General features: G+C 73.0%; 50 protein-coding genes, 1 tRNA gene, 1 pseudogene and 1 riboswitch (1 of these 53 running past the window's edge). Of the genes and pseudogenes, 30 read left to right on the top strand and 22 right to left on the bottom strand.

Features of this window, described 5'->3' with window-relative positions; translation table 11 throughout:
- The 7 genes from ACIRO3_RS13430 to ACIRO3_RS13400 form a co-directional block, all read left to right on the top strand.
- Nucleotides 1-357: the 3' portion of an SsgA family sporulation/cell division regulator gene (locus ACIRO3_RS13430; RefSeq protein ID WP_404135789.1), read on the top strand. 60 nt of this gene lie to the left of the window's left edge; 357 of the gene's 417 nt are visible here — the last part of the coding sequence; its start codon lies beyond the left edge, outside the window; its stop codon occupies nt 355-357.
- A 234-nt stretch (nt 358-591) separates the two neighbouring features.
- Nucleotides 592-2,238, top strand: a complete 1,647-nt coding sequence (locus ACIRO3_RS13425; protein WP_404135786.1) for an ABC-F family ATP-binding cassette domain-containing protein — start codon at nt 592-594, stop codon at nt 2,236-2,238.
- Nucleotides 2,239-2,930: 692 nt separating this feature from the next.
- Nucleotides 2,931-3,902, top strand: a complete 972-nt coding sequence (locus ACIRO3_RS13420; protein WP_404135783.1) for an acyl-ACP desaturase — start codon at nt 2,931-2,933, stop codon at nt 3,900-3,902.
- Nucleotides 3,903-3,974: 72 nt separating this feature from the next.
- Entirely contained in the window at nt 3,975-4,274 is a 300-nt protein-coding gene (locus tag ACIRO3_RS13415; protein WP_361772517.1) for a hypothetical protein, read from the top strand.
- Nucleotides 4,267-5,397 carry a hypothetical protein gene (locus tag ACIRO3_RS13410; protein ID WP_404135779.1) on the top strand — a complete coding sequence of 377 codons (1,131 nt, stop codon included), beginning with the start codon at nt 4,267-4,269 and terminating at the stop codon, nt 5,395-5,397. Before ACIRO3_RS13415 ends, ACIRO3_RS13410 begins: the two co-directional genes overlap by 8 nt.
- Nucleotides 5,394-6,014: a hypothetical protein gene (locus ACIRO3_RS13405; RefSeq protein ID WP_404135776.1), complete on the top strand. Its 621-nt coding sequence runs from the start codon at nt 5,394-5,396 to the stop codon at nt 6,012-6,014. The genes ACIRO3_RS13410 and ACIRO3_RS13405 overlap by 4 nt, the downstream gene beginning before the upstream one ends.
- Entirely contained in the window at nt 6,014-6,598 is a 585-nt protein-coding gene (locus ACIRO3_RS13400) for a hypothetical protein (RefSeq protein WP_404135773.1), read from the top strand. Before ACIRO3_RS13405 ends, ACIRO3_RS13400 begins: the two co-directional genes overlap by 1 nt.
- Here ACIRO3_RS13400 and ACIRO3_RS13395 read toward each other — a convergent pair whose 3' ends face one another.
- The 3 genes from ACIRO3_RS13395 to ligD form a co-directional block, all read right to left on the bottom strand.
- A complete protein-coding gene (locus ACIRO3_RS13395) occupies nt 6,599-6,856 on the bottom strand; it encodes a WhiB family transcriptional regulator (protein ID WP_404135770.1) in 258 nt (85 codons plus the stop codon).
- Between the two features lie 71 nt (nt 6,857-6,927).
- On the bottom strand, nt 6,928-7,470 hold the full coding sequence (locus ACIRO3_RS13390) for an HAD domain-containing protein (protein ID WP_404135767.1): 543 nt from the start codon (nt 7,468-7,470) through the stop codon (nt 6,928-6,930).
- 146 nt (nt 7,471-7,616) lie between these two features.
- The gene (gene ligD, locus ACIRO3_RS13385) at nt 7,617-8,636 is read right to left on the bottom strand and encodes a non-homologous end-joining DNA ligase (protein ID WP_404135764.1); all 1,020 of its coding nucleotides are present in this window, start codon (nt 8,634-8,636) and stop codon (nt 7,617-7,619) included.
- 75 nt (nt 8,637-8,711) lie between these two features.
- On the opposite strand from ligD, the gene ACIRO3_RS13380 reads away from it, so the two are divergent.
- Entirely contained in the window at nt 8,712-9,797 is a 1,086-nt protein-coding gene (locus ACIRO3_RS13380; RefSeq protein WP_404135761.1) for an ATP-dependent DNA ligase, read from the top strand.
- Nucleotides 9,798-9,899: 102 nt separating this feature from the next.
- On the opposite strand, the gene ACIRO3_RS13375 is transcribed toward ACIRO3_RS13380, so the two are convergent.
- The gene (locus ACIRO3_RS13375) at nt 9,900-11,291 is read right to left on the bottom strand and encodes an NAD(P)/FAD-dependent oxidoreductase (protein ID WP_404135758.1); all 1,392 of its coding nucleotides are present in this window, start codon (nt 11,289-11,291) and stop codon (nt 9,900-9,902) included.
- Nucleotides 11,292-11,477: 186 nt separating this feature from the next.
- Entirely contained in the window at nt 11,478-12,488 is a 1,011-nt protein-coding gene (locus ACIRO3_RS13370; RefSeq protein WP_404135755.1) for an NAD(P)/FAD-dependent oxidoreductase, read from the bottom strand.
- Nucleotides 12,489-12,616: 128 nt separating this feature from the next.
- Between ACIRO3_RS13370 and ACIRO3_RS13365 the strand changes: the two genes are divergently transcribed.
- Nucleotides 12,617-12,946 (top strand): NUDIX domain-containing protein, encoded by a 330-nt coding sequence (locus ACIRO3_RS13365; RefSeq protein ID WP_404135753.1) that lies wholly within the window; start codon nt 12,617-12,619, stop codon nt 12,944-12,946.
- A gap of 57 nt (nt 12,947-13,003) precedes the next feature.
- On the opposite strand, the gene ACIRO3_RS13360 is transcribed toward ACIRO3_RS13365, so the two are convergent.
- From ACIRO3_RS13360 to ACIRO3_RS13350, 3 genes are all read right to left on the bottom strand, one after another.
- Nucleotides 13,004-15,106, bottom strand: a complete 2,103-nt coding sequence (locus ACIRO3_RS13360) for an MDR family MFS transporter (RefSeq protein WP_404135750.1) — start codon at nt 15,104-15,106, stop codon at nt 13,004-13,006.
- Nucleotides 15,107-15,169: 63 nt separating this feature from the next.
- A complete protein-coding gene (locus tag ACIRO3_RS13355) occupies nt 15,170-16,519 on the bottom strand; it encodes a 6-phospho-beta-glucosidase (RefSeq protein WP_404135747.1) in 1,350 nt (449 codons plus the stop codon).
- A 138-nt stretch (nt 16,520-16,657) separates the two neighbouring features.
- Nucleotides 16,658-17,557 (bottom strand): helix-turn-helix domain-containing protein, encoded by a 900-nt coding sequence (locus ACIRO3_RS13350; protein ID WP_361772824.1) that lies wholly within the window; start codon nt 17,555-17,557, stop codon nt 16,658-16,660.
- A 310-nt stretch (nt 17,558-17,867) separates the two neighbouring features.
- On the opposite strand from ACIRO3_RS13350, the gene ACIRO3_RS13345 reads away from it, so the two are divergent.
- The 3 genes from ACIRO3_RS13345 (at nt 17,868) to ACIRO3_RS13335 (ending at nt 20,339) form a co-directional block, all read left to right on the top strand.
- Nucleotides 17,868-18,536 (top strand): helix-turn-helix transcriptional regulator, encoded by a 669-nt coding sequence (locus ACIRO3_RS13345; RefSeq protein ID WP_361772539.1) that lies wholly within the window; start codon nt 17,868-17,870, stop codon nt 18,534-18,536.
- 64 nt (nt 18,537-18,600) lie between these two features.
- Entirely contained in the window at nt 18,601-19,158 is a 558-nt protein-coding gene (locus ACIRO3_RS13340) for a hypothetical protein (protein ID WP_053679959.1), read from the top strand.
- Entirely contained in the window at nt 19,155-20,339 is a 1,185-nt protein-coding gene (locus ACIRO3_RS13335; protein WP_404135742.1) for an MAB_1171c family putative transporter, read from the top strand. Before ACIRO3_RS13340 ends, ACIRO3_RS13335 begins: the two co-directional genes overlap by 4 nt.
- 21 nt (nt 20,340-20,360) lie before the next feature.
- Here the strand turns inward: ACIRO3_RS13335 and ACIRO3_RS13330 are convergent, their stop codons facing one another.
- Both ACIRO3_RS13330 and ACIRO3_RS13325 read right to left on the bottom strand, forming a co-directional pair.
- Nucleotides 20,361-21,137 carry a hypothetical protein gene (locus tag ACIRO3_RS13330; protein ID WP_361772544.1) on the bottom strand — a complete coding sequence of 259 codons (777 nt, stop codon included), beginning with the start codon at nt 21,135-21,137 and terminating at the stop codon, nt 20,361-20,363.
- A gap of 54 nt (nt 21,138-21,191) precedes the next feature.
- Nucleotides 21,192-21,818: a hypothetical protein gene (locus ACIRO3_RS13325; RefSeq protein ID WP_404135739.1), complete on the bottom strand. Its 627-nt coding sequence runs from the start codon at nt 21,816-21,818 to the stop codon at nt 21,192-21,194.
- 111 nt (nt 21,819-21,929) lie between these two features.
- Between ACIRO3_RS13325 and ACIRO3_RS13320 the strand changes: the two genes are divergently transcribed.
- The 3 genes and pseudogenes from ACIRO3_RS13320 (at nt 21,930) to ACIRO3_RS13310 (ending at nt 24,179) form a co-directional block, all read left to right on the top strand.
- Nucleotides 21,930-22,058 carry a hypothetical protein gene (locus ACIRO3_RS13320; protein ID WP_404135736.1) on the top strand — a complete coding sequence of 43 codons (129 nt, stop codon included), beginning with the start codon at nt 21,930-21,932 and terminating at the stop codon, nt 22,056-22,058.
- 152 nt (nt 22,059-22,210) lie between these two features.
- Nucleotides 22,211-23,521, top strand: a complete 1,311-nt coding sequence (locus ACIRO3_RS13315) for a sensor domain-containing protein (protein WP_404135733.1) — start codon at nt 22,211-22,213, stop codon at nt 23,519-23,521.
- A pseudogene (locus tag ACIRO3_RS13310) lies at nt 23,509-24,179 on the top strand (response regulator). The gene ACIRO3_RS13315 and the pseudogene ACIRO3_RS13310 overlap by 13 nt, the downstream one beginning before the upstream one ends.
- Here ACIRO3_RS13310 and ACIRO3_RS13305 read toward each other — a convergent pair.
- The 3 genes from ACIRO3_RS13305 to ACIRO3_RS13295 form a co-directional block, all read right to left on the bottom strand.
- On the bottom strand, nt 24,097-25,335 hold the full coding sequence (locus tag ACIRO3_RS13305; RefSeq protein WP_404135731.1) for a glycosyltransferase 87 family protein: 1,239 nt from the start codon (nt 25,333-25,335) through the stop codon (nt 24,097-24,099). The pseudogene ACIRO3_RS13310 and the gene ACIRO3_RS13305 overlap by 83 nt on opposite strands.
- Nucleotides 25,336-25,508: 173 nt before the next feature.
- Nucleotides 25,509-27,224 carry a methionine--tRNA ligase gene (gene metG, locus ACIRO3_RS13300; protein ID WP_365997539.1) on the bottom strand — a complete coding sequence of 572 codons (1,716 nt, stop codon included), beginning with the start codon at nt 27,222-27,224 and terminating at the stop codon, nt 25,509-25,511.
- 284 nt (nt 27,225-27,508) lie between these two features.
- Nucleotides 27,509-29,431 carry a hypothetical protein gene (locus ACIRO3_RS13295; protein WP_404136303.1) on the bottom strand — a complete coding sequence of 641 codons (1,923 nt, stop codon included), beginning with the start codon at nt 29,429-29,431 and terminating at the stop codon, nt 27,509-27,511.
- Nucleotides 29,432-29,791: 360 nt separating this feature from the next.
- Here ACIRO3_RS13295 and ACIRO3_RS13290 point away from each other — a divergent pair, with 360 nt between their 5' ends.
- Together ACIRO3_RS13290 and ACIRO3_RS13285 are read left to right on the top strand one after the other, a co-directional pair.
- Entirely contained in the window at nt 29,792-30,313 is a 522-nt protein-coding gene (locus ACIRO3_RS13290) for a sigma-70 family RNA polymerase sigma factor (RefSeq protein ID WP_365997537.1), read from the top strand.
- Nucleotides 30,310-32,163: a hypothetical protein gene (locus ACIRO3_RS13285; protein WP_404135727.1), complete on the top strand. Its 1,854-nt coding sequence runs from the start codon at nt 30,310-30,312 to the stop codon at nt 32,161-32,163. The genes ACIRO3_RS13290 and ACIRO3_RS13285 overlap by 4 nt, the downstream gene beginning before the upstream one ends.
- A 10-nt stretch (nt 32,164-32,173) precedes the next feature.
- Here ACIRO3_RS13285 and ACIRO3_RS13280 read toward each other — a convergent pair whose 3' ends face one another.
- From ACIRO3_RS13280 to ACIRO3_RS13270, 3 genes are all read right to left on the bottom strand, one after another.
- On the bottom strand, nt 32,174-33,769 hold the full coding sequence (locus ACIRO3_RS13280; RefSeq protein WP_404136300.1) for a protein kinase: 1,596 nt from the start codon (nt 33,767-33,769) through the stop codon (nt 32,174-32,176).
- A 154-nt stretch (nt 33,770-33,923) separates the two neighbouring features.
- Nucleotides 33,924-34,011, bottom strand: a tRNA-Leu gene (locus tag ACIRO3_RS13275).
- Between the two features lie 204 nt (nt 34,012-34,215).
- Nucleotides 34,216-35,157: a beta-ketoacyl-ACP synthase III gene (locus ACIRO3_RS13270; RefSeq protein ID WP_361772562.1), complete on the bottom strand. Its 942-nt coding sequence runs from the start codon at nt 35,155-35,157 to the stop codon at nt 34,216-34,218.
- 211 nt (nt 35,158-35,368) lie between these two features.
- On the opposite strand from ACIRO3_RS13270, the gene fdhD reads away from it, so the two are divergent.
- Nucleotides 35,369-36,196 (top strand): formate dehydrogenase accessory sulfurtransferase FdhD, encoded by an 828-nt coding sequence (gene fdhD / locus ACIRO3_RS13265; protein ID WP_361772564.1) that lies wholly within the window; start codon nt 35,369-35,371, stop codon nt 36,194-36,196.
- A 70-nt stretch (nt 36,197-36,266) separates the two neighbouring features.
- Here fdhD and ACIRO3_RS13260 read toward each other — a convergent pair whose 3' ends face one another.
- Complete coding sequence (locus ACIRO3_RS13260) at nt 36,267-36,692, bottom strand: (2Fe-2S) ferredoxin domain-containing protein (RefSeq protein ID WP_404135723.1); 426 nt, start codon at nt 36,690-36,692, stop codon at nt 36,267-36,269.
- A 9-nt stretch (nt 36,693-36,701) separates the two neighbouring features.
- Nucleotides 36,702-37,742, bottom strand: coding sequence for a bile acid:sodium symporter family protein (locus ACIRO3_RS13255; protein WP_404135721.1), 1,041 nt, complete (start codon nt 37,740-37,742; stop codon nt 36,702-36,704).
- Between the two features lie 202 nt (nt 37,743-37,944).
- Between ACIRO3_RS13255 and ACIRO3_RS13250 the strand changes: the two genes are divergently transcribed.
- The 7 genes from ACIRO3_RS13250 (at nt 37,945) to ACIRO3_RS13220 (ending at nt 47,284) form a co-directional block, all read left to right on the top strand.
- On the top strand, nt 37,945-38,796 hold the full coding sequence (locus tag ACIRO3_RS13250) for a LysR substrate-binding domain-containing protein (protein ID WP_361772830.1): 852 nt from the start codon (nt 37,945-37,947) through the stop codon (nt 38,794-38,796).
- A gap of 357 nt (nt 38,797-39,153) precedes the next feature.
- Nucleotides 39,154-40,977, top strand: a complete 1,824-nt coding sequence (locus ACIRO3_RS13245) for an AMP-dependent synthetase/ligase (RefSeq protein WP_404135718.1) — start codon at nt 39,154-39,156, stop codon at nt 40,975-40,977.
- A 123-nt stretch (nt 40,978-41,100) separates the two neighbouring features.
- The gene (locus ACIRO3_RS13240; protein WP_404135715.1) at nt 41,101-42,369 is read left to right on the top strand and encodes an ABC transporter substrate-binding protein; all 1,269 of its coding nucleotides are present in this window, start codon (nt 41,101-41,103) and stop codon (nt 42,367-42,369) included.
- Nucleotides 42,370-42,378: 9 nt separating this feature from the next.
- On the top strand, nt 42,379-45,102 hold the full coding sequence (locus ACIRO3_RS13235; protein ID WP_404135712.1) for an ATP-binding cassette domain-containing protein: 2,724 nt from the start codon (nt 42,379-42,381) through the stop codon (nt 45,100-45,102).
- Nucleotides 45,099-45,869 carry an ABC transporter ATP-binding protein gene (locus ACIRO3_RS13230; RefSeq protein ID WP_404135709.1) on the top strand — a complete coding sequence of 257 codons (771 nt, stop codon included), beginning with the start codon at nt 45,099-45,101 and terminating at the stop codon, nt 45,867-45,869. The genes ACIRO3_RS13235 and ACIRO3_RS13230 overlap by 4 nt, the downstream gene beginning before the upstream one ends.
- Nucleotides 45,870-45,990: 121 nt before the next feature.
- The gene (locus tag ACIRO3_RS13225; protein WP_404136298.1) at nt 45,991-46,839 is read left to right on the top strand and encodes an aldo/keto reductase; all 849 of its coding nucleotides are present in this window, start codon (nt 45,991-45,993) and stop codon (nt 46,837-46,839) included.
- A 19-nt stretch (nt 46,840-46,858) separates the two neighbouring features.
- Nucleotides 46,859-47,284: an RICIN domain-containing protein gene (locus ACIRO3_RS13220; protein WP_329441208.1), complete on the top strand. Its 426-nt coding sequence runs from the start codon at nt 46,859-46,861 to the stop codon at nt 47,282-47,284.
- 94 nt (nt 47,285-47,378) lie between these two features.
- Here ACIRO3_RS13220 and ACIRO3_RS13215 read toward each other — a convergent pair whose 3' ends face one another.
- Both ACIRO3_RS13215 and ACIRO3_RS13210 read right to left on the bottom strand, forming a co-directional pair.
- Nucleotides 47,379-48,113, bottom strand: coding sequence for a class I SAM-dependent methyltransferase (locus tag ACIRO3_RS13215; RefSeq protein ID WP_404136295.1), 735 nt, complete (start codon nt 48,111-48,113; stop codon nt 47,379-47,381).
- Nucleotides 48,114-48,130: 17 nt separating this feature from the next.
- Nucleotides 48,131-48,436 (bottom strand): 4a-hydroxytetrahydrobiopterin dehydratase, encoded by a 306-nt coding sequence (locus tag ACIRO3_RS13210; protein WP_365997529.1) that lies wholly within the window; start codon nt 48,434-48,436, stop codon nt 48,131-48,133.
- Nucleotides 48,437-48,613: 177 nt separating this feature from the next.
- On the opposite strand from ACIRO3_RS13210, the gene ACIRO3_RS13205 reads away from it, so the two are divergent.
- A complete protein-coding gene (locus ACIRO3_RS13205; protein ID WP_365997528.1) occupies nt 48,614-49,402 on the top strand; it encodes a helix-turn-helix transcriptional regulator in 789 nt (262 codons plus the stop codon).
- Here the strand turns inward: ACIRO3_RS13205 and ACIRO3_RS13200 are convergent.
- Nucleotides 49,388-49,813 (bottom strand): hypothetical protein, encoded by a 426-nt coding sequence (locus tag ACIRO3_RS13200; RefSeq protein ID WP_404135706.1) that lies wholly within the window; start codon nt 49,811-49,813, stop codon nt 49,388-49,390. The two genes, ACIRO3_RS13205 and ACIRO3_RS13200, sit on opposite strands and share 15 nt — an antisense overlap.
- 295 nt (nt 49,814-50,108) lie before the next feature.
- On the opposite strand from ACIRO3_RS13200, the gene ACIRO3_RS13195 reads away from it, so the two are divergent.
- Both ACIRO3_RS13195 and ACIRO3_RS13190 read left to right on the top strand, forming a co-directional pair.
- Nucleotides 50,109-51,152, top strand: coding sequence for a hypothetical protein (locus ACIRO3_RS13195; protein ID WP_404135703.1), 1,044 nt, complete (start codon nt 50,109-50,111; stop codon nt 51,150-51,152).
- Nucleotides 51,153-51,271: 119 nt separating this feature from the next.
- Entirely contained in the window at nt 51,272-52,753 is a 1,482-nt protein-coding gene (locus ACIRO3_RS13190) for an NAD(P)/FAD-dependent oxidoreductase (protein ID WP_404135700.1), read from the top strand.
- A 78-nt stretch (nt 52,754-52,831) separates the two neighbouring features.
- On the opposite strand, the gene ACIRO3_RS13185 is transcribed toward ACIRO3_RS13190, so the two are convergent.
- Nucleotides 52,832-53,731, bottom strand: a complete 900-nt coding sequence (locus tag ACIRO3_RS13185; RefSeq protein WP_404135698.1) for a bifunctional 5,10-methylenetetrahydrofolate dehydrogenase/5,10-methenyltetrahydrofolate cyclohydrolase — start codon at nt 53,729-53,731, stop codon at nt 52,832-52,834.
- A gap of 28 nt (nt 53,732-53,759) precedes the next feature.
- A riboswitch (ZMP/ZTP riboswitch) is annotated at nt 53,760-53,855 on the bottom strand.
- Between the two features lie 79 nt (nt 53,856-53,934).
- On the opposite strand from ACIRO3_RS13185, the gene ACIRO3_RS13180 reads away from it, so the two are divergent.
- A complete protein-coding gene (locus ACIRO3_RS13180) occupies nt 53,935-54,696 on the top strand; it encodes a methyltransferase domain-containing protein (RefSeq protein WP_404135695.1) in 762 nt (253 codons plus the stop codon).
- A gap of 225 nt (nt 54,697-54,921) precedes the next feature.
- Nucleotides 54,922-56,496: an RNA polymerase sigma factor gene (locus ACIRO3_RS13175; RefSeq protein ID WP_361772594.1), complete on the top strand. Its 1,575-nt coding sequence runs from the start codon at nt 54,922-54,924 to the stop codon at nt 56,494-56,496.
- Nucleotides 56,497-56,642 lie beyond the last annotated feature (146 nt).

Raw genomic sequence — 56,642 nt, 5'->3', positions numbered from 1 at the left:
GAGACCGTGCCCGTCACGCTCTGCTACGACCGGTCGGATCCCTTCGCCGTCCGGATGGCCTTTCCCGCCCCGGCCACGCTGGAAGGCGTCGAGATCTCCTGGGCGTTCGCGCGCGAGCTGCTGGAGTGCGGTCTGCAACGGCCGGCCGGCCACGGCGACGTACGCGTGCGCCCGTACGACGCCGAGCGGACCACGATCGAGTTCCACGCCCCGGAGGGAGTGGCGATCGTCCTGATGACCACGGCCGACCTCCAGCGGTTCCTGGAGCGGGCCTCCGCGGTCGTCCCGCCCGGCCTGGAGCACCTCTACCTCGATGTCGACCACAGCCTGGCCGAGCTCATGCGCGGCTCCCGCTGAGGCGTACCGGTTAATTCGTTTGCGGGCGGCTCCGGCCGTCCGTAGCTTCGTGTACGCCCCATTGCCGTCGAAACGGAGCAGGACGTTGCTCTTCTGAGGTCCGAGACACCGACCACAGTCCCCCTTGGTCACCGCCGTCACCGTTCACCTCATGTGACCCCGTGACCGACCGTTTCGACCTGTCGGCTGTCTCCCCCGCGTTGCACACCATCACCACGCAACCTGGAGGCCTCCATGAGCCACACCCCTGCCTATCTCACCTGCACCGACCTGTCCTTCGTCTGGCCCGACGGGACCCCCGTCCTCGACGACTTCCACCTGACCGTCGGCCCCGGCCGAACCGGCCTGGTCGGAGTCAACGGCTGCGGCAAGTCCACACTGTTGAAGCTCCTCGCGGGTGAACTCCACCCGACGGACGGCCGACTGTCCGTCGCCGGAACCGTCGGCCACCTCCCGCAGGACGTCACGCTGGACACCGCCCTGCGCGTGGACGAGGTACTCGGCATCCGCGACACCCGCACCGCGCTCCACGCCATCGAGGCGGGCGCGGCCACCGAGGAGAACTTCACCGCCGTCGGCGACGACTGGGACGTGGAGGAGCGGGCCCTCGCCACCCTCGACCAACTCGGCCTCGGTCGGATCGGCCTCGACCGGACCGTGGCCGAACTGTCCGGCGGCGAATGCGTCCTGCTGCGACTGGCGTCCCTGCTGCTGGCCCGCCCGGACGTCCTGCTGCTCGACGAACCCACCAACAACCTGGACCTGCGCGCCCGTCGCCGCCTCTACGCGGCGGTCGAGTCCTGGTCGGGGGTGATGGTCCTGGTCAGCCACGACCGGGAACTGCTGGAACGGGTCGACCAGATCGCCGACCTGCGTGACGGCGAAGTCCGTTGGTACGGAGGGAACTTCACCGAGTACGAGGAACTCCTCGCCGCCGAACAGGAGGCGGCCGAAAGGATGGTCCGGGTCGCGGAGGCCGACGTCCAACGCCAGAAGCGCGAACTGTCCGAAGCACAGATCAAGTTGGCCCGACGCAAGCGCTACGGACAGAAGATGTACGACTCCAAGCGCGAGCCGAAGATCGTCATGAACGCGCGCAAGCGCGCGGCCCAGGAATCGGCGGGCAAGCACCACACCCTGCACGCCGAGAAGCTGGCGGGCGCCCGCGAACGGCTGGACCAGGCCGTGGAGGCGGTCCGCGACGACGACGAGATCCGGATCAAGCTGCCCGCCACACAGGTCCCGCCGGGCCGGCGCGTGCTGACCCTGAGCGACCTGCGGCTCGTCCACGGGGCGTCGGTCACGGGCGAGTGGGAGCTGCGCGGACCCGAACGGATCGCGCTCGTCGGCGGCAACGGATCCGGCAAGACCACCCTGCTGCGGACGATCGCCGGACAGCTGGCGCCGGTGTCGGGGGAGGCGCTGACGCACGTGCCGACGCGCTTCCTGCCGCAACGGCTGGACGCGGAGGTACTGGACGACGAGTGCTCGGTGGTGGAGAACGTGGCACGGTTCGCGCCGCACGCCACGAACAACCTGATCCGGGCACGACTCGCGCACTTCCTGTTCCGGGGCGCCCGCTCGGACCGGGCGGCCGGCACCCTGTCGGGCGGCGAACGCTTCCGCGCCGCCCTGGCGGCCCTGCTGCTGGCCGAACCGGCTCCGCAGCTGCTGATGCTGGACGAACCGACGAACAGCCTCGACCTGGCGAGCGTACGACAGCTCACGGACGCCCTGGCCTCGTACGAGGGCGCGCTCTTGGTGGCCTCGCACGACGTGCCGTTCCTGGAGTCGATCGGCATCACGCGGTGGCTGCTGCTCGACGGCGAACTGCGGGCGACGACGGCCGAGGAGGTCAGGGAATCCCTGTGGCACACCTGACCGGCCGGTCCTTCCGGATCCCCCCGCCGGCCGGCCCGCACCGCACGCGAGCGGTGGCCGCGGCGGGCGGCCCGCCCCCTCGGGGGCCCGACGGCCGAAACGACCGGATGCCCCCGGAGCGGTTTCCCGATTCGCACTCATGAAGCCGCTCCCGGAGCGGCGCCAGGAGGCCCGACCGCCGGACCCGCCCCTCACACCCGGCGCCGCGGGGGCGCCCCCTGCGGGTGCCTGCCCCCGTACCGCCGTCCGGGCGCCGGCGGTACGGGAGCCGGAACGAGAGCGTCACCGTGACCCACCCCCCACGTTTGACCGCAGGCTTCGAAGGCCCCGCACGCCCACGAGCGGGCGCGAGCGTCCACGGGCGCGTGCCGGTGCGATCAGGCGCGCGGGTGCGATCAACTCGCGATCGAGCATCGCGGACGGCGTCCGAAGCGACTCCCCGGAGCGGGAGGGCGTGCGTCGCGCACGTACCTCCCGCGTCAAACCGGAGGGGGTGAAGCCTTCAGTGGCGTGATTTGCCTTGCCTATTTCGCCCCTCAAGACCCTTCCAGCACCCCTCAGAACTGCATAGATAACTGGACGCAACCGGACATATAACCGCCTGGGGCTTGGCTGGCCTTGATGTCGCGCTTAACCTACGACTCCGTAGGCTACGGAACCGTAGGTAATTCGCTGTCCCCCCAGGAGCACCCGTGACAATCACCTCTCCCCACCTCGGCAGCTCGGAGGCGTGGACGGACGCCAAGCTGCTGTTCGCGCTGGAAGAGGTGGTCGAAAAGGAGCTCAACCGCCACCTGAAGGTCACCAAGGACTGGATGCCCCACGACTACGTTCCGTGGAGCGACGGCCGGAACTTCCCCGCCCTCTTCGAGGACGGCGAAGCATGGGACCCCGAGCAGTCCAAGGTCACCGACATCGGCAAGATCGCCCTCGTCGTCAACCTGCTGACCGAGGACAACCTCCCCAGCTACCACCACGAGATCGCGTCGCTTTTCGGCCGCAACGGCGCCTGGGGCACCTGGGTGCACCGCTGGACCGCCGAGGAGGGTCGCCACGGCATCGTGATGCGCGACTACCTGCTGGCCTCGCGCGCCGTGGACCCGGACAAGCTCGAGGCATTCCGGATGCAGCACATGTCCGAGGGCTTCGAGTCCGACAACCGGCACTCGATGCTGCACTCCGTGGCGTACGTCGCCTTCCAGGAGCTCGCGACCCGCATCTCCCACCGGAACACCGGCCACCAGTCCGGTGACCCGGTCTGCGACCGGATGCTGGCCCGCATCGCGCAGGACGAGAACCTGCACATGGTCTTCTACCGCAACCTGCTGGGCGCCGCCTTCGAGCTGGCCCCGGACCTGACGATGCAGGCCGTACGGGACGTCGTGGTCGGCTTCCGGATGCCCGGACACGGCATGCCCGGCTTCGAGCGGATGGCAGCGCAGATGGCGATCGGCGGGGTCTACAACCTGCGGATCCACCACGACGACGTACTGAGCCCCGTGATCCGGTTCCTGAAGGTCATGGACATCGACGGTCTGGGCCCCGAGGGACAGAAGGCTCAGGAAGAGCTCGGGCTCTTCATGGACGGCCTGGACAGCGAGGCCCGCAAGTTCGACGAGCGTCTGGCCGCCCGCGCGGCGCGCATCGCGGCCCGCAAGGGCTGACCGATTTCCGCTCGCTCGGGCGAGTGATGCCGATTGCCCTGGCAGAGCACGGCTCTGCCAGGGTTTCGCGTCATGACCTTGCTCCAGGTGGAAATCGACCAGCTGACCCGACTGACCCGGGCGTTGGACTCCTCGCTGGTCTCCCTGCGGGAGGCGCGGAAGGCGCTGGACCACGTCCGGGCCGACCAACTGGGCACCCGCGACCTCGACGCCGCCTGCGACGAGTTCCAGGAGAAGTGGGCCCACGGCACGCGTCAGCTGACCAAACGCGTGAAGAACGTACGGGAGGGCGTGAACCGCAGCGCCGCCGAGTACGCGGAGCTGGACAAGGCCATCCGCGACGCCTTCCGCCAGGCCGCGGCCCGTGGCTGACCACCCCGCGCTGGGCTTCGACCCCGCACCCGGTCACCCGGCCTCCGTCCTGGCCCTGGCCAAGAAGCTCGGCGCCTCCGCGACCTCCCTCGGGGAAGCCGGCCGGGTCGTCGGAGCCCTCGTCTCGCACAGCGCGAGCTGGCAGGGCGAGGCCGCCACCGCGTTCCGCGCCTCCCTGTCGAGCGAACTCCCCCGCTACCTCAACGCCGCCCACACCTCCCTGACGGAAGCCGCCCGACACCTCACGTCCTGGCACGCAACCCTGGTGGCCCACCGCGCCCTGGCGGCCCGCTACGAATCCCAGGCCGCCGCCGCCACGACCGACGAGGCACGCGCCGACGCCCGCCGCCTGGCGCACGAACTCGCCTCCGACCACGCGGCGTCGGCCCGCGCCATCGCCAAGACCCTGAACGCGGCGGCCGCGAAACTGGCCCCGAAGGAACGGGGCATGCTGGCGTCGCTGTGGAACAAGATCACGGAAGACCCGGGCGACGCCCTGTCGAACGCGTCGGCCATCCTGGGCGCCGTGGGGGCGGGCGTGGCCCTCTTCTGCCCGCCGGCCGGACTCGCGGTGATGCTGGTCGCCGGAGGCCTCTCCCTGGCAGCCCTCGGAACACACCTCGCGGACCCGAAGTTCCGAAAGCCGCTGACCGACGGCATCAGCAAGGGCGAGTTCGACGCGGACTTCTGGAAGAGCGGCGTGACGTTGCTGGGCGACAGCCTGGGCGCGGTACCGGGCGTGGCCGCCGTCGCGACCGGCGCCAAGGCCGGAACGGTCGCCGCCCGCGCCGCGATGGCCGTCCCCGAAGCCAGCGCCCTCTCCGGCCTCTCCCCGGGCGCGGGTACGTTCGCCCGCACCACGTGGACTGCTGCCGAGGACCTCAGGCAGGTGGAGAACCCCCTCTCCACCTGGGCCCTGCGCTCGTCAACTCCCGAGGTCAGGGAGCGGGTCGGCGCCGGTGTGGCAGCGGTGGGTGCGGCGACCGCGACCCTTGGCTACACGACCGACGACGAGACGATCGAGCAAGGTTCCACGGCGGTCGACGGCGCCCGGGCCGCGGTGGAGGACGGCCCGTCCGCAGTCGCCAAGTCGGCCCACTTCTGGACGGCGATCAGGACATGACGAGCGACACCGACGTGCCTCCCCTCTGGTTCCGGCTGCCGCCCGGCTTCCATGACATCGGTCCCGGCGACCGGGCCGCGCTCGATGACATGGCAGTCGCCCTGGACAGCCCCGATGCGCGCAGGGAACTCGGCCGGCTCATGGACGGCTTGCGCGAACTCGCCGATCACCAGGTGGTGCACACCGCCATCGGGTTGCATCCGGACGAGACCGACGGGGTCGCCACGTCCCTGTTCTCCTTGACCGTGAGGCCCTCTCCCGAAACCCTGCCGCGACTGAACGTGGCGCGAACCGCACTCGCGATCACTCGATCCGTCCTGTGGAGCAGTTCGACCAGCCGAGCCATCGATCTCCCCTCGTCGCTCCCCTGCTGTCTGGTCACCGGCACCATCACGCTGCCCGAAACGGGGCAGGAGATGTTTCAAGCGAGAGTGGCGACAGCGCACGCGTGCGCGCCACACGTCCTCGTCTTGGACCTCACCAGCGCGGCGACCCACTACGCCGAGGCATACGGCGACATCCTCGAAGCGATCGCCCATACCCTCACCTTCTCGGACCCCACACCGAGCAGTACGAGTGGACCGCGGACTTCACGCATCCTGGAGGTGCTCTCGTGATGCCTTTGCTGACGAAGGTCGCATGGGACCATCCGCCCACTGCCGCCGGTTACAGGCGGCTGGTGGTACGGCGAACCAAGTGGGTTGCCTGGTTGGGCGGCTCGATGCTCGTCTCCGTCGTGTGTCTCTGGTTCGGGCTGGTCCCGCAAGCGAGGCTCGCGTTCATCGTCGTCATCGTGTTCGTCGTCCCCTACGTCCCCGTGGTGCTCATCGCCTACTTCCGGCGCCACCGCGTGGCCGCGGTCCTGCGGTCGTATGCGTGGCGCGAGCACGTTTGCTCCTATGCGCCTCGTGCCACCGGCATTCAGGCGACCATCAGCATCTCGTTCTCGGAGACGTACTCGGCCTCCTACCGACTCATCCCGTTTCCGCTGGATCTGGCCACCATCGAGAACAGTCATCCGGATCGGATCTGGTTCGCGGGCGACCCTCGTTTCGGCGGAGTCGTGTCTCCCGTCGGCGGCCACTACCCGGTCCGCGCCGTACCCGCCAAGGTGCCCGCCGAGGGCCGGCCGGGTGGGGATGACGTGCTTGCTTCGCGGGTGGGGTTGCGGCGGCGGAGTGGGAAGGGGACGCAGACCTGATCAGCGGCGGGGGCGGAGGGCGAGGCGTTCGGATTCCGAGAGGCCGCCCCAGACTCCGAAGCGTTCGTCGTTCGCCAGGGCGTACTCCAGGCACGCGACGCGTCCCTCGCACGCCCCGCACAGCCGCTTCGCGTCGCGCAGCGAGGAGCCCGGCTCCGGGAAGAAGAAGCCCGGGCCCGTCTGGGCGCACAGCGCGAGTTCGTACCAGGCGGGGGCGGCTACTGCGGTGGTGGGCCGTTCACTCGTGTTCATCGACATGACGGAGATACTCATCGCCACCGATGGACGTCCGATCAACGCCCGATCAACACCGGTGCATCGCGCACGCTCTACGGCTGGTCACGCAGCCACCGGGCCAAGGCGGCGAAGTCCCGGTCCGTCAACCCCGTACGGGGGTCGACGCGATGCAGCAGGGCCGGGGCCGGGTGGTGTGCGGCCACCCACGCCCGGTCGGCGGGGGTGATCTCGTCGTCGACCCAGAGGAAGGGGCGTCCGGCCGCCCATCCCACCAGGGCGCGGGTCTTCCAGTGCAGTCCGGCCCGCTCGTCCTCGTCGGCCCGCTCGTCTTCCTCCACCGGATCCGACCAGGCCACGACGGGCAGGACCGGGAGGCCGATGCGTGGCGCGACGTACTCGTTCGCGTCACCCATCCACGTCGTCGCCCACACCAGGTCGCACCCCAGCGCCGTGAGGCGCGCCCCGTGCCCGGGGTCGAGCCGGGCCGGCAGGGGGTTGCTGCCCGGAAAGTCGCCTCCGGGGTCGCACTCGTTGCCCTGTGGCGCGGGACCCTGCCGGTATCCGGTGCCGCCGAACGGGATGAGGGGGCCGTCGACGTCGAGGAAGAGCAGGGCGCGTCGCGTGATCAGGGTCATCGTCGCACCGTATCCGTCGGCCGTGAGGCCAGGCGGGCGGGCGGGGACCGTCCGGCGGGGGGCCGGGCCGGCGCGGGCAGCGAACCGGCCAGGCGGAACCGGGCAGGCGGGACCGGGCAGGCGGGACCGGGCCGGCCGCCGGGCGGTCAGTCCTCGTGTTTGGCCCGGCTCGGCTGGACGCGCTTGGGCTCGCCCGGCATCTTCGGGTAGTCGGGCGGGTACGGCATGTCGCCCAGCCCGTGCTCGTGTTCCTGCCGGGCCGCGAGTTCGAGCACGGCGTCCAGGGTGAAGGCGTGCTCGTCCATGTCGGCGTGGAGGTCGCCGAGTTCGGCGAAACGCGCCGGCATCGTGACGATGTCGAAGTCGCGCGGCTCCGCGTCGTCCACCTCGTCCCAGCGCAGTGGGGCCGAGACCGGGGCGTGCGGGCGCGGACGGACGGAGTACGCGGAGGCGATGGTCCGGTCGCGGGCGGTCTGGTTGTAGTCGACGAAGATCCGCTCGCCGCGTTCCTCCTTCCACCAGGCCGTGGTGACCTTGCCCGGCATCCGGCGCTCCAGTTCCCGGCCCAGCGCGATGGCACAGCGCCGGACCTCCGTGAACGTCCAGCGTGGTGCGATCGGTACGAAGACGTGCAGTCCGCGCCCGCCCGAGGTCTTGGGCCAGCCCCGCAGACCCAGTTCCTCCAGCAGGGCGCGCAGTTCGTGGGCGGCGGCGACCGCGTGGTGGTAGTCGGTGCCCGGTTGGGGATCCAGGTCGATGCGCAGTTCGTCCGGCCGCTCGGTGTCATCGCGGCGCACCGGCCAGGGGTGGAAGGTGAGACAGCCCAGATTGGCGGCCCACAGGACGGCGGCCGGCTCGGTCGGGCAGATCTCATCGGCCGTACGGCCGCTGGGGAAGGCGATGTGGGCCGTCGGGATCCAGTCGGGGAGATTCTTGGGGGCCCGCTTCTGGAAGAAGGACTCGCCGTCCACGCCGTCCGGGAACCGCTCCAACGTGGTGGGGCGGTTGCGCAGGGCGCGGGTGATCCCGGGCGCGACGGCGAGGTAGTACTCGGCGACGTCCCGCTTGGTGAGGCCGCGCTCCGGAAAGTAGACCTTGTCGGGGCTGGACAGCCGGACCGTCCGCCCTCCCGCTTCCAACTCGATGGCATTGCCCGCAGCACCCATGTGCGCCACGTTATGCGGGCCCGGCCGGGCGCGCATACCGGGCAGAGCCGGACGTACCACCGCAGAATCGAAGACATGGATCTGCCGGTGATGCCCCCTGTGAAGCCGATGCTCGCCAAGTCCGTGGCCAAGATTCCACCCGGCATGCAGTACGAGGCGAAGTGGGACGGCTTCCGGGCCATCGTGCACCGTGACGGCGATGAGATCGAGATCGGCAGCCGTACCGGAAAGAGCCTGACCAGGTACTTCCCCGAGCTGGTCACACCTCTCAGGGAGAATCTGCCGCAGCGCTGCGTCGTGGACGGCGAGGTCGTGATCATCCATGACGGGCGACTCGACTTCGATCGGCTGACCGAGCGGATCCATCCCGCCGCCTCCCGTGTGAAGCTCCTCGCGGAGACGACCCCGGCCGGTTTCGTCGCCTTCGATCTGCTCGCGCTCGACGACCGGGCCCTCCTGGACACCCCGCTCTCCGAACGTCGCGAGCTCCTCACCCAAGCCCTTTCCACCGCTCGACCCCCCGTCCACCTCGCGCCCGCGACCACCGACCTCGCACAGGCCCAGGAGTGGTTCGAGCTGTTCGAGGGCGCCGGGCTCGACGGGGTGATCGCCAAACCCCTCGATCTCCCCTACCGGCCGGACGCCCGCCTCATGTTCAAGATCAAGCACGAGCGTACGGCCGACGTCGTCCTCGCGGGTTTTCGTTTCCACAAGAGCGGTCCGATTGTCGGATCGCTGCTCCTCGGCCTGTACGACGACCACGGCGCCCTCCAACACGTCGGCGTGTGCGCCGCCTTCCCGATGAAGCGCCGCGCCGAGCTCATCGACGAACTCGAACCGCTGCGCATGCCTGACCCCGACGGTCACCCGTGGGCGGCGTGGGCCGAGGAGTCCGCGCACGAGAGCGCCCGGTTGCCCGGCGCGCAGAGCCGGTGGACCGGCAAGAAGGACCTGTCCTGGGTGCCGCTGCGCCCGGAGCGCGTCTGCGAGGTGAAGTACGACCACATGGAGGGCGACCGGTTCCGGCACACCGCGCAGTTCCGCCGCTGGCGGCCCGACCGGACGCCGCAGAGCTGTACGTACGGCCAGTTGGAGGAGGTCGTCCGCTACGACCTCGCCGAGGTGCTCGGAACCGAGGCGCCCCCCGGCACCAGAGAGTGACGCACCCCCACCCCCAGACTCACCCCCACCCCCAGACGCACCCCCACCCCCAGACTCACCCCCACCGCCAGTCTCATCTCGCCTCCACCCTCACCCTCCCCCTCACCCCGCCGTCAGCTTCTCCCATTCGGCGCGATCCGGTCCGACCGCGTTCGGCGCGTAGTCCGGCCGCTCCGCGAGCCAGCGCGCCACGCGCGCCCTGATCTCCGGGTCCGCGTAAGCCCGTTCCGGCGGGTCGGCCAGGTGGCGCACGCGGGCCCGGGCCCGCATCACCTCCGGGTCCTCCAGCGCGCAGTCGAACAGTGCGGCCACCTCGCGGGCGGTCCCCGTCCGACTCGCCCTGGTCGCGAACCGCTCCCCGATGGCCGTGTCGGCCACCACCTGGAAGTCGAACCACGGCTTCAGCGTCCGAAGCGCCCAGGCGTGGTAGTCGGCGGCGAACCGGTACGACCCCGGCTCCTGGTGCGCCGTACGCGCCACCCGACTCGCGGCCCACAGGGCGAGCGACGTCCCCTGTCCGAGCGTCGGGTTGGTGTGGGTGATGGCGTCCCCGACGGGCACCAGTCCGCTCACCACCGGCCCCTGCTCGTCGGCCGGCGCGGACCAGCGGTTGTCCAGGCTCGCGGCGGCCAGGACGTCGGACAGCGGTTCGCCGCCCAGGCCCAGCCAGGCGGCCCCGGGAGGGAAGGCGCGGGCGGCGGCCTCGAACACCTCGGGGTCGCGCAGCGCGGCGCGCGTGGGGTCTCCCGTGTGCACGAACAGCGTGACGGCGAAGACCCGGTTGTCGGCGGGGAAGACGGCGCACCCGGCGAACGCCCCGCCGGTGACCGCCCAGGGGCGGCGCGGCCCTTCGTCCATGCCGTCGGGCAACCGGTACCAGCGGCAGAAGTACGCCAGCCCCGTGCGGTGCCGTTCCACGACGACGGGCCGGCAGCCCGCCTCGGCCAGGAAGCGTTCGACACCGCCCCGGCGCCCGCCCGCGTCGACCACGAGGTCCCCCGAGAACCTCCCGGTCGGCGCGGTCACCCCGGTGACCCGGATCCCGTCGGGCCCGACGACCGTGGTCAGCCCGGTGACCGGTTCCCCGTGGCGGGCGACCACCTCGGACTCGGCGCGCAGGGCGCTGGCCAGCGCGCTCTCCAAGACGATGCGCCGGGCCTGGAGCATGACGAGGTCCTCGTCGCCGGGGCGGGTGGGCGGGCGGGTGTCGAACCAGTCGAGTTCGTGTCGTTCACGGGCCCCGAGCCGCAGCATCTCCGCGTGGACGTCGGGCAGTTCCACGCGCAGCACGTTGCGTGCGGCGCCGAGCAGCGCGTGCGGCTGGGTGGCCTGGGGCACGGTCGGGCGGCGCCAGCCGAAGAAGTCCCGGTCGAGGGCGGTACCGGGGGCGCGGGTGTCGCGTTCGAAGAGTTCCACGGTGTGGCCGCGCCGGGCGGCGAGCAGCGCGGTCGCCTGTCCGCCGATGCCTCCGCCGATGATCAGGACATGTGCCATGGAGCCCCCCTGAGCCAAGGAACCGTACGACGATCACACGGATCAGAGCCTGCACGGCCGGCAGGTGACCGAAACCCGCACACATGTCCCCATCGCACCGCACGAGCGCGTGCACCAGCGCAAGAGGCGCGGAATTCGGTGACGGTCGAGATCGTCGCGGGGCCGCGCGGCGGAGGCGAGGGAAGGTCAGCCCGTTTCGCCCCGCCCGGCCCGCAGCGCACGGCGGGTCTCCTCCTCGATCAGGTCGGTGTTGATGGCGACGGCCGCCCGTACTCCTTGTGCGGCGGCGCCCGCCACCTGCTCCATCGGGGCCGTCACGTTGCCCGCCGCCCACACCCCGGGCAGCGCCGTCGCCCCGGTCCGCGGGTCCGAGTCCACACAGGTTCCGAGCGCCCGGCCGTCCCGCTCGACCGTGGCCACCGGCAGCCCCAGGCCGGTCAACACCCCCGATCGGGCGGTGAACCGCGGAGCCACCACCAGCGCCCGACAGGCCACCGACCGGCCGCCCGCCAGCACGACTCCGGCCAGCCGGTCGTCCGTACCCACGTCCAGGCCCGTCACCTCGCCCTCGACCACCTCGACCCCCCGGGCGGCGAGCAGCTCGCGCTCGTCCGGTCCCGGCGCCCAGGCGTGGCCCAGCAGTGTCACCCGGTCGCTCCACTGACGCCAGAGCCCCGCCTGGTGCACGGCGATCGGCCCGGTGGCCAGCACGGCGAGGGGCAGGTCCCGTACCTCCCAGCCGTGGCAGTACGGGCAGTGCAACACGTCCCGCCCCCAGCGGTCCCGGAGCCCCGGTACGGGCGGCAGTTCGTCCAGCAGTCCGGTCGCGACCAGCAGCCGGCCCGCCCGTACGACCGAGCCGTCCCCGCACCGGACCAGGAAACCCCCGCCGGGTACGCGGTCGGCGGCGACGACGGTACCGGCGGCCCCGGACCGGATCCGGGCCCCGTACCCCAGCACCTCCGCCCGGCCGCGGGCCAACAACTCGGCGGGGCTCGTGCCGTCGTGCCCCAGGTACCCGTGCAGGTGCGTGGCGGCGGCGTTGCGCGGGCTGCCGGAGTCCAGCACCAGTACCGAACGCCGGGCCCTGGCCAGGGTCAGCGCGCCGGCGAGCCCGGCGGCCCCACCACCCACGACCACGACGTCGGCGTCGCCCACCCCACCGAGCCCACCCGTCACACCCGTCACACCCGTCACGCCCGCCACATCCATCACGCCCGTCCTGTCCAGCCTGCCCGCCCGTGCCCCGCTCCGGGGATGGCCCCGAGCGTCACCCGCACGCGCCCCGCTTGACAAAAGTTCTTGCCGAATCGGCAAATGGATCCATGGTCCCGGACCCCGCCGAACCCACTGGACGCTCCACACCCACCACACCCAGCGCCGCCGCGTCGTCCCCCGAGCCCTGGGTACGCGCCGCTCCCCGGCCGAACGCCGTCGTCGGCGTCGGCCTCGTCGTGCTCGACGCCGACGGCCGGGTCCTGCTCGGCCTGGCCCACGACGGCCGCTGGGAACTCCCCGGCGGAAAGGTGGATGCCGGGGAGGGCTTCGAGCAGGCCGCGGCGAGGGAACTCCCCGACCACCCGATGACCGACCGCCCGACACCCGACCGCCCGACACCCGACCACCCGACAGCGGAACGCCCACCCCGCCCCTGACCCGCCGCCCCTGACCCGTCTGCCCGACCCGCCCCGCCCCGCCCCGCCTCCCCCCGATCAGGTCGCCGCCCCCGCGGTCGGCCTCGGCGCGAAGTTGCCGTCGCCCAGGTCCTCCGCCAGCAGCCGCTTGGCGATCGCGTCCGCGGCTGCCCGCAGTTCCGCGCTGCGCGGCCGGCCGCGGTCCTTCTCCAACCGGTCGCCGAGCCATGTGCCCCAGGCGCGCGAGATGACGCCCGCCTCCCGCTCCCCCGCCGGGGTCAGCGAGACGAAGTCGTTCTCCCGGGTCAGGTACCCCTCGTCCACCATCCGTTCGAAGACCGGCAGCAGCACTTCCGGCGGGAGCGAGCGGCGTGCGGCGACCAGGCCGAGGCTCGCGTACCCGACCGTCCGGGTCAGCAGGTCCACCTGCATCACCGCCCACGCCCCCGCGATGTCCAGGCGGGTGTCCGAGCCGCCGACGATCCCGCGCGCCGTGTCCGGCCCCATGCTCCGTACGAGTTTGCCGACGGCCAGCTCCAGCAGCTTCGCCGAGTCCCCGGAGGCCGTGGCCGGCGAGCCGAAGCCGTCGCCCATGTCCGTCGAGCCGGCCCGGGCGCTGTCGCGCAGCCGGACCTGCTTGAGGAAGAGGGCGACGACGAACCCGAACAGCGCGACCGGCACCGTCCACAGGAACACCGTGTGCAGGGCCTGCGCGTACGCCTCGATGATCGGCGCGGCCGTCGCCGGATCCAGTCCGTGCACTCCTTGGGGGCTCTGCGCGGCCTTCGCCACCTGCGCCGGGTCCGCTCCGGTGGCCCGTGCGGCCTCCGGGATCGCGGTCTCCAGCTCCGGTCCCAGTGTGTTCGCGTAGATGGTGCCGAAGACCGCGGTGCCGAAAGCGCTGCCGAGCGTGCGGAAGAAGGTGACGCCGGAGGTGGCCGTGCCGAGGTCCGCGTAGTCCACGGTGTTCTGCACGGCGATCGTCAGGACCTGCATGGACAGGCCGATGCCGGTGCCGAGCACGAACATGTACAGCGATTCCAGCCAGGCGCCGGTGCCCGGCTCCATCAGCGAGAGCAGGTACAGGCCCAGTGCCATCACGGCGCAGCCCACGACGGGGAAGATCCGGTACCGGCCGGTCTTGCTGACGGCGTTTCCGCTGAAGACGGAGGCGATCAGCAGGCCGATGACCAGGGGCAGCGTGCGGACGCCCGAGACCATGGCGGAGTCCCCGTCCACGTACTGGAGGTACGTCGGCAGGAAGGTCATCGCGCCGAGCATCGCGAACCCCACGACGAAGCTCAGGACGGAGCACACCGAGAAGACGGGGTTGCGGAAGAGGCGCATCGGCAGCATCGGCTCCGCGGCCCGCGTCTCGACCAGGCAGAAGAGGGCCAGGGCGACGACACCGCCCGCGAACAGGCCGATGATGACGCCCGAGGTCCACGCGTACTCGTTGCCGCCCCAGCTGGTGGCCAGGATCAGGGCGCTCGCCCCGATCGCGACCAGGGTGATGCCCAGGTAGTCGATGACCGGCTTGCCCTCGGCGCGTACCGACGGGATGGTGCGGGCGGCCGCGATGACGACGAGGATCGCGATGGGGACGTTGACGTAGAAGCACCAACGCCAGGTCAGTTGGTCGGTGAACAGCCCGCCCAGCAGTGGTCCGATGACGGTGGCGACGCCGAAGACCGCGCCGATCATGCCCTGGTACTTGCCGCGCTCGCGCAGCGGGACCACGTCGGCGATCAGCGCCATCGCCGTGACCATCAGGCCGCCGGCGCCGATGCCCTGTACGCCCCGCCACACGATCAGCAGGGTCATGTTGCTCGCGAGACCGCACAGGAAGGAACCGGTGATGAAGATGACGGCGGAGAGCTGGAAGATCAGCTTCCGGCCGAAGAGGTCGCCGAACTTGCCGACCAGTACGGTCGAGACCGTCTCCAGCAGCAGGTACGAGGTGACCACCCAGGACATGTGGTCCCCGCCGCCGAGGTCGGCCACGATCGTGGGCAGGGCGGTGCCGACGATCGTCTGGTCGAGCGCGGCCAGCAGCACGCCCAGCATGATCGTGCCGAAGACGACGTTGCGCTGCCGCCGGTCGAGCACGGGGGGCGCCGCGGCGACGGCGGGGGCGGTGGTCACATCTCGCACTCTCACAGCGCGTCCCGCACGGCGCATGCCGCGCTGGGCCGTACGGCCGACCCCGGCCCCCCGGAGTCCGGGCCTCCCGCCGGCGCCTCGTCAGCGCAGGTACGCCAGCCCCGGGTGCTCCGCCGCGTACCCGTCGAGGAGGCGGCGGGCCACGCCCACCGAGTCCACGAGCGGGTGCAGGGCGAAGGCCTTGACGGCGCCCGCCCGCGAGCCGCTCGCCGCGGCGGCGAGGACCTCCCGTTCCACCGCCTTGACCGAGGTCACCAGGCCCACCGCGTGCAGCGGCAGGGGGGCCACGGCCACCGGGTGCGCCCCGTTGGCGTCGACCAGGCAGGGCACCTCGATGACCGCCTCGGCGTCGAGCACCGACAGGGTGGAGCCGTTGCGGACGTTCAGGATCAAGGTGGCCCGCTCGTCCCGGGCGATGGCCCGCATCAGCGCGAGCGCGACCTTCTCGTAGCCGCCGGACTCCAGGTCGCTCTCGTCGCGCGCGCCGACGCCCGCGGCCTCGCGGTTCTCGGCCATGTACGTGGCCTCGCGTTCGGCCCGGGTGCGGTCCCAGGCCGCGAGCGCCGCGCCGACGGGCCGTCCGGGCAGGGCGGCCTCGGCGTAGAACCCGCGCTGTTGGTCGCGCAGGAAGGCCCCGCGGGTCTGCTCGACCTCCTGGTAGGCGCGTACGGTGTCGCGGTTGAAGTAGTAGTAGTGGAGGTACTCGTTCGGGATCGCGCCGAGCGAGCGCAGCCAGTCGGCGCCGAAGAGCCGGCCCTCCTCGAAGGACTCCAGGGCCGCGTCGTCGGCCAGCAGCCGGGGCAGTTCGTCGCGTCCGCCGACGTGCAGCCCGCGGACCCAGCCCAGGTGGTTGAGGCCCACGTAGTCGATCCAGGCCTCCTCGGGTCGGGCTCCCAGGAGGCGCGCGACGCGCCGGCCGAGGCCCACCGGGGAGTCGCAGATGCCGATCACCCGGTGTCCGAGTTCCTCGGCCATCGCCTCGGTCACCACACCGGCCGGATTGGTGAAGTTGATGACCCAGGCCTCGGGGGCGATCCGGGCGATCCGGCGCGCGATCTCGCGCACCACGGGCACGGTCCGCAGGCCGTACGCGATCCCGCCCGCGCCCACCGTCTCCTGCCCCAGCACTCCCTCGGCCAGGGCGATCCGCTCGTCGGCGGCGCGTCCGTCGAGGCCGCCGACGCGAATGGCCGAGAAGACGAAGTCGGATCCGCGCAGGGCCTCGTCGAGGTCCGTGGTGGCCAGGACGCTCGGGGCGTCCGGTACGCCGGCGGCCTGGTCCGCGAGCACCCCGGCCATGGCGGTGAGCCGGCCGGAATCCTCGTCGTACAGGGTCACGTGCGTCACCCGGCCCTCGGCGTGGTCGGCGAGCAGGGCGCCGTGGACGAGCGGTACGCGGAATCCGCCCCCGCCGAGGATGGTCAGCCGCACGTCCCTACCGCCCTTCGCCAGCGCCACGATCGGTGACACGGATGCGGTGGCGCGCCCTGCGCGTCCCCGATCCGCGGCATCCGGGACGCGTCACACGATCAAGGACCCCAGTGTCCCCCGCCGGCGCCCCGCCGGGGATCACTCCGCCGGCGACGGCACGGCGCGCAGGCGCGCCCCCTGCTGGTGCGGGAACGTCGCCCCGCCGCGGATCGGCCCGGGCGGCAGACCCTGCGGGGTCGACAGGACGAGGGTGATCCGGGTCAGGCCCATCCCCTCCAGCATGCGGCTCGATTCGGCCACCATCCGGCAGCGCACCAGGCCCCACCCGGGTTCCGGGTGGCGCACGGTCCTTACGGCGCCGTCCTGTTCGGCGGCGGCGGCCCCGTGGGTGCTCAGCCAGTGCGGGACGCCGTACCGGTAGGCGGCCTCCATGAACGGGTCACGGGCCACTTCCTGACGGATGCTGCGCAGCCCCTCGTCGTCCGGGGCGCCGGCCAGGGCGTTGGCGAACTGGGCCAGGAGCGGTACGCACCAGGCCGGTTCGTGGTCCTCCAGCACGGCTGCCGCGTCCGGGTGGAACAGCACGAAGCGCAGGAAGTTGTCGTCCGGCAGGGCCGTGGGGTGCGGGCGCACGGACTGGAAGAGCCGGTCGAAGGCGGAGTTGGTCAGGGCCACGTCCCAGCGGTGGTCCACCAGGAAGCTCGGGTAGGGCACGGCCTCCATCAGGGCCGCGTAGTCGCACAGGTAGTCGCGTTGGGCGGGGTCCTCGGGCAGCCGGTTCTCCTCGGCCGCGCGCCAGGTGGGCGGCGGGTCCCGGTCGACCATGACCCGGAACAGCCAGAAGCACTGCCGCTCGCTCATCTCCAGGGACTCGGCCAGGGCGAGCAGCTTCCGGTCGGTCCACTCCTTGACCAGGCCCCGTTCCCAGTTTCCGTACGCGCGCACGCTGATGCCCAGCCGTGCGGCGATGTCCTCCTGGCTCAACCCGAGTTCTTCGCGGCGCCGGCGCAAAATCTCCTTGCGTCGCTCCGACCGCACTGCGCCACGGGCGGGGTCATCGCCCGCCAGGCGCTCCTCACCGGTTCGGGCGAGGCCATCGGACGGGCCCACCGCTGCGAGATGTGGCACCGAGAGCTCCCCCTCCTCACGGTCTGGATCTTCATTTCCGTGTGGCGATCCTGCTACCGACTTCATTCGAGTGTCAACTATTGTGGCAATTCCAGCCTCCTGGCAGCTCATTCCCGCCACAGCTGTGGCAAGTTCTGGCCCTGCCGCGAGAGACCGGATAGATTCCCTGAGGCCGACTCACGTGCCTGTACCGACCTCGCGCGATCTAGGAGAACCACTGGTGACAGACGGCTTCCCGGCTCCCGTCGCGGTGGCCAACGTGTCTCTGGCAGCCACCGTCACGCGGGTAGCCGAACTCGCGGGCAAAATGGGTCGCGACCTGAACCAGGTCTTCGACCTGCGCAAGCTCTCGGACGCCTCCGGCGTCCCCACCGACGTGGTCAAGACCCTCCTCGACGGCCGGCGCGCCGGCGAACCCGATCTCCAGGCCCGCTTCCTCCAGCGACTGGACCTGCTGCGGCGCACGCGGGTGAAACCCAACGGCCGCCGCTACACTCAGCAGGAGATCGCGGACGGCGCGGGCATGTCCCGTCAGCAGGCGGGAGCCCTGATCAACGGCGACCGGCGGCCCACCATGGAGCACTGCGACGCCATCCAGCGCTTCTTCGGGGTACACGCGGGGTTCCTCACCGCCCACGACGCCGACGCCCTGACCGACGCGCTCCAGCGGACCGAACAGCAGTTGCTCCAGGACTTCGCCGGACGCGAACGGCAAACCGTACCGGCGGAAACCGCTTCGGCGGGCGATCCGCTGGCAAGACTCCTGCAGAACCACGGAGTGCGGGGCATCGCCTGGCGAGCCGCCCAACTGCCCAGCGACAAGCACCGGGACAAAGTGACCGAATGGCTGGACATGCTCCTGGAAAGCGTCAAACCGAACGAATCATGACCCAGTCGAAAGTCTGGATCTGATCCTTGAGTCCTGATCCGGATCCGCGCCGACGGGGAGAACGGTGAGCATAGGCAGAGAGCAGCGGCGGTTGTGCGGGGAACTCGTGGCCGGCCTCAAGCTGACCACCCCCGTGGAACCCGTGGACCTCTACGCCGCCCTCTGTGAGGGCATGAGCAGACACCGCGGCCGCCCGGTGCAGTTCCGGATGGCCCCGTTCCCCCAGGGGACGGCGAGCGGTCTGTGGCTCGACATGGCGGACCGCGATCTCGTGGTCATCGAGGAACGCACGGCGCCGGACCACCAATTGGTGATCCTCGGCCACGAGCTGTGGCACATGAAGGCCGGGCACTGCAGTCACCACGTCGACGGCGCAGCCGTCGCCGCCCGGATGTTGACCGACGAAGCCGACCTCGGCGAGACGGTTCGCCGGGTCGCCGCGCGCACCCGCGCCGACGTCCGGGAAGAGACCGACGCGGAAACCTTCGGCCTCCTCCTCGGCAGCCGGTGCCGGACGTGGCTGGCCGGTTCCTCCGGCCAGCGCGCGCCCGCGCAGCGCGACCAGTTGGCGGGCCGCATCGAGACCTCCCTCGGCTACCGGGGGCACAGGAACGAGCATTGAACGGACAGGACTACTACATTCCGGCCGTCGCGATGGCGATCTCCTTCGTCTTCAAACTGCCGGCACTGCGGACCAACTGGCGTGACCCGTTGCTGCGCTCGGTCTGCTTCCTGCTGCTCCTGGCCGGATCCGTCTTCACCTTCGCCGCCCCGCCCACCATCGGAGCCGTCAACCGCTGGACGGGAATCACCAACTTCTCCGCCCCCTTCGTCTACTGCCTGATGACGGCCTTCAGCGCGTCCTGCCTGGTCCTCCTCCTGAACTGGCGGGGTGGACCGGCGCGGGAGATCCGGCGCGTCTCCCGCCGGTGGATCACCGGCTACGCCCTCGTGATCGCCGTCATCATGATCCTTTTCGCCGTCGGCTCCACCCCCGCCGAACGCCTGCGGGACTTCGACACCCACTACGCGAACACCCCGTACATCGGCGCGATGATCGCCCTCTACCTGGTGGCGCACAACGTGGCGGCCATGACCATGGTGACGATGTGCTGGCGCTGGTCCCTCCAGGTGCGCGGCTGGCTGCGCGCCGGCCTGGTCATCATCGTGTGCGGGTACGCCTTCAGCCTCACCTACGACGCCGCCAAGATGTCCGCGGTCGTGGCCCGCTGGACCGGGCACGACCTCGACTTCCTGAGCACCTACGTGGCCCCGCCGCTCGCCGCGGTGGGCGCGCTCATCAGCGCCGTCGGTTTCGTGGTGCCGCTGCTGTGTCAGCGGATGTCGGACAGCCTGCACGCCTGGTCGACGTACCGCCGCCTGGGCACGCTGTGGCACGAGGTCCAGCGCACCGCGCCCGCCGGCACTCCCGGCGTGCGGATGTCCTGGTGGTCCCCGGCCGAGATCCGGGTGATCCAGCGGGAGTCCGACATCCACGACGGTTTCCTGCGCCTCGGCCCCTGCTTCGACCGTCGGCAGCGGGACCTCGCCTACGAACGGGCCCGCGCGGACGGGGCGGACGAGGTGACGGCACGCGCCGTGGCCGACGCCGCGATGGTCGCGGCGGCCGTGCGCGCCGACCTCGGCGACCCCGGGGGCACCTGCGCCGGGGACGAGGGCGAACGGGTGCTGATCACCGCCGACGGGGCGCGTGACCTCGTACGGATCTCCCACGAGCTGCGGCACTCCCCCGTGGTGGCGGCGGCGCGCCGGGAGGCGTCCCTGTCCGGGACCGGCCCGTAGGCCGGACCCGGAAGCCCGCCGCTACCGGGAAGCCGTCACCGACAGGGTGGGGAAGAGGTCCTCGAAGGGCCCGGCCGAGTCGGTGCCGTCGCGGCCGTAGGGCGCGTCGAAGCTCCACACCATGAACAGCAGCATCACGATCAGCGCGCTGAACAGCCCCGCCAGCAGCAACTCCCGCCCGGAGCGGCGGATCTGGAGGGTGAAGATCAGCCCGACCGTGACCACCCCGCCGACCAGCAGCCCGAACCACACGACGCCCGGCAGTGTGGACTCGTCGCTCTGCAGCCGTGAGTGGCGGGCGTCGTCGGCGGTCGCGATGTGGTCGAGCAGCGGCTGGTAGGCCTGTGCCTGGAGTTCGGTGGTCGGGCTCTGGTGGGTGACGTCGCCGCGCAGGGTGCCGAGCAGCCGCGCGCCCTCGGCGGAGGCGGCCTCGCCCGAGGTCAGCAGCGGCCAGTCCACCGCGATGGTGTGGGCGACGTACGCGTTCACCTCGCCCCGGATCCGGTCGCGGACCGGGGCCGGGTAGACGTCGGCGCGCTGGGTCACCTCGTACAGCGACTGGGCCTCGCGGCGCACGCTGTCCTCGGCGGAGCCGCGCGCCTCCCAGACGCCCGCGATGGCGAGGCCCAGGACGATCGCGTAGACCACGCCGACCATCATCGTCATGTACTCGATGACATCGGGGGTCTCGCTGGTGTCCTCGTCGGCGGCGACCCGGCGGTGCCGGATCGTGGTGATGGTGAGGACGAGGGCGCAGACGAGCGCCATGGCGATGGCCAGGACCAGCCATTCGGACACGAGGGATCTCCCGTTCGGGGGTCGGTGGGGAAGGGCCGCGCAGCCGCGGGGCGGCTAGTCGCGGCCCTTGGAGCGGGGGCGCAGCGCGGCGGCGGCGAGCACGGCCGGGGTTCCGACGACGACCATGAGCATCATGGCGGACAAGCCGTCGGGGCCCCGCCGTTCGGACGCGACGGGGTGGTAGGGGCGCATCCGGAAGGCGCTGGTGAACTCCGTGGCCGTCCTCGCCCGGGCCGCGGCCGGAGCGGGCGCGGGCGTGGCCACGGGCGCGGCCGGCGGTACGGGCCCGTCGGGGGCCTCGGGCGACGGTGCGGACGGCGCACCGGGCTCGGCCGCGGTGGGCGGCGGCCCGCCGGGGAGCCCCGGGGCCGGGACGGCGGCGCGCGGGCTCTGGGGGAGGCCGGGGGCCCGGCCCGGGTGGTGCGCGGTCGGCCCACTGCCCGGCAGGGTCACCCGTACGGGCGGCCGGACGGCGGGCGGCGCGACGGACGGCAGGGACGGTGGCCGGACGGCGGGGGGCCGACCGGCCGGCGGCCGCGCGTGCGCGGGCCCGCCCGGTACGCACATGTCCACCCGGGCGCCGCGCCCGTGGCCGTCCCCGGCGACGGCCACGTGCCCGTGCAGCGGGCAGAGGGCGCCCACCAGGCCCGCTCCGGCGACGTACTGCCATGCGGTCACCACGCGGCACGACCTCCCGATCCGTTCGTCCAGTCAAGACCAGCGGCAACGCGGGTCACGGCTGAAGAAACGATCACGGCGCGGCTTCGACACGCGGCAGACAGGTCAAGATCCTTGTGCGAAGGGTCGCCCCGGGCCTTCGACCGGCCCGCACTCACCCACCCGGCCCATCCCGCCACCGCGCCGGCCGTCGTCACCGTGGCGACCCGGCTGGTGGCCTTCCTCGTCCCGGCCGGTCGGTAAGACCGCGACGCGCCGCGGACGCCCGCCCGTACCCCTGGAAACCGGGCTGGTCCTTCCCCCCCGCGCTCGGCCCTGTTCCTGTGGTTCCTGGTGTTGGGCGCGGCCGTGTGACGCGCGCCGGCGACCCGCGCACCGTCACATAGGCTGCCGCCATGACCGCTTGCGCCGTCCTCCCGGAGCCGCCCCCCGAACCGCCCGTCGCGGTGTGGACGGCGGTTCGGCGGCCGGCCCGGTTCCTCATCTCGTGGTGGCCTTGGCGCTGTTGGGGCTACCTCGCCACCGGCTTCGTACTGGGCTACGGGGTGCTGCTCGCCCTGCTCGGGCTCGTCGGGCTGGGACTGCTGCTCGCCGTCGTCGGCGTCGGACTGCTGCTGCTGACCGGGGCCGCGACGCTCGGCGTGCCGCTCGGGCGGTTGGAGCGGCGGCGGCTGCGGTTCGTGGAGCCGGCGCCGGTCGCCGATCCGCACACCAGGCTCGCCGGCGCCCGGCTGTCCGCCCGGCTGCGCACCCGACTGCGGGAACGGTCCACCTGGCGGGAGCTCGGGTACTGCTTCCTGCTGGGGCCGGTCTTCGGGGCGGCCGGCTTCGGGGTGCTCACCCTGCTCGCGTTCTCCCTGATCCTCGTCGCGACCCCGGCCGTCGTTTGGGCCATCGCCCCGGACCAGGTCATGCTGATCCCCGGCCGGGCGGTGTCCGGCCCCCTGGAGGCCTTCTGCGGCACCGCCGTCGGACTGGTCGGGTTCGCCGTGTCCGCCTACGCCGGGGCGCTGCTCGCCGGGGCCCAGGTGAAGACCGTACGGCTGCTGCTCGGCCCGCGCGAGGAGGACGCCCGGGTGTGGGAGCTGACCCGCTCGCGGGTCCGACTCGTCGACGCCTTCGAGGCCGAACGCAGGCGCATCGAACGGGACCTGCACGACGGGGCGCAGCAGCAGTTGGTCGCCCTGAGCATGACGCTGGGGATCGCCGAGATGGAGCTGCGCGAGGTCCCGGCGGCCGCCGGCGCCGCCGCGCTCGTGGCCCGGGGCCGGGGCGAGGCGCGGCTGGCCCTGGAGCAACTGCGCGATCTCGTCCGGGGGATCCATCCGCAGGTGCTCACCGACCACGGTCTCGCGGCCGCCGTCGCCGAGGTCGCGCAGCGCCACCCGGTGCCGGTGACGGTGGATCTGGACCTGCCCCGGCTGCCCGACTCGGTGGAGATCACCGCGTACTTCACGGTCACCGAGGCACTCACGAACGCGGCCAAACACAGCGGGGCCGCGCACATCGGCATCGCCGGTAGGGTCGAGGCGGACCGGCTCACTCTCACCATCACCGACGACGGCCGTGGCGGGGCCGATCCCGGCGCGGGGGCGGGCCTGGCGGGTCTCGCGGACAGGGTGGCGATGTTGCAGGGCAGACTGGTGGTGTCCAGTCCGGTGGGCGGACCGACCGAACTGCGGGTGGAGGTGCCGTGCTCCGGCTGATCCTCGCGGAGGACTCCGTGCTCCTGCGGGCCGGTCTCACCGAGCTGTTGGCCCGCGGTGGCCATCGTGTGCTCGCCGCCGTCGGCGACGCCGATCAGCTGGTGCGGGCGGTGGCGGCGGAGCGGCCCGACGTGGTCGTCACCGACGTGCGGATGCCCCCCGACTTCCGTGACGAGGGGCTGCGGGCCGCGCTCGAACTGCGCTCCCGGGACGCCTCGTTGCCGGTTCTGGTGCTGTCCCAGTACGTGGCGACCGCGTACGCGACCCGGCTCCTCACCGCCGAAGGCCGCGAGGGGGGCGCGGGCGGGCTGGGCTACCTGCTCAAGGACCGGGTCGGCGAGGTGGCCGAGTTCCTCGACGCGCTGCGGCGGGTGGCCGAAGGACAGACGGTCGTCGACCCCGAGGTGGTGCGCGTCCTGCTGAGCGCCCGGACGGCGGACCTGCCCCTGTCCCGCCTCACCCCGCGCGAGCGCGAGGTGTTTTGGCCCTGATGGCGGAGGGATTCAACAACCAGGCCTTGGCGGCCCGTCTGTTCGTCACCGAGGCGGCCGTCGTCAAACACGCGAGCAGCATCTTCATGAAGCTCGACCTCGACCCGACGGAGGGAAACCGTCGCGTCCTGGCCGTACTGGCCCACCTTCGGGGCGCACGGGCCTGACCGCCCCGCCCACGCCCGCCCCCGCGCCCGCGACGACAAGGGAGCGGGACGGGAGGGACATCGAGCGGGCCCACAGGGAGAGCGCCAACGGCAACGCCAGGTACCCGAAGCGGCCCGCCGGGGCCAACAGGAAGGCCAGGGTCAGACCGATCGCGAGGCGGTCGGCGGCGGCGCGCAGCGTCCGGGGCGGACGGACCACCAGCGTGGCGGCCACCGCGAGACCGCCGACCCCGAGCAGACCGATCGTCAGGTACCAGCCCCACGGCCCCAGTTCGGCCAACAGGTGACCTGGCAGCGGGCTGCTCGCCGGGGTCGGAACCTCGGCCCGGCCCGTCGGGAAGGCGAACACCTGACCCCACATCTGCGCCGGCTGGAGCAGCGCGCTCGGCAGTACCAGCGCGGCCGTTCCCGCGGCCGCCACCAGGGCGCAGCGCACCGCGGCCCGCCGGCCCCGGGCGGCCGCGAGGACGGCGACCGCCACCGCCACCGCCGGCAGCGCCGTCCACTTCAGCGCGCACGCCCCCGCGAGGGCCGCGCCGGCGAGCGCGGGCCGGCCGGCCGCGGCCGCCGCCAAGGCCAGGCAGCACAGCCCGATCAGCGGCAGGTCGACACCGCTCACGACCATCGGCAGGGCGAGGACCGGCGAGGCCACCAGGACCGGGAGCAGGCCCCCGGACCGCGCGCCCGTCACCCGACGCCCCGCCCACAGGCAGCCGAACAGGGCGGCCGCGCACCACGGTCGGGCGTCCCCCGCCGGGCCGGGCAGCACGCTCGGGATGCCGAAGGCCGCCATGCCCGGCAGGTAGGGGGTGTAGTCCTCGACCCGCACGGGCCGGTCCACGTACATCCGCCCGGAGTCCAGGAGGAGGCGCCCGGACCGCTCGATGACCGTCACCTCGCTCTGCCCCTGCCCGGTCAGCACCAGCCACAGCAGCGGTACGGCCACGGCGCCCGTCAGGGCCACCGCGACGGCCGCCCCCGGGCGGCGGGCGGCGAGGCCGGCCGCGCCGAGGTAGCCGACGGCCGCGCACCAGCCCCACAGGCGGTGCGGGGCGAGGGTGGAGATCAGCGGGAAGCACAGGGCCCACGCGGCCGCGAGCAGCCACAGGGCCGTCATCCGGGGCGCGGTCCACCAGGAGGCGGGGGAAGGGGTCATGGGTCCATTGCAGCCGCGTGCCCCCGGTGGGGTCTGCACGCCCAAGTGGACACTTCGGGGTGGGGTTTCCCCTACCTCCCTCACCCGTGCCCGGCCCGCCGGCCCGCGCCGGACACGGGTGAGGGGCGCGACCCGTACGGGTCGCGCCCCTCACCCAGGCGAAGACGTGGGCCTCAGGCCTCGGGCGAGCCGCCGAAGCGCTCCCGGTACGAGTCCAGGTCCTCTTCGGTGATCTTCGCGAAGAGCACCGGCGGCACGGTGAACGGCGTGCCGGCCGCAACCGCGTCCAGCGACCTGGCCTGCTCCGGCGTCACCCACGTCGCGGTGTCCTCGGCGAGCGTGAACGCGGAGCGCATGGCGCGCGCCGAGGCCGGGATGAAGGGCTCGGAGACCACCGAGTAGAGGTGGATGAGGTTCATCGCGGTCCGCAGGGTGAGCGCGGCACCCTCCGGGTCGGTCTTGATCTCCAGCCAGGGGGCCTTCTCCTCCAGGTAGGAGTTTCCGGCCGACCACAGGGCGCGCAGCGCCGCCGCCGCCTTGCGGTACTGGAGGGTCTCCATGTGGCCTTCGTACTCGGCGAGCAGCTCGGCGATCTGCCCCCCCAGCTTCGCCTCGGCCTCGCCGGCCGCGTTGCCCGCCGGGACGTCGTCGCCGAACCGCTTGCGCGAGAAGGACAGCACGCGGTTGACGAAGTTGCCGAGGGTGTCGGCGAGGTCCTTGTTGACCGTGGCGGTGAAGTGCTCCCACGTGAAGGAGGAGTCGTCCGACTCGGGCGCGTTGGCGATGAGGAAGTAGCGCCAGTAGTCGGCCGGGAGGATCTCCAGCGCGTGGTCGGTGAAGACGCCGCGCTTCTGCGAGGTGGAGAACTTGCCGCCGTAGTACGTCAGCCAGTTGAAGGCCTTGACGTAGTCGACCTTCTTCCACGGCTCGCGGGTGCCGAGTTCGGTGGCCGGGAACATCACCGTGTGGAACGGGACGTTGTCCTTGGCCATGAACTGCGTGTACCGGACGTCCTCGGCCTCGTACCACCACGCCTTGTAGTCGCGGCCGGCCGGGTCGAGGTCCGCCCACTCCTTGGTGGAGGCGATGTACTCGATCGGGGCGTCGAACCAGACGTAGAAGACCTTGCCGTCGGCCGCCAGCTCGGGCCAGGTGTCGGCGGGGACGGGAACGCCCCAGTCGAGGTCACGGGTGATGGCGCGGTCGTGCAGGCCCTCGGTCAGCCACTTGCGGGCGATGGAGGAGGCCAGCTGCGGCCACTCCTCCTCGTGCTCGGCCACCCATGCCTCGACCTCGACCTGGAGCTTGGACTGGAGCAGGAAGAGGTGCTTGGTCTCGCGGACCTCCAGCTCCGTGGAGCCGGAGATCGCCGAGCGGGGCTCGATCAGGTCCGTGGGGTCCAGGACGCGGGTGCAGTTCTCGCACTGGTCGCCGCGGGCCTTGTCGTAGCCGCAGTGGGGGCAGGTGCCCTCGACGTAGCGGTCCGGCAGGAAGCGGCCGTCGACCGGCGAGTACACCTGCCGGATCGCCCGCTCCTCGATGAAGCCGTTCTCCTGGAGCCGACGCGCGAAGTGCTGGGTGATCTCGGCGTTCTGCCGCGAGGAGCTGCGGCCGAAGTAGTCGAAGGACAGCTCGAAGCCGTCGTAGACCGCCTTCTGGGCGTCGTGCGCCTGCGCACAGAACTCGGAGACCGAGAGACCGGCCGCCTTGGCGGCGAGTTCGGCGGGGGTGCCGTGCTCGTCGGTGGCGCAGATGTAGAGGACGTCGTGGCCGCGCTGGCGGAGGTACCGGGAGTACACATCCGCCGGAAGCATCGACCCGACCATGTTGCCCAGGTGCTTGATCCCGTTGATGTAGGGAAGCGCGCTGGTGATCAGGTGTCGAGCCATCCTCGGATGCTCCATTCGTTTCATTTGTACGGATTTACGCGTGACGAACCGTCGTGACGGATCGTGATGCTGTTCATCGTATCGAACCGCCGAAAGGCGCCGTCCCGCATTTTCCACGGGTGGACCGAACACAAAAGCGAGGACAGTGACCTCTCCGTCACGGCCCTCGCGATGGGGCCCATGCTACAGCCGGAGGGCCGGGGCCCCGACCGGTGGCCGCAAGGTGGACGGCCGCACCCGAGGGGTCCGGGGCGGCGCCCGGCCCCGGCGTTCAGTCCCGGCGTTCAGTCCCGGCCGCCGGCCGCCCCGTCGAGCGCGGTGATCCCGGCGCCGCTCGCCAGCCTCCCGGTCACCCGCACCGCCGCGCCCCGGGGGCCGGCCGGGGCGACGAGAGTGCGCCCGGCGCTGTCCGCGCGGACCGCGCCGGTCGCGGTGATCCCCGTGACCTCCCGGCTGCCGGCGGCGAGCTGGTACCAGCGGCCGGCCGGGGAGCGCCAGCGGGTGCCGGCGAGCAGGTGCTGCCCGAAGCGGCCACAGGCGGCGGTGGCCCGCGCCCGCGCCACGTCCTGCGGCGGACCGGCGGGCGGGCGCAGTTGGACGAGCACGTCCCCGGGGCCGGCCCAGCCGGAGGCCCGGGTGCAGGACCAGACGGCCCGACCGCCTCCGTCGGGGAGGTCCGAGTCGGCGAAGTCCCAGATGTTGACGGCGCGCACCCCCGCGCCGGGGAGTTCCCGCAACCGGCAGGCGACCGGTGCCCAGGCGGCCCGGGCGGCCGCACCGGTGGCCTCGCGCGGCTGCCGGGCGGGCACCGCGCCGGGTCCGGTGGGCAGGGGCGTGTAGGTGAGGTGCACGGGGGTGAGCGCGCCCAGGTCGGCGAGGACGAAGGCGTGCTTCTCCACGATGCGGGCGGAGGAGGTCAGTTCCAGCGCGGGCCAACTGTCGCAGGCGCCCGCGGTACGGGGCACCGCGGTGGAGGCGGTGACCCCGTCGGCGGCGACGGCCAGGGGCTTCGCCGCGTCCCCGGCCCGCGTCAGGTCGCGGGTGCCCGCCTTGGCGATCCACGGCGCGAGCAGGTACCGGGCGGCCGTGCCGGTGCGGCCGAGGCTGAGCGCGGCGGCCGTGGTGACCCCGGACTCGTCGGTACGGGCGAACGCGAGCTCCCGTTCGCGCGGCCCTTCGGCGGCTTCGGCGTAGCGGACGACCCGGTCCGCGTCGAGCAGGAGCACCACGGCCCGGCCGTCGCTGTCCCCCGCGTACAGCAGTTGGGGCGGACGGGCCGGCGGGTCCGTGGGCGTTCCCGGCGCGGCCGTCACCGGCACCTCGCGCGGTCGGGCCGCCCACGTGCCCAGGGCTCGGGCGAGCAGGGCCCGGTCGGTGGTGCGGGCGCCCCGGGCGGGCCAGGCGGTGAAGTCGACCCGCGCGGTGTCGGCCCAGGCCTCGGTCGGCGCCTTGACCAGCCGGGCGGGGTCCAGTGCCCCGGCGGCCACCGGCCCGGCGAGCGGCCGGGCGTCGGGGGCCCTCGACGCGGTGTGGGCCGCCAGGAAGCCGCCGGCGACGGCGAGCGCGGCCGTCGCGGCCCATACGGCCCGGGCCCGGCGACGGCGGCGCAGCAGGTCGGTGGGGCGGGCGCTGACCACGCTGGCGTCGAACTCCGGGTTGCGCAGGGCCCGCAGGAGCTCCTCCGCCGCGCAGGGGACGCCGTCGGGGCCGGCGGTGTCCCCCACGGGCACCGCGACGGCCTCCCGGACGGCGGCCGCCGCGTCGGTGGCGCCGGCCGCGCCGAGCAGTCGTACGACGTTCTCCTCGGACAGGCCGTCCAGCCGGTGCAGCACGAAGGCGGCCCGCACCGGGCCGGACGCCCCGGCCAGCAGTCGGGCGGCCTCGTCGATCCCGCCGGCCGGGGGCCACAGCCGCAGCCCCCACACGAAGGGCGGCGCCGGTGGCCAGGCCAATCGGGCCAGGGCGACGCGGGTCCGGCCGGCCGGGGCGAGGGAGGCGCGCAGCACGCGGATCCGCACGTCCTCCAGCGGGCCGCCCGGCCCGTCGGCCCCGGGACCTCCTCCCCCGGTGCGCGGAAGCGCGCGCTGCACGGCCTTGTGCGCCAGCAGTACGCGGGTGTGCCGCCCCGAAGTCCCGGGGAGCGTCACGTAGGCGAGCCGTACCAGTCGGGGGTACTGCTCGACGATGACCGCCTCGGCTTGCTCCATGGCGGTGGTGCCGAATCGCTGTGATGTGCCCACGCTCCGACAAACGAGTGAATCATGGGATGGTCACACGCGGTGTGCGGTCGCGGCGGCGACGGCGGAGGCGGGAGGCGAACGGCATATGCGTATGCGCCGGTTGAGGGGCGGCTCGATCGAAATTGGTCGCAAGTCGATCACCACTGTGCCGATTGCTTCCAGCTTTCTTCTCTGCGCCCTCCGAGTGCGCCCGCGCTGACAGGCTGGCGGTGCGGGCGCCCAAGGGGATGAGGGCTCAGGGGATGAGGTGGAGCGGTGAACGATGGCGGACCGGAGGAACCCGGTGGTGCCGTGGGACTGCCGAGCCGGCGACGGCAGCCGACTCCGATGACCCAGTGGGATCCGCCCGCGCGCCTGTCGTACTGGGCCTTCCACACCAACCGGCGGCCCGCCTACATGCGGTTCGCCTACCTCCAGCTGGGCTCCGACGCCGCCGCCGAGGACGCCGTGGACGCCACCTTCGACACGCTCATGAACGACTGGCTCCGCATGCTGCACATGGACCGCCTGGACGCCTACGCCTGGACCGTCCTCAAGCAACGGATCGTCGATCGGCAGCACCGGCGCGTCCCCTGCCCCCGGCCGATGGACGTCAGCGCCTTCGAGGCGGCCCTCAAAGAGGCCCACTGCGATCAGTACGAGGTACTGACCGACACCATCCGCTTCTACTCGGCCGTCTCGCGGCTCGCCGAGCGGCAGCGGGACACCGTGATCCTCCGCTACGGGCTCCAGTGCACCCCCGGGGAAGCCGCCTCGGTGATGGGCGTCGACGAGGCCACGGTCCGCTCGCAGCTCGGCCAGGCGCACCGGCGACTCGCCCGCCTGCTCGACGCGTCCGTCGAGTCATGAGGCCGCGCGAGAGTCGGGACCGCGACGCAACCCCTCGCCCGCTGGCCGAGTTCCTGGCCCGGGCGGGCGTCCGCGACCGCTATCCGCACTACGACCTCGGCGCGGCCGAGGCCCGGTTGCTGCGCCCCCCGCGCGCCGGCGCCGGTCACCGGCGGCTCGCCTCCCCGCCGGGCTGGAGCGACCCGGCCCGGGACGTGCCGCTCGACGCCGAGCGGGCCCGGCGCGACCTGAAGTCGGCCTGCCTGGGAGCCGTCTGCGATCCGAACGCGGAGGCCCGGCTCGCCTCCTTCGCCCGCGGCGGGCACACCGACCTGGCCGGTGCGGTGGTCTTCGGCTGCCTGCTGCACCTGTCCGGTCTCCGCGAAGGGGCCCGGTTCTGGTGGCAGTTCGCCGCCGGCTCCGGGCGGGCCCGGACCGCGCCGGCCGCCTACTGCCTCTTCCTCGACCACTCCCGGCGCGGCGAGCACCACGACGCCCGGGTCTGGGCGCGGGAACTGGGCCGCCGGGGCTACCGGCCCACCGGCCACCGGGAGCTGCGCGAGGTCCGGCTCTGCGCCCAGGCCGCCGTCCTGCGCTACGTGGACCAGCTCGACGATCCCGACCTGGGGCCGGTGCCGCTGCCCAAGCCGGGGCTGACGACCGTGCTGGCCGCGTTCCGCCCCTCGCCGGCGCCGCCCGCGCCCGCCGCACCGGGTTCACCGGGCGCCGGCCCGCCGCGCCGGCCGGCCCCGACCACGCCCTCCCGCGCCGGCGGTCCCCTCGGCGCGGCGGACGGCGCCCTCGCGGAGGCCCACCGCGCGCTGGCCGTCGTACGCGTCCTGGAACGCCGCCCGCTGGGCGTGCGGACCTCCCAACTGGGGCGTGAGGCGGGCCTGGCCGAAGCGGAACTCGCGCCGCTGCTGTCGATGCTCTGCGAGGAGGGGTACGCCTGTCGCCCCGGCGCCGGGGTCTACGGCCGCGGCCCGGCCCTGGACCGACTCGCCGCACCGGGCCTCGCGGGCCTCGCGGGCCTCGCGGGACAGCTCCGAAGGGCCCTGGCCCCCGTGCGGGACGGCGCGGGGACCGCCGTGCCCCTCGGCCGGTACCCGGGCGGGGAGGTCGGGATCCCGCGGCCGACGGACGGCGGCGGCGCCGCGCCGGGGTGGGAGTGGGTGGACCTCGACCTCCGGGCCGGCGCGCACGCCGCCGGGCTCGGGACGTGCCCGTTCACCGGGCTCGACCACGATCTCGGCGCGGACGGCACGGCCCGGCCGGCCCCGCCGGCCGTCGTCACCGACAGCCGCGTCCTCTTCCACGCCCTCGACCCGATGGCGTCGGGCACCCCGGTCTCGGACCTGCGCGCCCATCCGCCCGGGGGCGTCTGCCCCGTCGCGCCGATCGAGAGCGGCGCGGCCGGCTGCCTCACGCTGTCGCTGTCGCTGCCCGCGCCGCACGCGCACCGGTTGCGGCGCGCCGGGGACGTGCTGCGCCGCACGGCGGTGCCGGTGCTCCTGGCCCTCCTCCTGTCGGGCGCGATCCCGACGGACTCCCCCGCCGTTCGGGTGGACGTCACGGACGCGGCGAACGCCCCGAGCCCGCCGGCGCCGCCCGTCTCGCCCGCCGGGATCACCCCGGAGACCCTGCGGCACCTGCGCAAGCTCTTCCGTACGCCGGTCGGTGGTGGCGGCGCCGTCCCGGACGGACCCCACCTGGTGAGCGATCCGGTCGCGGCGGCCGCCTACCTCTTCGCCGCCGTACCGGAGGACGCGGAACGGCCGCGACTGGCCCTCCCCCACACCTTCGCGCCGCTCACCCCCGGCAGCCTGACCACGCCGGGCGGGCTGGTGGTCCTGGGAACGGACGAGACCTGACCGGGCCGCCCTACGTCGCGTTGGCGAGCGCGGGGACGAAGGAGTCCAGCGCCGCGTCGAAGTGGCTCCGCGCCTCTGCGAGCCGTCCCACCGGCGCGGAGACCCAGACGTCGTACATGCTGCCGTTCTCGTCCCAGCAGAGGTCGAAGGTGTGCCGGGGGCCCTCCGCAGCGGTGAAGCCGTTCCAGGTGAACTCCCACAGGGCGGCGGGCAGCCCGTTGTGCGTGGTCCGCACGAGGGTGTTGTCGCGGTAGCCGGGGTTGGTGTCGGGGCCGGCCGCGTCGGAGGTCCCCATCGCGGCGAGCGGCCCGCCGGCGACCGGCGGTGTCGACTTGATGCCGATGCGGAAGGCGCCGTCCGGGGAGACGTAGAAGACCCGCCGGTCGTCCGTGCTGCGCCGGTAGCCCTCGGGCACGGCGAGGCTGAAACCCTCCCGGTCGACGACGGTGCGGTAGCCGGCGGGCGCGGGTTTGGCGGGCGCGGAACGTTCGGGCTGCGGGGTCCGGGACCCGACGGGGTTCGGGGCGGCCGGTGGCGAGGGGTCGGCGTTCGCGGGGCCGGGGGAGGCCGACGCGTCGTTCACCGGTCCGGCCGACCCGTTCGCGACCGGGGCGGTGGCGGCGGGGCCCGCCGTACCCGTCCGTCCCCGCGATCCGTCGTCGAGCAGCCGGGTCACGGTCACGGTGGCGACGACCGCCAACACGACGAGGGCCACGACCAGCCCGATCCTGAGGGCCGGGGGGGTGGGAGCGGCGGTGGGAGCGGCCGGTCGCACGACGTGCTCGGTCGGGGAGTAACCGGGCGCGGCGCCCGCGCCGGAGGTCCCGGCGGGCGGGGCGGGGTCGGCGGCCCGGGCGGGCAGGGGCACCTTCCCGGTGGTCACGTACGCTGACAGCAACCGCTCCGCCTCGGCGGCGTCCAACCGTCGCCCCGGATCCCGGTCCAGCAGGCCGCGGATGACCGGCAGCAACGGCCCCGCCTTGGCCGGAGGGCGGATCTCGTCGTGGACGACGGCGTGCAGCACCCCGCCGAGGGAGTCCCGGTGGAAGGGCGATTCCCCGGTCAGGGCCGCGCACAGCAGGGCGCCCAGCGACCACAGGTCGGATTCGGGTCCCGCCGCGGCGCCCCGCATGCGCTCGGGCGAGGTGTACTCGGGCGAGCCGACGAAGGCGCCGGTCTCGCTGATGGTGGTGGCGCCGGCGAGGTGGGCGATGCCGAAGTCGGTGAGGACCACCCGGTCGGTGCCGGCCTCCATCAGGACGTTGGCGGGCTTGACGTCCCGGTGGAGCACCCCGCGGGCGTGGGCCGCGCCGAGGGCGCCGAGCAGGGCGAGCCCGGTGCGGGCGGTCTCGGCGGGGTCCAGCGGCCTTCCGGCGGTGAGCCGGTCCGCGAGGGACCCGCCGTCGACGAGTTCCATCACGATGTACGGCCGCCCGTCGTCCTCCACGACGTCGTGGACGACGACCACGTGCGGATGTCGGACCTGGGCGACGGTGCGCGCCTCCCGCAGGGCGCCCGTGGTTTCCGTCCCGTCCTCGACGTGGAGTTCCTTGACGGCGACCGACCGCCCGAGCAGTTCGTCTCTCGCGCGCCAGACGGTCCCCATCCCGCCCCTGCCCAGCCGCTCCTCCAGCCGGTAACGCCCGGCGATCACAAAGCTGTTGCGCGGATGGTGCTGCGACACGTGTCTCCCCCTCGCCCCGTTGAGGGCCATGATGCCGCACAACGCAAAAAGCCCCACCGAAGTGGGGCTTTCGTGCTGGTGTCCGAGGGGGGACTTGAACCCCCACGCCCGATAAAGGGCACTAGCACCTCAAGCTAGCGCGTCTGCCATTCCGCCACCCGGACCAGGTGGTCGGCCCCGGTTTCCCGCGGCGACATGGACAACAATAGCAGGGGATCGACGTGGTTCCGACCAGGTATTCGGCTCCGGTGGAATCCGACGCGCCGCTCTGACCTGCGGGCATACCCTGCCGGGCCTGGCGAGACGGTACGTCTCACCGGCCTGCCGGGGAAGGGCGGCTCCGCGTCCCGCGCGACGGTCCCGGCCGGCTACGGGCAGTGGATGACCTGACCCGCGTACGAGAGGTTGCCGCCGAAGCCGAAGAGCAGGACCGGGGCTCCGGAGGGGATCTCGCCGCGCTGGACCAGCTTGGACAGGGCCATCGGAATGCTGGCGGCCGAGGTGTTGCCGGAGTCGACGACGTCGCGGGCGACGACGGCGTTGACGGCTCCGATCTTCGCGGCGAGCGGCTCGATGATCCGCAGGTTCGCCTGGTGCAGGACGACGCCGGCCAGGTCCTCGGGGGTGATCCCGCTCTTCTCGCAGACCTTGCGGGCGAGCGCGGGGAGCCGGCTGGTGGTCCACCGGTAGACGGCCTGGCCCTCCTGCGCGAAGACCGGGGGCGAGCCCTCGATCCGCACGGCGTGACCCATCTCGGGCACCGAGCCCCACAGCACCGGGCCGATGCCGGGCTGCTCGCAGGCCTCGACCACGGCCGCGCCGGCGCCGTCACCGGTCAGCACGCAGGTGGTGCGGTCGCTCCAGTCGGTGATCTCGGTCATCTTGTCGGCGCCGATGACCAGGGCGCGGGTGGCGGAACCGGCGCGGATCGCGTGGTCGGCGGTGGCCAGGGCGTGGGTGAAGCCCGAGCAGACGACGTTGATGTCCATGACGGCGGGGCCGCCGCCCATGCCCAGCTTGGCCGCGACACGGGCGGCCATGTTGGGGGAACGGTCGATCGCGGTGGAGGTGGCCACGAGGACGAGGTCGATGTCGTCGGGGGTCAGCCCGGCGTTCGCGAGGGCCTTGCCCGCGGCCTGGAAGGCCAGCTCGTCGACCGGTTCCTCGGGTCCCGCCATGTGGCGCGTCTTGATGCCGACCCGGGATCGGATCCACTCGTCGTTGGTGTCGACCATGGCCGCGAGGTCCTCGTTGGTGATCACTTTGGCGGGCTGGTAGTGCCCGAGCGCCACCACGCGTGAACCGGTCATGAACGGGATTCCCCTCGTCGACAGTCAGGATCACCCAGCTTCGCCTGCTACCGGTCGGTACGGGTGCGCGTGACCCGACAGGATTAAGGCACCTGAATTTGGAGAATTCCGAGGATCCTCCTGCCGGGGGCGTCCTCGACGGCGGATCCGCGAGAATGGGCCCGTCAGGTGCACGACGTGCACGACGAGGAACGAACGGTGGACTGATCACATGGGACGGGTCACCGAACGCCGTCGCGTCGTCCGGATCCGCGGCGGCGTGGCCGGGGCCCGCCCGGACACGCTGGTGGCCGAGGAGCCGCTGGAGATCCGGCTGAACGGCAAACCGCTGGCCATCACGATGCGCACCCCGGGCGACGACTTCGCGCTGGCGGTGGGCTTCCTGGTGAGCGAGGGCGTGCTGGCGCACGCCTCGGACGTCCGGGCCGTCACCTACTGCGAGGGGGCGACCTCGGACGGTTCGAACACGTACAACGTGGTGAACGTGCAGCTCGCGGCCGGGGTGCCGGTGCCGGACATCACCTTGGAACGCAACGTCTACACGACGTCCTCCTGCGGACTGTGCGGGAAGGCGAGCCTGGACGCGGTGCGGACGGCGACCCGGTTCCCGGGGATCGCGGCCGACCCGGTCCGGGTGGGCGCGGACCTCCTCTCCCTGCTGCCGGACCGGCTGCGCGCGGCCCAGAAGGTCTTCGACCGCACGGGCGGGCTGCACGCCGCGGGCCTGTTCTCGGCGCGGGGCGAGCTGCTCGACCTGCGGGAGGACGTGGGGCGGCACAACGCCGTGGACAAGATCGTCGGGCGGGCGTTGCAGGCGGGCCGGTTGCCGCTGTCCGGCTCGGTCCTGCTGGTGTCGGGGCGGGCCTCGTTCGAACTGGCCCAGAAGGCGGTGATGGCGGGGATACCGATTCTGGCGGCGGTCTCGGCGCCGTCCTCGCTCGCGGTGGACCTCGCGGTGGAGACGGGGCTGACCCTGGTGGGTTTCCTGCGCGGGCCGGACATGAACATCTACGCCGGCGAGCAGCGCGTGAGCCTGTAGGCCCTGCCGCCGGCGACCGCCGTGGTCGATGCCCCCGTCGTAGGCGACCCCCTCGTCGGCGCCCCTGCCGTCAGCGTCCCTGGCGGCCACGGCGGGTCGGGGCGGGTTTCGGCTCCGGGGGGTCGATGCGGTGCAGGTCGAGGGTGGCCGGGAGCGGGGTTGCGCCGGGGCCGCCCGCCTCGGCCCACGCGATGATCTCGTCGGTCGCGATGTCGTCCAGGGCCCAGCCGAACCAGGCCGCGCGGGCACCCTTGCGGCGGGCCTCGCTCGTGGGTTGGACCACGATGACGTTGGCCTGGGCGCAGGGGCCGAGACAGTCGCTGGTACGGACGGCGAGGCGGCCCCCGGAGGCGGCGGCGGCCTCGCGGAGCCGGGCGAGTTGGCCCGCGTGGTCGGAGCCGGGGTTCTTGCGGGGGTCCCCGCAGCAGCAGCCCCGGCAGACCACCAGGGTGCAGGGGCGTTCGGCGTGGGCGGCGAGCGGGCGTATCCAGGTCACCGCCGCACGTTACCGGGCCCGCGGCGCGGGGTGTCGGGCCTGCCGGGAGACCTCCGCCACACGGTGGGCGGGGAGTTCGGGGACCGTGTCACCGGCGCGCCGGCGGGCCAGCACCGCGCAGACCATCAGTTGCATCTGGTGGAACAGCATGAGGGGGAGCACGGCGAGGCTCGCGTGGGCGCCGAACAGCACGCCGGCCATGGGCAGTCCGGCGGCGAGGCTCTTCTTCGACCCGGCGAACTGGACGGCGATCCGGTCCTCTCGGCCGAATCCGAGGCTCTTCGCCCCGTACCAGGTGACCAGGAGCATCGTCGCGAGGAGCACGGCCTCCACCGCCATCAGGGCGCAGAGCCGCAGGAAGCTGACCTGGTGCCAGATGCCGGCGACCATGCCCGCGCCGAACGCGGTGTAGACGACGAGCAGGATCGAGCCCCGGTCCACGCGGCCCAGCACCTTCTTGTGGCGCAGGAGGAAACCACCGAGCCGGGGTCGCGTCAGTTGTCCGAGGACGAACGGCAGCAGGAGTTGGAGGGCGATCTTCCGCAGGGAGTCGAGGGAGAAGCCGCCGGCGCTGTTGCCCAGGAGCGCGGCGGCGAGCAGGGGGGTGAGGAAGATGCCGGCGAGGCTGGAGAAGGATCCGGCGCAGATCGCGGCGGGCACGTTGCCCCGGGCGAGCGAGGTGAAGGCGATGGAGGACTGGATGGTGGAGGGGACCAGGCACAGGAAGAGCAGGCCGCTGTGGAGCGGGGGCGTCAGGACGCTGGGGACCAGGGCGCGGGCGGCCAGGCCGAGCACCGGGAAGAGCACGAAGGTGCAGACGAGCACGGTCAGGTGGAGCCGCCAGTGGCGCAGCCCGTCGAAGGTCTCGCGGGTGGAGAGCCGGGCCCCGTAGAGGAAGAAGAGCAGGCCGACGGCGGCGGTGGTGGCGCCCTGCGCGACGGTGGCGGCCTGACCGCGGGCGGGAGACAGGGCGGCGAGGCCGACGGTGCCCAGCAGGGCCAGGACGTACGGGTCCAGGGGCAGCCAGGAGGGGAGGTGGGGGCGTCGCATGGTCGCGGTGCTCATTCGCTCTCGGGGCCGTGACCGCTTCGGGACTCGGCGGGTCGGTGGGGCAGGGGGCATCGGGGCGTGCGGAGGCCCGGCGCGGGGATGCCGGGCTCGTCTCATCGTCGGGCACGGGACGGTCATCGGGAAACCCGTACACCGAACTGACTGTCATCACGAGTACCGATAACGTGGGCTCATGAACGGCATGTACGACCCGGTCCAGTTGCGCACGTTCCTCACGGTGGCCCAGACGCTCAGCTTCACGCAGGCGGCGGGACGGCTGGGCGTCCGGCAGTCCACGGTCAGCCAGCACGTCCGGCGGTTGGAGGACGCCACCGGACGGCCGCTCTTCGTCCGGGACACGCACAGCGTGGAGCTGACGGAGGACGGTGAGGCGCTGTTGGGTTTCGCCCGCACGATCCTGGAGGCGCACGAGCGGGCGGCGGCCTTCTTCACCGGCACCCGGCTGCGGGGGCGGCTGAGGTTCGGGGCGTCGGAGGACTTCGTGCTGACCCGGCTGCCGGAGGTGCTGGAGGGGTTCCGGCACGAGCACCCCGAGGTGGATCTGGAGCTGTCGGTCGAGCTGTCGGGCACCTTGCACGAACGGCTGGACGCGGGGCGCCTGGACCTCGTGCTGGCCAAGCGGCGCGGCCGGGGGGACGAGCGGGGTCGGCTGGTGTGGCGGGACCGGATGGTGTGGATCGGGGCCGAGGGACTGCGGATGGACCCCGAGCGCCCTGTTCCGCTGATCGTCTTCCCGCCGCCGGGGATCACCCGGGCGCGGGCCCTGGAGGTGCTGGAGCGGGACGGGCGGGCCTGGCGGATCGCGTGTACGAGCGGCAGCCTGAGCGGTCTGATCGCGGCGGCCCGGGCGGGGCTGGGGGTGATGGCGCACACCCGCGGGCTGATCCCGCCGGGTCTGGTCCGGGTGGGCGGGCTGCCGGAACTGGGGCCGGTGGAGTTCGCGTTGCTCCAGGGACGCCGGTCGACCCCGGCCGCGGAGGCCCTGGCGGCCGCGATCCTCTCGGGCGGCGACCGACTGAGCCGGCCGGCCTGACCCGCGCGGACACATGGCGGCACGGGGGGCGGTCCGGTGCGGGGGGCCGCTCGCGACGCGGGGGACTCGCGACGCGGGGGGACTCGCGGCGCGGGGCGGGGGCGGTCATGACGCGGCACGGGGCGCTCGCGGTGCGGGGCTCGCGCAGATGTCGTGGAGATCCGCGCCCGTTCCTCCGTCGATCGCCCATCGATCTCCCGTCGATCTCCCGTCGATCTCCACGGACCCCGCGCCCACGGCGCTGACCAGTGGTGATGGCTTCGCAACGGTTGTTCGGACCACCTCCCGCCGGGCCTCCGTGTGGGGTACCGTCACCGGCGCCGTGCGGAGCGAAACTGCGCGGAGAGGAGCGGGCCCTTGCGCGAGTTCACCGTCCCACCCGTGGTCACCGACGCACCGGTCGGCGGTCTGGCCGACGTCGTCTTCCAGCATGCCGGGCAGGATCCGGACCGGGTGGTGCTCGGTCGCAAGACGGAGGGCGTCTGGCGGGACGTCACCTCCCGGGAGCTGGCCGAGGAGGTGCTGGCGCTCGCGAAGGGGCTGTTGGCCCAGGGCATCCGGTTCGGGGATCGGGTGGGTGTGATGTCCCGGACCCGGTACGAGTGGACGCTGTTCGACTTCGCCCTGTGGGCGATCGGCGCGCAACCGGTGCCGGTCTACCCGAGTTCGTCGGCCGAGCAGGCGCACTGGATCCTGTACGACTCCTCGTGCACCGGCTGCGTCGTGGAGAACGAGGACCAGGCCATGACGGTGGGTTCCGTCATCGAACGGCTCCCCCACCTGCGCAGGCTCTGGCAGCTCGACGCCGGTGCGGTGGAGGAGTTGGTCGAGGGCGGGCGCGGGGTCGCGGAGGACGTGGTGCACCGCCATCGCCGCGCGGTGACGCCCGACGCGACCGCGACCGTCATCTACACCTCGGGGACCACGGGGCGCCCCAAGGGCTGTGTGTTGACGCACGCGAACTTCATGTTCGAGGCCGACACCATGGTCGACCGCTGGGAGTCGGTCTTCCGCGCGGGCCCGGGCGAGCAACCCTCGACGCTGCTGTTCCTCCCCCTCGCGCACGTTTTCGGTCGGATGGTGGAGGTCGCCGCCGTCCGGGCCCGGGTGAAGCTCGGTCACCAGCCGGTGCTGGCCGCGGCCGAACTGCTGCCGGACCTGACCGCGTTCCGGCCGACCTTCGTGCTGGGGGTGCCGTACGTCTTCGAGAAGGTGTTCGCGGCGGCCCGTCGCAAGGCGGAGGCGGAGGGGCGCACGGGCCCCTTCGACCGGGCGGTGGAGACGGCGGTGCGGTACGCCGAGGCGCGCGAACAGAAAGCCTTCGGCACCGGACCGGGCCCGTCGGCCGCCCTGCGCGTGGAGCACCAGTTCTTCGAGAAGCTGGTGTACGGGAAGGTCCGCGAGGCGATGGGCGGGCGGGTGCGGCACGCCATGTCGGGCGGGTCGGCGATGTCGCGCCGGCTGGGGCTGTTCTTCGACGGCGCCGGGATCACGGTCTACGAGGGGTACGGGCTGACGGAGTCCTCGGCCGCCGCCACGGCGAATCCGCCGGGGGCGACGAAGTACGGGACGGTGGGCCCGCCGATCCCGGGCGGTTCGGTGCACATCGCGGACGACGGGGAGGTCTGGCTGTACGGCGGGCACGTCTTCTCCGGGTACCTCAACGATCCGCGCGGCACCGAGGAGGTGCTGCGCGGGGGCTGGTTGGCGACCGGGGACCTGGGGCGGCTCGACGAGGACGGGTACCTGACCATCACCGGGCGCAAGAAGGAGATCCTGGTGACGTCGAACGGGAAGAGCGTCTCGCCGACGGCGTTGGAGGAGCGGGTGCGCTCCCATCCCCTGGTGTCGCAGTGCGTCCTGGTCGGCAATGACCGGCCCTACATCGCGGCGCTGGTGACCCTGGACATGGAGGGGGTCGCGCACTGGCTGTCGATGCGGGGGCTGCCCCAGCAGGCGGCGGCGCGGGTGATACACGACCCGGAGTTGTCGGCGGAGGTGCGCCGTGCGGTGGTGGCGGCCAACACCCTGGTGTCCCAGGCGGAGGCGATCCGTACGTTCCGGGTGCTGGCCGAGCAGTTCACCGAGGAACGCGGGCTGCTGACGCCGTCGTTGAAGTTGAAGCGGCGGGCGATCGAGCAGGCCTACGCGACGGAGGTGGCGGCCCTGTACCAGGGATGACGGGGCCGGGGCGAGCAGACCGGCACCTATCTGACGATCCGTCATTTCAATGGGTTGTCGATATTGACGGTGCGTCAGCTCGCGTACAGAATGCGGGGATTCCGACCGGAGGGGATTCCACACATGCTGCGACCCATCCACGCCCTCGCCGCCGCGGCGGCGGCCCTCGCGCTCGTCGCCGCCTGCAACTCCGCCTCCACCAACGGCGCCGCACCGGGCAAGCCCGGGGACGCGCCGAGCACCACGCGCGGGGTCACCGCCGACTCGATCAAGGTCGGCGGCATCGTGTCGATGACCAGTGCCAGTGGGTACAGCAAGAAGGACACCGACCTCGGAGCGAAGGCCCGCTACCTGCGCGCCAACGCGGAGGGCGGGGTCAACGGCCGCAGGATCGACTACATCGGCGCACAGGACGACGGCCAGGACCCCGGCAAGAACACGGCGGCGGCCCGCAAGCTCGTCCAACAGGACAAGGTCTTCGCGGTCGCCCCGATGAGTTCGGTCACCTTCTCCGGCGCGGACTTCCTCCAGCGGGAGAAGGTGCCCACCTTCGGCTGGGGCACCCTCCCCTCCTTCTGCGGACCGGAGTACATCTACGGGTTCAACGGCTGTCTGGTCCCCACCCCCGGCGGCACCATCAACCAGACCTGGCCCGAGGGCATCGCCCGGATCCTCGGCGGGGCGGCCGGCAAGTCGGTCGCGATCATCGCCAATGACAGCGACGCCGGGAAGTTCGGCGTGGCCACCTTCCGACAGGGCTTCGGCAGCGCCGGGTTCACGGTGTCCTACGCGAAGGCGTCGGTGCCCGGCACCGCCGTGCCGAGCGACTGGTCGGCGTACGTGAAGGAGCTACTGACGAGCAACGGAGGCAAGGCTCCCGACGCCGTCGTCTCCGTCATGCAGACCCCCAACAACATCGGGCTGTTCACCGCGCTCAAGCGCGGCGGCTACCGCGGCGTGCTCACGGACCCGACCGACTACGATCCGGGGCTGCTCGCCAAGGACGCCACCCGGCAGGCGCTGGACGGGGTGTACGTCCTCCTCCAGTTCGAGCCGTTCGAGTCGCGGAACCCGGCGATGGACCGGTTCAAGGCCGACATCAAGGCGGCGGCCGGCGGGCAGGACGTACCCCTCAACATGCACATGATGACCGGGTACATGTCGGCGGACCTGTTCCTCTCCATCGCGGGCAAGGCCGGCAGGAACCTGACCGCGGAGTCCTTCCAGAGCGCCGCGCGCACCTTCTCCGACACCGGCACGCTGGTCGGCGACCGGGCGGAGCCCAAGGGCCAGAAGGACAGTTTCGGCTGCGGGGCGCTGGTCCGGCTGAGCGGCGGCGCGTACGAGGTCGCCGTCCCGTTCGCGTGCCACGAGCCCATCCCCTTCAAGTAGGCCCGCGGCATGGGAGATCTGCTCGTCTTCGTGCTGAGCGGCCTGGTCTCCGGCGCCCTGTACGCGCTGCTGGCCACCGGGCTGGTGCTGTCGTACTCGGCGTCCGGGCTCTTCAACTTCGCGCACGGGGCCACCGCCTATCTGTGCGCGCTCACCTTCTACGAACTGCACTCCGGGCTGGGTTGGCCGGCCGTCCCCGCGGCGCTCCTGGTGGTGTTCGGCGTGGCCCCCGGGCTCGGCTGGGGGCTGGACCGGCTGATGTTCCGGCGGCTCGCCCGGGTCGGGGAGACCGCGCAGATCGTGGCGACCATCGGACTGCTGGTGGCGCTGCCCGCGGCCGGCCTGTGGGCGGTGGAACTCCTCGGCGACGCGGGGGCGCCCGTGAAGCCCGCCGAGAACCAGTTCGGGCTGCCGGGGGTGGGGCCGAGCCCCGCGAGGTCCTGGCAGCTCACCGAGGGCGTCGGGATCGACTCCGACCAGCTGATCACCTGGGTGGTGACGGCCGTGGTGGCGGTGGCCCTGTGGGTGCTGATGCGGCACACCCGGCTGGGGCTGATGCTGCGGGCCGCCGTCGACAACCGCTCGCTGACCGAACTGCGCGGGATCAGCGCCGACCGGCTGTCCTCGGTCGCGTGGATGATCGCCTCGGCGCTGGCGGGGCTCGCCGGGGTGTTGGCGACCCCGCTCCTGGGACTGTCCGCGCACGACTTCACCCTGTTCCTGTTCGTGTCGGCGACGGCCGCCGTGATCGGACGGTTCGCGTCGGTCCCGCTGGCGTTCGCGGGCGGCCTGGGGCTGGGGGTGCTGCAGAACCTGGTCGCCGGGTACGCCTCGTTCGCCGAGGGGATCACCGGGTTCCGGACGGCCGTGCCGTTCCTGATCCTGTTCGGCGGCCTGCTGGTGCTGACCCGGCGGGCGCGGACCGCCGCCACCATCGCCGCGGACGCCCCGCCGGTGGACCACCTGGCCGGGGCGTCCTGGGCGCGCCGGTGGGGGGCGTGGGCGGCGGGCGCGGTCCTGCTGTGCGCGGCCTTCTACACCGTGACGACCCCGTTCTGGAGCGGGCTCCTCACCCAGGGGCTGGCCATCGCCCTGGTGTTCATGTCGTTCACCGTGGTCACCGGGCTCGGCGCGATGGTGTCGCTGGCGCAGGCCACCTTCGTGACCGGGGCGGCTTTGGTGGCCGGACTGTTGATGAGCCGGGGATGGCCGTTCGTGGCGGCGTTGGCGGTGGGGACGTGCGCGGCCGCGCTGCTGGGCGCCCTGGTCGCGCTGCCGGCGCTGCGGCTGGGGGGACGGTCGTTGGCCCTGGCGACCCTGGCGTTGGCCTTCCTCGCCGACCAGGTGCTGTTCCAGTTGCGGTGGTTGCGCAACGGGGACTCCGGCTGGTCGATACCTCGGCCGGTCGTCGGACCTCTGGACCTGTCCGACGACCGGGCGATGGGGGTGGCCCTGGTGGTGCTGGTCGCGGTCGTGGCCGCCGGGCTGGGCGCGCTGCGCGACTCCCCCTCCGGGCGGGCGATGCTGGCCGTGCGGTCGGCCCCGGCGGCGGCGATGGCCTCCGGGGTGTCCGTGCTGCGGACGAAGCTGCTGCTGTTCACGCTGTCGGCCGGGCTCGCGGGGTTCGGGGGCGTCATGTACGCCTCGTACAACACCCGGATCACGGCCACGGACTTCACGGCGATGACCGGGTTGGTGTGGCTGGCCGTCGTGGTGGCGGCGGGGGTGCGGCGCCCGCAGTACGCGGTGGTGGCCGGGTTGGTGTTCGCGGTCGCCCCGCAGGTGATGGCGCACTACGTGACGGCCTCGGCGCACCTGCCGGTGATCCTCTTCGGGTTGGCGGGTCTGGCGCTGGCCAATGACCCGGACGGCTACTGCGCCGCCGTGCCCGTACGGCCGGCCGCGCGCCGCGCCCGGGGCTCGACCGGTACGGAAGGTCCCGCCGAAGCCGGGGCGGTGCCCGTGCCCCGGGCCGCTTCGGGGACTTCGCCCCCGGGCCCCGGCGCCCCGAACACCGGCGGGGGTGAACGGGCGGGCCACTCCGTCGCGCTGGAGCTGCGGGGGGTGCGGGCCGGGTACGACGGCGGGGCGGTGCTGCACGGCGTGGACCTCGTGGTGCGGCGGGGCGAGATCCTCGCCCTGCTCGGGCCCAACGGGGCCGGGAAGAGCACCGCGTGCCGGGTCGCCGCCGGGGCGCTGCCCGCCGGTGACGGTCGGGTCCTGGTGGCAGGGCGGGACGTGACGCGGGAGGGGGCCGTGCGCCGTTCGCGGGGCGGGGTGTTGCTCGCCCCCGAGGGCCAGGGGATCTTCCCCTCGCTCGACGTCGAGGAGAACCTTGCGCTCCACTTGCGGGACCCGGCCGAGCGGGACGCCGTGTTCGGGCGCTTCCCCCGGTTGCGGGAGCGGCGTCGGGTGCCCGCCGGCGCGTTGTCGGGCGGGGAGCAGCAGTTGCTGGCGCTGGCTCCGCTGTTGCAGCGGCCGCCGCGGGTGTTGATCGCCGACGAGCCCTCGCTGGGGCTCGCGCCGCGCGTGGTGGACGAGGTGTACGAGCTGTTCGTCGAGCTCCGGACCGCCGGGACCGCGCTGCTGTTGGTGGAGGAGAAGGCGGCCGGGATCCTCGGGGTCGCGGACACGGTCGCCTACCTGTCCCAGGGACTGGTGTCCTGGTGCGGCCCGCGCGCCGAGGTGGAGGCCGACCGGCTGACCGAGGCCTACCTGGGGATGGTCCGATGACGGCGCCGTACGTGTTGGAGGCGCTCGACGTCAGTGTGCGTTTCGGCGGGGTCCGGGCACTGACCGGGGTGGACCTCGGGGTCCGGGCCGGGGAGGTGTGCGGTGTGATCGGCCCGAACGGGGCCGGCAAGACCACGCTGTTCGACGTGCTGTCCGGGATCCGACGCCCCGATCGGGGGCGGCTGCTGCTCGACGGCGTGGACGTGACCCGCCGCTCCCCGGTCTGGCGGGCCCGCCACGGGGTGCGTCGGACCTTCCAGCGGCAGCAGTTGTTCGGTCAGCTCAGCGTGGCCGACAACGTGCTCGTCGCCCAGGAGTGGCGCGGTGGCGGGGGAGGTCCGGTCGCGGACCTGGTCGCCGCTCCGGCCCGCCGGCGCCGGGAGCGCGAGCGCCGCCGGCGGACCGCGCGGGTGCTGGAGGGCTGCGGGATCGAGGCGCTCGGGGACACGTACGCGGGCGCGCTGCCGGTGGGGCGGGCCCGGATGGTGGAGCTGGCCCGCGCGGTGGCCGATCGGCCGAGGGTGCTGCTGTTGGACGAGCCCGCGTCGGGGATGTCGGCGCCCGAGCGGGAGCGGCTCGCGGCGGTGGTCCGGCGGCTCGCCGAGGAGGGGTGCGCGGTGCTGCTGGTCGAGCACAACGTGGCCTTCGTGATGGAGCTCTGCGCGCGGGTCGTCGTACTGGATCTCGGGACCGTGCTCGCCCAGGGGACGGCGGCCGAGGTGCGGGCGGACCGGCGGGTGCGGGAGGCCTATCTGGGGGCCTCCTGAATAACCACCCATATGGCGGGAATGCGGGCCGCGAGTGGCCGGTTATGGCCCCTCGCAGGCCGCGGCGCGTACCGCCGCGCCCGTACCCGTACCCGTACCCGACGACGAGGAACGACCCGACGTGAACCAGGTCCCCGGCATCAAGCTCAACAACGGCACCCTCATGCCCCAGCTCGGCTTCGGGGTCTGGCAGGTCCCGGACGACGAGGCGGAACAGGCCGTCACCACCGCCCTGGAGACCGGCTACCGCAGCATCGACACGGCGGCGATCTACGGCAACGAGGAGGGCACCGGCCGGGCCATCGCGCGCGCCGGGGTACCGCGCGAGGAACTCTTCGTCACCACCAAGCTGTGGAACGGCCCGGACCGAGCCTGGGGCCGCGACGAGGTGCTGCGCGCCTTCGACGACTCCCTCTCCAGGCTGGGCCTCGACCAGGTCGACCTGTACCTGATCCACTGGCCGCGCCCGATGCGGGACGACGTCCTCGCCACCTGGAAGACCTTCGAGGAGATCGCCGCGAGCGGCCGCGCCAAGGCGGTCGGCGTGTCGAACTTCCGGCCCGAGGACCTGGAGCGGATCCGGACCGTGAGCGACCTGGTCCCGGCCGTCAATCAGATCGAGTTGCACCCGCTCTTCCCGCAGACCGCGCTGCGCGCCCTGCACGCCGACCTCGGGATCGCCACCGAGGCCTGGTCCCCGCTCGGCCAGGGCAAGGAACTGCTCACGCTTCCCGCCGTCGCCTCGATCGCCGCCAAGCACGGCCGCAGCGCCGCGCAGGTGGTGCTGCGCTGGCACCTCCAGCACGGCAACGTCGTGATCCCCAAGTCCGTGACCCCCGCGCGCATCCGCGAGAATCTGGATGTCTTCGGCTTCGAACTGGACGCCGACGACGTCGCCGCGCTGGACGCCCTGGGCGCCGGCACGACGGGCCGGCGGCTCGGGCCCGACCCGGCCGTCTTCGACATGTGAGCGATCCGAGGGTGTGCGGGTGAACGTTCCTGACGGGGTCTACCGACTCCGCAACGTCGGCAGTGGTCTGCTGCTCCAGGTGGAGAGCGGGAACCGGGTGCGGGTGGGGCCGGACGGCCCGCCCGCGCCCGCGTCCGCGCGACAGTGGGAGATCTCGCCGGTGTACGGCGGCGGTGGGATCTTCCATCTGGTGAGCGTGCACAACGGCAAGCGGCTGGACGTCGCGAACGCGTCCGTGGACAGCGGGACCCGGGTCCAGGTGTGGAAGGCCAACGCCTTCGGCGCCCAGGAGTGGATCGTCGAGGAACACCTGGACGATCCCGGCGTGGTCTCCCTGATCGCCGTCATCAGCGGGCTGCCGCTGGAGGCGGACGAGGAGGGACAGGCCCGCCAGTGCGAGGACACCGACTCGCCGTCCCAGTGGTGGCGCCTGGAACCCGCGTAGCCCCCGCCCCGACCTCCCCGTCCGCTACCGCCCCGCCCGCTACCGCCCCGCCCGCGACCGCCCCACCCGCGATCGGCCCGCCCAGACGCGCGCGTCAGGCGCGGACGAAGGCCGACAGGCGGTACGTCGGGTCCGTGCGCGGGACGTCCTGGTCGGGCAGCGCCCCCAGCCGGCTCGCCACCTCCTCCACGGTGGCGGACCGGGGCGCGACGCGGGAGGCGTACCGTCCCGCGCGCAGCGCCTCGGCCGCGCCGCGCGGGGTGACGCCCTGGCCGCGGCCGGTGAACACGGCCTCCCCGCACGGCCGCAGACCCGCCGCCGCGGCGTACGCCGTCACCTCGGCCGGGGCGTCCGCCGGGGCGGAGGTGAGGTGCGGTGCCAGCACCTCGTCGATGTCGCTGCCGACGTCGTGCGCGGCGTCCTTGTCCACGGTCGTGACGAACACCCCTCCCGGCCGAAGTACCCGTCCCACCTCCGCGATCAGCCGCGGCACCACCGCGGGCTCGCGCAGCAGGTGCAGGAGCCACACCGCGCTCACCGCGTCCAACGACCGGGGCCGCAGGGGAAGCCCGGTCCCGGAGGCGATCACCACCGGGATGCCGCGCCGCGCCGCCATCGCCGCCATCCCGTACGAGGCGTCCGCGCCCAGCACCCGCAGGCCGGGACGCCGCAGTCGGGCGGTGACGATGCCCGTGCCGCAGCCCAGGTCGAGGACGCCGCGCACATGGGCCGGGAGGAGGCCGAGGACCGCCGCCGCCGCGGCCTCGGCACGCGGGGTACCGCCCCGGGTGGCGTCGTAGGCCTCGGCCTCGGCGTCGTAGTCGAGCAGGGAACCCGGTATCGGCATCAGCTCGCCCCGTGGGCGGGCGCGAGGGCCTCCAGCCGTTCGGCGAGGGCGAAGTCGGTCTCGGTCACCGCGCCGCCCGCGCTGTGCGTGTTCACCGCCACGCGGACCGTGTCGTAGCCGAGGGTGAGGTCCGAGTGGTGGTTCAACTCGTCCTGCACCGCCGCGATGTGGGCGACCAGCGCGCTCGCCGCGAAGTGGCTGCCCAGCCGGTAGGTGCGCAGGATCCGGTCCTCCTCGAAGGCCCAGCCCGGGAGTTCCCGCAGCCGGTCCTCGATCTCCTTCTGGGAAAGCGGCTCGCCCGACATCCGCACACTCCTTCACGACTCGGTCGGCTCCATCGCCTGACGTGGGGTCAAGGTTCCCACAGCGCGGGCCCCCGGGAGGGTCTCGCGCGGCGGTGCGTACCGGCGCGTTCCGCTCCTCCTCACGGCGGCGCGCCGGCCCCGACCGGCGGGCCGGGCCCGCTGGGCTACCTTCGGGGCATGACGACGGTGAGTGTGGGCGCGATGCTGCGCACCTGGCGGGAGCGGCGCGGGATCAGTCAGTTGGAGTTGGCGGGGCGCGCCGACTCCTCGTCGCGGCACATCAGTTTCGTGGAGACCGGTCGTTCCCGGCCGAGCGAGGAGATGGTGCTGCGGCTCGCGGAGCACCTGGACGTCCCGGTGCGGGAGCGCAACGCCCTGTTGCTGGCGGCCGGCTACGCGCCCCGCTACCCGCACACCCCGCTCGACGACCCGTCGATGGAGGTCCTGCGGGACTCGCTGGAGCGGCTGCTGGCGGGCTACGAGCCGTATCCGGCCCTGGTGGTGGACGCCACGTACCAGGTGATCGCCGCGAACCGGGGCATCGCCCTGCTGCTGGACGGCGTTCCCGAGCACCTGCTGGCGCCGCCGCTGAACGCGATGCGGCTGACCCTGCACCCGCAGGGCCTGGCCGGGCGGATCCTCAACCTGCGGGAGTGGCGCGGGCACCTGCTGGAACAGATGGAGCGGCAGATCGCCCTGTCGCGCTCCGAGCCGCTGCGCGCGCTGTACGAGGAGGTGGCGGCGTACCCCGTGGCGGAACGGGCCGACAGCGGCGAGCCGCGGGAGGTGGTCGCGAACATCGCGCTGCCGCTGCGGATCGAACACGACGGGCACGCGCTGTCCTTCGTGTCGTCCATCTCCACCTTCAACACACCCATGGACGTGACCGTCGCCGAGCTGGCCATCGAGACCTTGTTGCCGGCCGACCCGGCGACGGTGAAGTACCTGCGCTCACTGGTGTCCTGAGAGCGAGCCGCGCAGCGCGAGCCACTGGACGAGCGCGAAGCCGGCGACGACGAGCGCCTGCGCGGCGATCCACACCGCGCCCGCCGCGGTCGGGGTGAACCAGAACAGCGCGGCGGCCAGACTCAGCGCCACCCAGAGGCAGTTGGTCTCGATGACGAGCCGGACGGGGAAGACCGGCGGCCGGCGTCGGGAGGCCGCCCCCGCGACGCCCGCCCCGTACAGGGCGAGGAGCGGTCCGAGGACGAGCAGGGTCGCCGGGCCGATGCCCAGGAGCCGGCCGAGCGGCTCGGAGAAGGCGAGGTAGGCGAGCCCGTTGCCGGCGGTGACCAGGGCGTCCAACGCGAGGAACCGGCGCAGCACGGCCTGCGGTTCGGTGGTGCGGGCGATGCCGGCGAGCAGGGTTGCGGACATGGCGGATCGGCCTCCGTCGAGGATCGGACGTACGGGGTGGGGGCATCGGGCCCCGGAGCCGAGTGCGCGGCCCCGGAACCCGATGCCCCCACTGTGCCGACGGGCCGGGGCGGGGTCGATTACCCCCCGGGTAAGGGGCCGTCGGGTCGGCGGACGCGGAGGCCGCGGGTACCCATCTTCTTTGAGACGGGGTGAAGGAAAGGTGGGGGTTCCGCTGGTTCGGCGTGAGGGCGCGGGCTAGGCTTCGGACAGCCCGACCCCTCGAACGTCCGAGCGACATACGGAGAATTTCCCGGTGCGAGCCGCCGCCCGACCCGACCTCACCACGATCCGGGACCGCGTCGCGAGGCTGGCGGAACAGCGCGGACAGGACCCGGCCGACGTGCTGTCCGTCGAGCGGCTCGGTCACCTCTCCGGGGTCGAACCGGCGCTGATCCCACGGGTCTTGGCCGGCGAGGCGCCCGAAGTGCCCCTGACCCGGCGGGTGCACCGGCGCTTCCTGCGTCTGCGCGAGACCCGCCGCGACAAGCACGGCCGGGAGTGGTCGCTCGCCGCCATAGCCGAGGACTTCCGGGCGCCCGGCGCCTCCCTGGGCCCCCTCAACGCGGGTACCGGACTGCCCGGCCTGGGGCACGCCGCCGGCATCCAGCGGTTCTTCGGGGTCTTCGCGGGTTTCCTGCTGGCCGACAACAAGAGCGCGGTGGAACGGGCCCTGGCCACCGCCCCCGCCGGGGCGGGCGCCCCGGACGACCTGGAGCACCTGTCCTTCGTCACCGGCATCACGCCCGAGGCCATCCGTCTCACCCTCGACGGCCGGCCCGCCCGGCAGCCGCTGCGGCAGCAGGTCCGGGAGCGCTTCGAGCACCTGCGCCGCACCCGCCCCCGGGAGGACGGCCGGCCGTACTCCCTGACGGCCATAGCGAGTTCCTTCGACGCGTCGGGGCAGTCCCTGACGCGCCTCGCGCGGGGCGAGGGCCTGCCGAGCCTGGCCGCCGCCGCCGGTATCCAGCGCTTCTACGGCGTGGAGAGCGGGTTCCTGCTGGCCGACGACACCGAGGCGCTGGCCGCGGCCCTCGCCGGGATCGGGCGCGAGCTGGAGTCGGCCGCCCACGAGGCCGAGAACCCGATGCTCGCGGTCCTGCGGGCGCACGACGTACGCAGCATCGTCACCCGTGCCGGACGGCTCTCCCCCGCGGGATGGAAGTCCCTGGCCGACCACCTGGATGATCTGCTCGCCCGGGAAGGCCGTCTCGATGCCCGTCCGCCCGAGGACCCGGGCCGCGCCCGAGGGCCGGTACGGGGCCCGGGCGACCGCCCCGCCGAGGAGCGCGCTCCATGAGCAGCGCGCCCCCGGGCCCCCGGCGGGCCCGGCCGCGGCCGACCGCACCCGGTGGCCCGACCACCCACTTCACTTGTGTCGCCGTCTCCCGTGCGGCCCTGACAGAGAGCCACCACACGATGCCCCAGCCTTCCACGCCCCGTCATGTCGTCGTCATCGGCGGCAGCATGTCCGGCCTCCTCACGGCAGCCGTCCTCGCCGAACACGCCACGGTGACGATCATCGACGCCGACAGGCTGCCGGACGGCCCCGCTCCGCGCCGCGGCCTGCCGCAGGCCCGACACGTGCACGTCCTGTGGTCGGGCGGGGCGCGCGCCATCGAGGAGATCCTGCCGGGCGTCATCGGGGAGTGGACGGCCGCGGGCGCGCTGCGCCGCAGCCTGCCCGTCGATCTCGTCACCAAGGCCGCGGAGGGCTGGCTGCCCCGGTGCGGGGAGAAGCAGTTCAGCATCTCGTGCAGCCGTGACCTCCTCGACTCGGTGGTCCGCGCCCGCGTCCTCGCGCTGGAGGGGGTGAGCACGCTCCAGCAGAGCCGGGTACGGGGCCTGGAGGGCTCGGCGGCCCGGATCACAGGCGTCCGCGTCGACACCCCGCAGGAGGAGAACCGGCTGATCGCCGCCGACCTCGTCGTCGACGCGAGCGGTCGCGGCTCCCGGAGCCGGACCTGGCTGCAGGAGCTGGGGGCGAGCGACATCGAGCAGGCGGAGGTCGATTCGGGCCTGGTCTACGCGACCCGGATCTTCGAGGCGCCCGCCGGAAGCCACGCGATGGGCTTCCCCATCGTCAACGTGCAGTCCGACCCGCGGGTGCCCGTGCCCGGCCGTACCGCGACGATCGTCCCGATCGAGAACGGCCAGTGGCAGGCCACCCTGTCGGGCACGCGCGGCGGCCAGCCGACCGCCGACCCGGACGCGTTCATCCCGTTCGCCAAGGACGTGCGGGACCCGGTCGTCGGGGAACTGCTGGAGGGCAGGAAGCCGCTCACCGACGTGTCCGTGACCCAGGGCACCGCCAACCGCCGCGTCTTCTTCGAGAAGGCCGACCTGCCCGAGGGCTTCTTCGCCGTCGGCGACTCCGTCGCCACCTTCAACCCGCTGTACGGGCAGGGCATGACCGTCGCCGCCCGCGGGCTGCTGGCCGTACGCGACCTGCTGCGCACCCGGGGGCTCGCCCAGCCCTCCGTGGGCCGCGCCGCGCAGCGCGCGCTCGCCCCGCAGGTCTCCACCGCCTGGGAGCTCGCCACCTCGCAGGACGTCCTGTACCCGGACGCCACCTCGACCGGCATGAAGCCCCGGCCCGGCTCCGGCCTGGTGGCGAGGTACGTGAGCCGGCTGATGACCGGCGCCACCACGCAGGAGGCGCTCACCGGGGCCTTCCTCCAGGTCATCACCATGACCAGCCCGCCCACCCACTGGTTCCGCCCGGACGTGCTCTGGCGCGTGCTGCGGGCCTCCGGGCAGGGCGCGCACAAGGCCGCGCCGCTCACCGCCGCCGAGCGGACGATGGGTGGGCTGGACCGGTCCGGGCAGCCCGGCCCCGGGGAGGGCCGGACCGAGGGCGACCCGACCGGCGCCCCTGCCGACCCCGTCGGTCGCTCCTGACCCGGGCGGGAAACGCAACGCCCCGGACCGAGCGGGCCGGGGCGTTCGTCGTACGGGATCGGGCGGGCGGGACCCGGGTCAGAGCTCCGCGAGGTCCAGGCCGGCCTGCGCGGCGGCGGCCCGCACGGTCTGCTCCAGGAGCACGGCGATGGTCATCGGGCCGACGCCGCCGGGGACCGGGGTGATCAGGGAGGCCCGGGCGGCGGCCGACTCGAAGTGGACGTCGCCGACGTTGCCCGCGTTGTAGCCGGCGTCCAGGACGACGGCGCCCGGCTTGATGTCCTCGCCCCGGATGAACTCGGCCTTGCCGACGGCGGCGACCAGCACGTCGGCCTGGCGCACGATCGAGGGCAGGTCCACGGTGCGGGAGTGACAGTAGGTGACGGTGGCGTTGCGCTCCAGCAGCAGCATCCCGGCGGGCTTGCCCAGGATCGCGCTGCGGCCGACGACCACGGCGTGCTTGCCGGTCAGGTCCACGTCGTACGCCTCCAGCAGGCGCATGATGCCGCCGGGGGTGCAGGAGACGAAGCCCGGCAGGCCGAAGCCCATGGCGGCGAAGGAGTGCATCGTCACACCGTCGACGTCCTTGCCGGGGGCGATGGCCTCGAAGGCGGCCCGCTCGTCGATGTGGTGCGGCACGGGGTGCTGGAGCAGGATGCCGCTGATCTCCGGGTCCTCGGAGAGCGCGGTGAGCGCGGCCACCAGTTCCCCGGTGGTCGTCTCCGCGGGCAGTTCGACGTGGCGGGAGGTGATCCCGGCCTTGGCGCAACGGTTCTGCTTCATCCGTACGTAGGTCACGGACGCGGGGTCCTCGCCGACCAGGACGGTCGCCAGGCAGGGGGCGGTGCCCGTGCGCTCGGTGATCTTCGCGGCGTGGGCGGCGGTCTGCTCCGAGATGCGGCGGGCGACGGCGGTGCCGTCCATGAGTTCGGCGGTCCGGGCCGTCTGAGTGGTCGGAGCGGTCTGGGCGGTCGTCATGGGGTCTCCTGAGCGTCGCTGCGGAATCGCGGTTCGCCCAGGCGCGCGGCAGTCGACGTACCCACCGGTACGCCGGGCCGCTCCCCGGTGGTGATCCACCCGAACGCCAGTCACGGCCCGCCGCCCACTCTAGTCGACGCCCGGGCGGGGCGGGCCCGGGATATGCGCTGGAGGACCGGCTCCCGGCCTGCGACGATCGAGGGATGACGCGCACTTTCGACCATCTTGTCGCCGAGGCCGAGTCCGTTTCCGTGGACGGCTGGGACTTCTCCTGGCTCGACGGCCGCGCCACCGAACAGCGCCCCTCCTGGGGCTACCAGAAGCTCCTCGGCGAACGTCTCTCCCGGGTCTCCTCCGTCCTCGACGTCCAGACCGGCGGCGGCGAGGTGCTCGCCGGAGCCGGCGCCCTGCCCCCGCTGACGGTGGCGACCGAGTCCTGGCCGCCGAACGTCGCCAAGGCGACCCGGCTCCTGCACCCGCGGGGCGCGGTCGTGGTCGCCGACTCCGACGAGCCGCCGCTGCCCTTCGGGGACGACGCCTTCGAGCTGGTCAGCAGCAGGCACCCGGTGACCGTCTGGTGGGACGAGATCGCCCGCGTGCTGACACCGGGCGGCACGTACTTCTCGCAGCAGGTCGGTCCGGCCAGCGTCTTCGAGCTGGTGGAGTACTTCCTGGGCCCGCAGCCGGAGGAGGTCCGACGCGCCCGGCACCCCGACGACGCGGTCGCCGGGGCCCGCGCGGTGGGCCTGGAAATCGTCGATCTGCGCTCCGAGCGACTGCGGACGGAGTTCAACGACATCGGAGCCGTGATCTACTTTCTACGGAAGGTGATCTGGATGGTGCCGGGCTTCACGGTCGGGCACCACCGGGACCGGTTGCGCGAGCTGCACGAACGGATCGAACGCGAAGGTCCGTTCGTCGCGCACACCGCCCGCTTCCTCGTCGAGGCCCGCAAAACGGGCTGAGGAAGAGGGTGGAGGAGGGCGGACGGATCCACGCCGGATCGGTTGCGCCGCCACAGCGTGGCGCAGGTCACTCAATTCAGCGCGTAACGAATCGACTCGGGCATGCGATGAACCGACAGGTGTCCTCGCGCGGCCCCGGAATACAGACCCCCCTCGGGTCTGTTTCCCGAGTTCGCGCGATGATGTCCCGCCCACCCCTTATCTGTTCGCAACGAGAGGCTCCTTGTGTCGCTCAGCCCGTCCCGTACGTTCCCTCCGGAGATCGCCGAATCGGAGGCCCTCGTCACGCTCGTCGAGCGCGGCCGCGAGCAGGGTCACATCAACGGTGATGACGTGCGCCAGGCCTTCGAGGCCGGCCGCATCCCGGTGGACCAGTGGAAGCGGGTCCTGCGCAGCCTGAACCAGGTCCTGGACGAGGAGGGTGTCGCCCTCCACGTCAGCGCCGCTCCCGCCACCAAGGCCGCTGCGAAGAAGCCGCGCAAGGCAGCCGCCCCGGCCCGCACCGTGACCAAGAAGGCCGCCGCCGCGCCGCGCCCCATCGGCGCGCGCAAGACGGCGGTCGCCGCCGGCGCCGCGGCGATATCCGCACCGTCGGCCTCCGGGACCGAGGAGGAGGCGACGGCCGAGGCCGCCGCCGAGCCGAAGAAGCGGACGGTCAAGAAGACCGCCGCGAAGAAGGCGACGGCCACCAAGAAGACCGCCGCCACGAAGAAGGGCGCAAAGGACGGCGACGAGGGCGAGACGCCCGCCGCCGAGGGCGAGGACTGGGCGGCCGAGGACCTGGCCGACGAGGCCGAGGAGGGGACCCCGAAGGTCGGCGGGACCCAGGGCTTCGTGCTGTCCGACGACGACGAGGACGACGCCCCGGCGCAGACCGTCATGGTCGCCGGCGCCACCGCCGACCCCGTCAAGGACTACCTCAAGCTGATCGGCAAGGTGCCGCTGCTCAACGCCGAGCAGGAGGTCGAGCTGGCCAAGCGCATCGAGGCGGGCCTCTTCTCCGAGTACAAGCTCGAAGAGGAGGAGGACCACAAGCCCACGTTCAAGCGCGAGCTGGAGATCCTCGTCGAGGACGGGCGCCGGGCCAAGAACCACCTGCTGGAGGCCAACCTCCGTCTCGTGGTCTCCCTCGCCAAGCGCTACACCGGCCGCGGCATGCTCTTCCTGGACCTGATCCAGGAGGGCAACGTCGGTCTGATCCGCGCGGTGGAGAAGTTCGACTACACCAAGGGCTTCAAGTTCTCCACGTACGCGACCTGGTGGATCCGGCAGGCGATCACGCGTGCCATGGCCGACCAGTCGCGCACCATCCGCATCCCGGTCCACATGGTCGAGATCATCAACAAGCTGGCCCGTGTCCAGCGGCAGATGCTCCAGGACCTCGGCCGGGAGCCCACTCCGGAGGAGCTGGGCAAGGAACTCGACATGACCCCCGAGAAGGTCATCGAGGTCCAGAAGTACGGCCGTGAGCCGATCTCCCTGCACACCCCCCTGGGTGAGGAGGGCGACAGCGAGTTCGGTGACCTCATCGAGGACTCCGAGGCGGTCGTGCCGGCGGACGCGGTGTCCTTCACCTTCCTCCAGGAGCAGCTGCAGTCGATCCTGGGGACGCTCTCCGAGCGTGAGGCGGGCGTGGTCTCCATGCGGTACGGCCTCAACGACGGCCAGCCGAAGACCCTCGACGAGATCGGCCGCGTCTACGGGGTCACCCGTGAGCGCATCCGTCAGATCGAGTCGAAGACGATGTCGAAGCTGCGTCACCCGTCGCGTTCGCAGGTGCTGCGCGACTATCTCGACTAAGAAGTCGGGCACGGGGGCCCGGGGCGGTCGCGAGACCGCCCCGGGCCCCCGGGGCGTGTGCGGGCCGCGGCCCGGCGGTCCCCCGCGGGCCCCGCGGGCGGGCCGGCGGCGGTGGCGCGGTGCCAGCCGGCGGACCAAACGCCGAA

It is taken from the genome of Streptomyces sp. NPDC102278 (genome assembly GCF_044766345.1).
In the GTDB taxonomy this organism is placed as follows: Bacteria; Actinomycetota; Actinomycetes; order Streptomycetales; family Streptomycetaceae; genus Streptomyces.
This window is presented reverse-complemented; position numbering and strand designations above follow the sequence as displayed.

Coding starts and splice junctions, on each gene's coding strand:
- ACIRO3_RS13235 (WP_404135712.1), top strand. CDS start 42,379: ATGGGAGATCTGCTCGTCTTCGTGCTGAGCGGCCTGGTCTCCGGCGCC.
- ACIRO3_RS13425 (WP_404135786.1), top strand. CDS start 592: ATGAGCCACACCCCTGCCTATCTCACCTGCACCGACCTGTCCTTCGTC.
- ACIRO3_RS13190 (WP_404135700.1), top strand. CDS start 51,272: ATGCCCCAGCCTTCCACGCCCCGTCATGTCGTCGTCATCGGCGGCAGC.
- ACIRO3_RS13210 (WP_365997529.1), bottom strand. CDS start 48,436: ATGTCGGGCGAGCCGCTTTCCCAGAAGGAGATCGAGGACCGGCTGCGG.
- ACIRO3_RS13295 (WP_404136303.1), bottom strand. CDS start 29,431: ATGGAGCAAGCCGAGGCGGTCATCGTCGAGCAGTACCCCCGACTGGTA.
- ACIRO3_RS13365 (WP_404135753.1), top strand. CDS start 12,617: ATGGTCCCGGACCCCGCCGAACCCACTGGACGCTCCACACCCACCACA.
- ACIRO3_RS13315 (WP_404135733.1), top strand. CDS start 22,211: ATGACCGCTTGCGCCGTCCTCCCGGAGCCGCCCCCCGAACCGCCCGTC.
- ACIRO3_RS13415 (WP_361772517.1), top strand. CDS start 3,975: ATGACCTTGCTCCAGGTGGAAATCGACCAGCTGACCCGACTGACCCGG.
- ACIRO3_RS13360 (WP_404135750.1), bottom strand. CDS start 15,106: ATGCGCCGTGCGGGACGCGCTGTGAGAGTGCGAGATGTGACCACCGCC.
- ACIRO3_RS13400 (WP_404135773.1), top strand. CDS start 6,014: ATGCCTTTGCTGACGAAGGTCGCATGGGACCATCCGCCCACTGCCGCC.
- ACIRO3_RS13285 (WP_404135727.1), top strand. CDS start 30,310: ATGAGGCCGCGCGAGAGTCGGGACCGCGACGCAACCCCTCGCCCGCTG.
- ACIRO3_RS13380 (WP_404135761.1), top strand. CDS start 8,712: ATGGATCTGCCGGTGATGCCCCCTGTGAAGCCGATGCTCGCCAAGTCC.
- fdhD (WP_361772564.1), top strand. CDS start 35,369: ATGGGACGGGTCACCGAACGCCGTCGCGTCGTCCGGATCCGCGGCGGC.
- ACIRO3_RS13230 (WP_404135709.1), top strand. CDS start 45,099: ATGACGGCGCCGTACGTGTTGGAGGCGCTCGACGTCAGTGTGCGTTTC.
- ACIRO3_RS13250 (WP_361772830.1), top strand. CDS start 37,945: ATGTACGACCCGGTCCAGTTGCGCACGTTCCTCACGGTGGCCCAGACG.
- ACIRO3_RS13375 (WP_404135758.1), bottom strand. CDS start 11,291: ATGGCACATGTCCTGATCATCGGCGGAGGCATCGGCGGACAGGCGACC.
- ACIRO3_RS13390 (WP_404135767.1), bottom strand. CDS start 7,470: ATGACCCTGATCACGCGACGCGCCCTGCTCTTCCTCGACGTCGACGGC.
- ACIRO3_RS13395 (WP_404135770.1), bottom strand. CDS start 6,856: ATGTCGATGAACACGAGTGAACGGCCCACCACCGCAGTAGCCGCCCCC.
- ligD (WP_404135764.1), bottom strand. CDS start 8,636: ATGGGTGCTGCGGGCAATGCCATCGAGTTGGAAGCGGGAGGGCGGACG.
- ACIRO3_RS13280 (WP_404136300.1), bottom strand. CDS start 33,769: ATGGGGACCGTCTGGCGCGCGAGAGACGAACTGCTCGGGCGGTCGGTC.
- ACIRO3_RS13185 (WP_404135698.1), bottom strand. CDS start 53,731: ATGACGACCGCCCAGACCGCTCCGACCACTCAGACGGCCCGGACCGCC.
- metG (WP_365997539.1), bottom strand. CDS start 27,224: ATGGCTCGACACCTGATCACCAGCGCGCTTCCCTACATCAACGGGATC.
- ACIRO3_RS13255 (WP_404135721.1), bottom strand. CDS start 37,742: ATGCGACGCCCCCACCTCCCCTCCTGGCTGCCCCTGGACCCGTACGTC.
- ACIRO3_RS13405 (WP_404135776.1), top strand. CDS start 5,394: ATGACGAGCGACACCGACGTGCCTCCCCTCTGGTTCCGGCTGCCGCCC.
- ACIRO3_RS13270 (WP_361772562.1), bottom strand. CDS start 35,157: ATGACCGGTTCACGCGTGGTGGCGCTCGGGCACTACCAGCCCGCCAAA.
- ACIRO3_RS13200 (WP_404135706.1), bottom strand. CDS start 49,813: ATGTCCGCAACCCTGCTCGCCGGCATCGCCCGCACCACCGAACCGCAG.
- ACIRO3_RS13205 (WP_365997528.1), top strand. CDS start 48,614: ATGACGACGGTGAGTGTGGGCGCGATGCTGCGCACCTGGCGGGAGCGG.
- ACIRO3_RS13180 (WP_404135695.1), top strand. CDS start 53,935: ATGACGCGCACTTTCGACCATCTTGTCGCCGAGGCCGAGTCCGTTTCC.
- ACIRO3_RS13240 (WP_404135715.1), top strand. CDS start 41,101: ATGCTGCGACCCATCCACGCCCTCGCCGCCGCGGCGGCGGCCCTCGCG.
- ACIRO3_RS13305 (WP_404135731.1), bottom strand. CDS start 25,335: ATGACCCCTTCCCCCGCCTCCTGGTGGACCGCGCCCCGGATGACGGCC.
- ACIRO3_RS13290 (WP_365997537.1), top strand. CDS start 29,792: ATGACCCAGTGGGATCCGCCCGCGCGCCTGTCGTACTGGGCCTTCCAC.